Raw genomic sequence first — 56086 nt, 5'->3', positions numbered from 1 at the left:
TCGCTCGGGGTGTAGTTGACGCCGAAGCGCACGGCAGGGGGCATGCGGTGTCCTTGCTCCTTGCGGACGGGGAACGCGGGGGCTTCGCAAAGTGGCCGGGCGGTCGGGTCAGCCCTTGACGGCGCCCTCGCCTACCCCGCGGAAGAAGTAGCGCTGGAGGCAGGCGAAGAGGGCGATGAGCGGTGCCACGGCGATCACGGTGCCGGCGGCGACGAGCCGTTCGTCGTTGGCGAAGGTGCCGTGCAGGTAGTTCAGGCCGATGGTCAGGGTGAACCTGGAGGGATCGCTGAGCACGATCAGCGGCCACAGGAAGTCGTCCCAGGCGCCCATGAAGGCGAAGATGGCGACGACCGCGAGGGTGCCCTTCACCGACGGCAGGGCGATGCGCCGAAACCGCTGCCAGACGTCGGCGCCGTCGACGTAGGCGGCCTCCTCGATCTCGAACGGCAGGTTGCGGAAGGCGTTGCGCATCAGCAGGACGTTCATCGCGCCGACCGCACCGGGCAGCACGACGCCGATCAGCGTGTTGTTCAGTCCGAGTTCCCGCATGGTGGTGAACTGGGCGATGATGATGCCCTCGACGGGGACGAGCATCGCCAACACGAAGACCAGGGTGGCCACGCGCCTCCCGCGGTAGCGCAGCCGGGCCAGCGCGTACCCGGCGAGGGCCGAGCCGACGCAGTTGGTCACGACGCTCGCGCCGGCCACCTTCAGGGAGTTGAGGGCGTAGTCCCAGACGGGGATGGTGTCGGCGACCCGCTCGTAGTTGTGCAGGGTCGGATGGTTCGGCAGGAACCGGGGCGGCGAGCCGAAGATGTCCTCGGTGGGTCCCTTGAGGGAGGTGGACAGCTGCCAGAGGAAGGGGCCGACGGTGAGGGCGAGGACGACGAGCAGCAGCAGGTAGCGCAGGATCAGTTCGCCGGGCCGGACGCGGCGCCCGTGCTCGTCGGTGATCCGGCGTTCCCGGGGGGCGGCCCGGGAGGCCGGGTCGGCCGGACGCACGGGGGGCGTCTTCTCCACGACGCTCATGTCTCCTCCCTCCGGTCGGCGCGCAGCACGAGCAGCATGAGCGCGACGGTGACGACGAACACGACCACGGACAGGGCGGAGGCGTAGCCGACCCGGCCGGTCAGTCCGGTGCCGGTGCGCTGGACCAGCATGACGAGGGTGGTGTCCTCGCCGGCCGGGCCGCCGCTCGGGCCCGCCATCAGGTACACCTCGGAGAAGACCTTGAACGCGGCGACCGAGGAGAGGGCGGCGACCAGCACCATGGTGGAGCGCACGGCGGGCACCGTGACCGTCAGGAAGCGGCGGACCGCGCCCGCGCCGTCCACGGCGGCGGCCTCGTGCAACTCGCGCGGTACGTTCGCGAGCGCCGCCAGATAGATGATCATGTAGTAGCCGAGGCCCTTCCACACGGTCACCGCCATGGCGCTCAGCAGGAGCAGCCACTGGTCGCTGAGGAAGCCGACGCGGCCGATGCCCACGGCCTCAAGCAGCGAGTTGACCAGTCCGCGTTCGTCCAGCAGCCACACCCAGATCAGTCCGACGACCACGATGGAGGCGACGACCGGGGTGTAGAAGGCGGAGCGGAAGAAGGTGATGCCGGGGATGTTCTTCTGCACCAGCAGCGCGAGCAGCAGCGGCAGTATCACCAGGGCCGGTACGACACCGGCGATGTACAGCGTGCTGTTGCGCAGGCCCGTCCAGAACATGTCGTCGTGGAGCAGTTCACGGAAGTTGTCCAGGCCGACGAAGCGGCCGGGGACCAGGGTGCGGCGGTCGGTGAAGGAGTTCACCACGGTCGACACGAACGGGTAGAGCACGAAGGCGCCGGTGACCAGCAGCCCGGGGGCGGCGAACAGCCAGGGACTGGTGGGCAGTTGCCGCCGCACCCGGGTCGGGGCGGTGGGAGTGGGCATGGCGGTTCAGCCCTGCTGCTTCAGGAGCCGGTCGCAGGCCTTGACAGCGTTGTCGAGCGCTTCCCGGGGGCTCTCCTTGCCCTGCAGCGCCTTGGCCACCTCGTTGCGCAGCGCGGTCTTCATCTGCTCGCTGAACAGCACCGGCGTGTAGTTGACCGCGTTCTTCAGGGACTTGGCGGCGGCGACGCGCACCCGTGTCTCGTCGGTGCCGTCCTCCTTGGTGAAGTACGGGTCGTCGAGGGAGCCCGCGGTGCTCGGGAAGATGGCGACCTTCCTGGCGAAGGACATCTGGTTGCGGGCGTCGGTGACGAAGTGCGCGAAGGCGACGGCGGCCGGGGTGTGCCGGGTACGGGAGTTGACCATCACACCCATCACGTACATGTTGACGTGCCCGGTGCTGGTGATCTGGTCGGTGATCCCGATGTCCTTGTACAGTCCGGGCGCCTGCTTCTTGAAGTTGCCGAGGTCCAGGGCGCTGCCGGGGTTCATGGCGACGGCCTCGGTGAGGAACTTCTTCCCGGCCGACTCGGGGGTCGCGGTGAGCGCCTGCGGATCGAGTGCCTTGGCGTCGTACAACTGCTTGTACTTGGTGAGCAGTTCGACGCCCTTGCCGTCATCGAAGGCGAAGGCGGTTCCCTCCTTGTTCATCAGCGGCACGCCGTAGCGCCCGAAGTCCTCGATCGTGGGCACGTTGGCGAGCGTGGCGACCTTCCCGTCGCTCTTGCCCGCCAGCCGCAGGGCGTCGGCGAAGAGGTCGTCGTACGTCCTCGGCGGGGTGTCCGGGTCGAGTCCGGCCTTCTTGAACAGGGCCTTGTTGTAGAAGAGCGGCCCGGTGTTGAGGTACCAGGGGAAGGCGTACGTGCCGTTCAGGCCGGGCACCCGGTGGCTCGCCCAGGCCCCGTCCAGATACTCGGACCTGTGGGCACCGGCGGCCTTGTCGAGGTCGAGGGCCAGTCCGGCCTTGGCCAGCGGGGCGACCAGGTCCGGGGAGACGTTGACGACGTCGGGCAGGGTGCCGCCGGCCGCGTCGGCGCTGATCTTGTCGGCGTAGCCCTCGGCGGGCTGGTCGATCCACTTCACATGGGTGCCGGGGTACTTCTTCTCGAAGTCGGCTATCAGGCCCTCGAAGTACGGCTTGAAGTTGGCACGCAGGTTCCAGGTCTGGAAACTGATGTCGCCTTCGACCTTGCCCGAGGCGTCGGTGGAGCCGCCGCCGTCGCCGCCCGAGCCGCAGGCGCTCAGCGGCAGGAGGAGGGCGAGGAACGCGGCAGCGGCGAGGGGTCTGCGGTGGCTGGGCACGGTGAGACGGCTCCCTTGCGGTGTCGGCGGCTGTGACGCCAGCGACCTTGCCCGGGCCGTTTGGCGGAAGTCAATGCACAGGCGTCGGCTAAAGAAATCCCTTTTGCATTAGTGCAGGTGAGAGCGTTGCCTTGAGAGTGCTTGTCAACTTCACTAATGCGCTTTAGAGTTCCGGGACTCAAGCGCATTAGCTCCGTTCCGTGAAGAGACGAGGGATGACGTGGTCTCCAGGCGGTCACCGGTGCGCCGGCCGACGATGAAGGACATCGCGCGCCGCGCCGGCGTCTCCGAGAGCGCGGTGTCGTTCGCCCTGAACGGCCGCCCGGGCGTCTCCGAGACCACCCGGGCCCGGGTGCGCGGGGTCGCCGAGCAGTTGGGCTGGCGCCCCAGCACGGCGGCCCGCGCGCTGTCCGGCGAGGGCGCCGCCACGGTCGGGTTCGTCCTGGCGCGCTCTGCGGACACCCTCGGCGTCGACTCCTTCTTCCTGCAACTGGTCTCCGGTATCCAGGAAGTGCTGGCCGAACGCCATCTGGGCCTGCTCTTCCAGGTGGCGCGGGACGTGGCCGACGAGTGCGGGGTGTACCGGCGCTGGTGGGCCGAGCACCGGGTGGACGGTGTCCTGGTGGTCGACCCGCGCGCCGACGACCCGCGCCCCGCTCTTCTCGACGAACTCGGGCTGCCCGCCGTGGTGATCGGTGGCGCCCCCGACGACCGGCACCCGGGGCTGTCCACCGTGTGGGCGGACGACGCGGGCGCGATGGCCTCGGTGGTGGACGAGCTGACCGCCCTCGGCCACCGCCGGATCGTCCACATCGCCGGGCTGCCCGACCTCGCGCACACCCAGCGCCGGCTGAGGACCCTGCGTGCCGAGGCCGAGCGGCGCGGCCTGGGCGAGGTCCGCTCGGTGACCACCGACTACTCGGACGCCGAGGGCGCCGCCGTGACCCGACGGCTGCTGGGGGCCGCCACCGCCCCGACGGCGTTGATCTACGACAACGACGTGATGGCGGTGGCCGGTCTCTCGGTGGCGGCCGAACTCGGCCACCGGGTACCGGAGAACGTCTCCGTCGTCTCCTGGGAGGACTCGGCGCTGTGCCGTCTGGTCGAGCCCCGGCTGTCCGCGCTCTCCCGGGACAGCGCCGAGTTCGGCCGCACCGCGGCACGGGAGTTGACGGCCCTGCTGGACGGGGGTGCGGCACGGACGGTGCGGCTTCCGGTACCGCGCCTGACGGTCCGGGGCAGCACGGCCGCCGCCCGCGACGCCGGGCCGGCCCACTGAGAGCGCCGGGCCGCACGCCTGCCGTCGCGGGGCGGCCTCTCGACGGGGACGGTCCGGTCGTGCACAGTTCTCCCTACGCACCTTGATTCATACCGACGAGTAGCCGTCGCGCCGACCGACGTCGGGCGACGACCAGCCAGGGAGTGTCCGTTGAGCAACTGGGCCGGCCGGACCGCTGCCGAGATCGCCGCCGCCGTACGCGCCGGGGAGGTCACACCCCGCCAGGTGCTGACCGAGCACCTCGCACGGATCGAGCGGCTCGACGGCCGGATCGGGGCGTTCCGCAAGGTCCGCGCGCGAGCGGCGCTCGCCGAGGCCGACGAGGTCGCCTCCCGTGCCGGGCTGGCCGAACTGCCGCTCGCGGGCGTGCCGGTGGCTGTCAAGGACAACCTCGCCGTGCGAGGCGAGTCGCATCGCGACGGCTCCGCCGCCACCCCGGACACCCCGGCCGCGGACGACCATGTCACCGTGGCCCGGCTGCGGGCGGCCGGCGCGGTGGTCGTGGGCCTGACGAACGTGCCCGAGCTGTGTGTCTTCGGCACCACGGAGGGCGTGTACGGCACCGCCCGCAACCCGTGGGATCCGACGCGGACGGCGGGCGGCTCCTCCGGCGGCAGCGGGGCCGCGGTGGCCGCGGGACTCGTGCCGATCGCGCTCGGCAACGACGGCATGGGCTCGCTGCGCATTCCGGCCGCCAACTGCGGGCTGGTCACGCTGAAGCCGGGGCACGGGGTGATCCCGGCGGGGATCGGCAACGGCGACTGGTTCGGCATGTCCGAGAACGGCCCGCTGGCCACCACGGTCGAGGACCTGCGGTTGGTGTTCGGCGTCCTGGCGGGCGCCGACGCCGTCCGCACCCCGGAGCCGGCGCGGCGGAGGATCGCCGCCGCCGTGCGTAGCCCGCTGGCCGGGGTGAGCGTGAGCGGATCGTATACGACCGCGGTCCGGGAGGCGGCCGGGCTGCTGGCCGGGGCGGGACACCGCGTACGGCGGGCCGAGCCGCCGTACCCCCTGTCCCTGGGCGTGACCTCGCTGCGGTACTGGACGGCCGGAACGGCGGTGGACGCCGAGGGCCTGGACCGGTCGCGGCTGGCCCGGCGGACCCGGGTGCACGCGGCGGTGGGCCGGCGTTTCGTCCGCTCGGTCCGTGGCGGCGACGGCCGCGAGCGGCTGCGCGCCCGGCTGGCGCCCTTCTTCGCCGAGCACGACGTCCTGCTCACCCCGGCGCTGGCCCGGCGCTCCCCCGCGGCGGGACCGTGGCACGAGCGCGGCTGGCTGCGCAACGTCCTCGCCAACACCGCCTACTCACCGTTCACCCCACCGTGGAACCTGACCGGCTGGCCGGCGATGTCCGTGCCGTTCGGCACGCTGCCCTCGGGGGCGCCCTGCGCCGTACAGCTCGTGGGACGCCCGGGCGCGGAGGCCGAGCTGCTGGATCTGGCGGAGGAACTGGAGCGCCTGCGTCCGTGGCAGCGGACGGCTCCCGTGGCGGAGCGGGACCGCTAGCGCGCCCGCGCCGCGCCTGCCCTCGGCCGTGCCGGCCCCTGCCCTGATTCCCCCTGCCCCTGCCCCTGCCCCTGGGTTCCCCCTGATCCGGCCGGGCGCGGGGCCCGGCCGGCGGTGTCCGTGCCGACAGGGACGGGCGGATGCCACGCCCCCGCCATCGGCGATCGCGACGGATCCCGTCCGGCGTCAGTCGACGCTGGGCAGGATGTGAGGCTCGGCGAGGTCCTCCTCGTATCCCGCGAGGCGGATCGGGGCGGACCGGGCCCACACGTCGAGGCTGCCGAGCTCTCCGGGCCGCCGGCTCGCACGTTCGTTGCGTTCCTGGGGGAGATCGTCGCGATTCGTCTTCTCCGGTGTCACCGCGCACTCCTTATGTGTCGGGTCACCCTCGGGGCATACCGGACAGTCTGCGCTCCGGCACTCGTCGCCCGCTCGGGTCTGGATGGAAAGCCAGTTCGGACGCGGTGGCGCCGGTGTCTCATTGTCGGAGAGGACGGTGGTGAACCGCCTCGCCCCGGCACGGACGATGGGTGTGGGTGGGACCCCGTACTGCTGTCCGTCTACTCCAGATTAACCAAATGAGCAGAGGTCCGCTCGATAGGGAGTGCAAACAAGCTGTAACTTGTGCGCGTCACCCACCCCCTCAATGCACCCCAATATGCAGCCATTTGTAACAAACCGCATCACTCGCGCACAGGAGTGAATCACCCGGTCGGCCTACACGACCGAACGCTGCTTCGACCGCGCGGTGCGGTTCAAACGCCGTTGGCCGGGCCGCAAGCTCGCCATGCTCTGCTGGCGCGGGCAACGGCCGTCTCGCGGAAGGACTGAAGCATGGAGCCGCGCAGCGTCGAGGAGCTGATGGATCTGCTGTACGCCGGACCGCACCGACACGCGCTGCGGACGGCCGCGCTGCTGCGCCGCGCCCGGCCCGCCGACAAGGAACTCCAGGTGGCGGGGTTGGTTCGGGGCGTCGGGCCGGTGCTGAACCCGGGCGGCGACGGGCCGGCGCGCTCCCGGAGCGCGGCGGACGCGGTGCGCTCCCTGCTCGGGGAGCGGGTGTCCCGGCTGGTGCGCGGGGACACGAACCCCTGCGACGACGATGCCCTGCGGCTGCGCCAGGCGGACGAGGAGGGCCGCACCGGCGGCTTCGACGCGGGCGTGCTGGAGGACTGGCGTACAGTCCTCGAACTGGTCGCGGCCCGCAACTCCCGCCTGGGGGCGGTGGACTGACGACCCCACACCCCCCGCGACCGGCCGGACACGGGTCACCGGGGCCCCGGCACCGCGCTCCCGGGGCCCCGCCACACCCCGTGGCTCACCACTTGCCGGGCGCGTAGTCCTTCAGGAAGACGCCGTACAGGTCCTCGCCCGCCTCACCGCGCACGATCGGGTCGTACACGCGCGCGGCGCCGTCGACCAGGTCGAGCGGGGCGTGGAAACCGGCCTCGGCGAGGCGCAGCTTGTCGTAGTGGGGGCGTTCGTCGGTGATCCAGCCGGTGTCCACCGAGGTCATGAGGATGCCGTCGGTGCGGAACATCTCCTCGCCGCTGGTGCGCGTCACCATGTTCATCGCGGCCTTGGCGGCGTTGGTGTTCGGGTGGCCGGCGCCCTTGTAGCCGCGCGCGAAGACACCCTCCATGGCGGAGACGTTCACGACGTACGCCCGCCCGCTCGCCGCCTTCCTCGCGGCGTCGGCCATGACCGGGCGGAGACTGCCGATCAGGACGAACGGCGCCGTGTAGTTGCACAGCTGGGTCTCGAGCAGCTCCACCGGGGAGATCTGCTCGATCGTCTGCACCCAGGTGTTGGTGTCGACGACGTCGGGAACCAGGCCGCCCGCGTCGATGGCGGTGCCGTCGAGGTGCCGGGCGACGCTGGCGTTGCCCGCGACCAGGGCGAGGTCGGCCACCCGCTGCGCGTCGAGGCCGCTGGTGCCCAGCGGCAGCGCGGCCAGACCGTCGACCGCGCCCGAGTTGAAGGCGCCGATGACGTGGTGGGCGGGGAGTTCCCCGGCGGGCAGCGCGGCGCTCTCGCCCTCGACCAGGGCGGCGTAGGCGGAGGGCAGACGGCGCACGGTCTGCGTGGCGTTGTTGATCAGGATGTCCAGCGGTCCCGCCTCGGCGACCTGCTCTGCCAGGGCGACGGCCTGGGCCGGATCGCGCAGGTCGATCCCGACGATCTCCAGCCGGTGCATCCAGTCCGCCGAGTCCTCCATCGCCTTGAAGCGGCGGATGGCGTCCTTGGGGAACCGCGTGGTGATCGTCGTGTGCGCGCCGTCGCGCAGCAGCCGCAGCGCGATGTACATGCCGATCTTGGCGCGGCCGCCGGTGAGCAGGGCACGCTTGCCGGTGAGGTCCGCGCGCGCGTCCCGCTTGGCGCGGTTCTGGTCGGCGCATTTCGGGCACAGCTGGTGGTAGAAGTAGTCGACCTCGACGTAGCGCTGCTTGCAGGTGTAGCAGGAGCGCGGGCGCTGGAGTATGCCCGCGATGCGGCCCTCGTCGATCTTGGAGGACGGCAGGAGGCCCTCGGTCTCGTCGTCGATGCGCTCGGCGGAGCCGGTGGCGGTGGCCTCCGTGACGGCGCGGTCGTGGGCGGTCTTGGCGGCCCGGCGCTCCTGGCGGCGGCGCTGCTTGACCGTGCGGTAGATGCCCGAGGTGGCCCGGCGCACCGTGATCGCGTCGGGGTGGTCGACGTCGAGCCGGTCCAGCTCCTCCAGGACGCTGAGACAGACGGCCAGGCGTTCCGGGTCGATACCGGGCCCGTGGACCAGCTCGTCCATGGAGGCGTCCGTGGGGACGTCCATGGGGACCTCCATGGACGCAGACCCGTCCTCTGTCACCGTCATCGCGCTGCCGCTTCCCTGATCACCCGCGCGGCGCTCCGACTCGCGACCGCTTTCGAACGGCGAATTTTACGGAGCGGCGGGCCCGGGAGCCAAACCCGGCCGCCTTCGGTGATCGAACCAGGGCCGCCGTCGGGGCCGGGGCCCGGCCCCGACGGCGGCCGGTGCTCACCCGTCGCAGGCGACGAGCAGGGTCTCCACCTCCTGGGACACCGCCCGGGCGAACACGTCCAGGTCCGGCACGGCGCGCGCGTCGGCGACCAGCCCGTAGTGCACACGGCCGCGGTACGTCGAGATCGCGACCGCCAGCGACTGGCCGGGGGCCAGCGGGGCCAGCGGATAGACCTCGGTCAGTTCGTGGCCGCCGAGCCGCAGGCCCAGTCCGGGCAGCGGCACGCTGGTGACGAGGATGTCGAACCAGAGCCGGGCGGCCTGCCCGACGAGCGGGCCGCCGAGCCGGTGGCCTAGGGCCGGCACGTGGTCGGCGAGCAGCGCGACGGCGCCCGCGCCCCGGTTGGGTCCCGCGTCCTTGTTGCGGACCATCGCGGCGCGCACGGTCGCCAGGCGGCCGAGCGGGTCGGGATCGTGGACCGGAAGCGGTATCAGGTACCCGGAGAGCCGGTTGCCCTGCGGCTGGGCGGTGCGCGGCCGACGCCGGGACACGGGGATGAGGGCGCGGGGCGCCACCCCCGCGCTGCCGTCGCCGCGCTCGTCCAGCCAGCGGCGCAGCGCACCGGCGACCACGGCGATGAGCACGTCGTTGACGGTGCCGCCGACGCTCTTGCGCACGCGGTGCACGTCGTCGATGTCGAGGACGACCCCGGCCGTGCGGCGGGTGCCGCTGGGCGCGGAGGTCAGCGCCGAGGACGGGCGCATCCCGAGCGTGGACCTGGCCAGGGACGCCCCGATGTCCAGGGCCCGGCCCACGTCGGACAGCGCGCCCCTGACCAGGTCGGGGACGAGGGCGGGCAGCCGGCGCACGTCCGGGAGCAGGCCGCGGGGCGGTTCGGGGGCGCGGGGCGCGCGTTCGGGCAGGTCCACCGGGTCCAGGACGCCGGCGGCGAGCTTGAGGGCGCGCAGTCCGTCGGCGAGGGCGTGGTGGAACTTGAACAGCACCGCGAAGGACACCCCGTCCTCGCCGGGCAGCACATGCGCCTCCCAGGGCGGCCGGCCGCGCTCCAGCGGCCGCTCCATCAGGCGCCCGGCGGCCGCGTGGAAGTCGGCGGTCGGGGCGTGCAGCCGCACATGGTCGAGCGGGTCGAAGTCCGGGTCGGTCTCGCGGGCCGCGCCGCCGAAGGCGAGCGGCTGCCAGACGTCGCGGATGCGCATGCGCAGACCGGGTACGGCGGCGGCCCGGGCGGCGAGCAGGTCGGCCGCGTGGGCCCCGGCGGTGGGCGAGTGCGCCCCGAAGACGCCGAGCGCTCCGAGGTGCATCGGATGCCGGTCGCACTCCATGTTCCAGAAGGCCAGGTCGAGAGGAGCGAGCAGATCGGGAGTCAAGGGCTTGCCTCGCGCGTCGACGACGGGGGGGGATCTGCAGTCAATCTCCGCCAGTCGATTACGGTCAAGTACAATCAGGCTACGGACAGTTAACAGCGGATTACGTCCCCGCCCCGGGCCGGGGCGGGAGCGGGGGGACGGGCCAGGTCATCTCAGTACCGGCTGCTCCGCCCCCGGTGCCGTACCCCACTCAGACGGGCGCGGGCCGACCGTGAACGCGAGCGAGCGCAGGGTGCGCAGCCCGCCGGTCGTCAGATAGGTCCGGCCGTGCGGCCTGCCGTCGGTGTGGACGGCCTGGATGTACCGGGCGTCGGCGGAGGTGCCGGGCGCGGTCACCGTCAGCTCGCCGTTCGGCCAGTAGCGCCGGTCGAGGGTGAGGCGGACGCGGTCGAAGACCGGGGTGGACAGCCCCCAGGTGTCGTAGCCGGGCTGGATCGGGAACAGACCGATGGACGACAGCACGTTCCAGGCGGACATCGTGCCGAGGTCGTCGTTGCCGGTCATGCCGGTGGGACCGTCGGTGAACAGGGTCAGTGCCGCGTGCACCACGTCCGTGGTCTTCCAGGGCTGGCCGGTGGCCAGATAGGTGTACGGGGCGGTCAGGTCGGGCTCGTTCTGCGGGTTGTACACGGCCGCGTTGTAGTACGCGTACGGGTCGCCGTGCACCCACACCTCGCGGGCGGTGCGCGCCGGGTCGGCGAGCAGCCGGTCGTAGGCGAAGAAGGAGTCCAGCCGGGCGTTGGCCGCGCGCTTGCCCCCGATCAGGCCGACCACGCCGGGCAGGTCCTGCGGGACGAGCCACTGGTACTGCCAGGCGGTGCCCTCGTGGAAGCCGGTGCCCCGGGCCGGGTCGGGCGAGCCGACGAAGGCGCCGGAGGCGTCACGGGCGCGGAAGAAGCCGGTGGCGGGGTCGAAGATGTTCCGGTAGTTGCGCGACCGGGCGGCATAACGGGCGGCGTCGCGCTCGTGGCCCAGGCCGCGGGCCATCTGGGCGAGCATGGCGTCGGCGAGCGCGTACTCCAGGGTGACGGAGGCGCCGTGGTGGTAGTCGGAGTCGCCCATCTTGGCGTAGGGCCGGCCCGCGACGTAGGGCGCAAAACCCTGGGCCAGATACTCGGCGTTGGCCTCCCGGCCGACGCCCGGGTACCCGGCGGGCGGCACGCCGTCGGCGTTCTTCCGCAGCGCGCGGTAGGCGCGCTCCTCGAACCCCTTGAGCAGGCCCATGTGGTAGGCGGTGGTCAGGAACGGGGTGACCGGGTCGCCGCTCATGATGTTCGTCTCGACCGGGCCGTAGCCCCACTTGGGCAGCCAGCCGCCGTCCTCGTCGATCGCCACCACCGACCGGGCCATGTCCCGTGCCTCGCGCGGCGCGAGCAGCGCGAGGAGCTGGACCTGGGTGCGGTAGGTGTCCCACAGCGACCAGTTCTGGTAGTACGTGAAGCCGTCGGCGCGATGGGTGCGGCGGTCCCAGCCGGTGTAGCGGCCGTCCGCGTCGCTGCCGACGTTGGGCGCGAGGAACGACCGGTAAAGCGAGGAGTAGAAGGTGCGCCGCAGCGTGGGCGTGCCGCCCTGGACGCTCACGTCGGCGAGCCGGCGCTCCCACTCCTTACGCGCCCCCTGCCGCACGGCGTCGAAGGACCGGCCACCCTCGGCGCGCAGATTGCCGGCGGCGCCGCGTGCGTCGACGTACGACAGGGCGGTGGTCGCCTCCACGGTCCGGTCCTCGGTGGTGTCGAAGCGCAGATAGGCGCCGCCGTGTCCGCTCCGGGAGCCCGGGGTGACGGTCGAGCCGTCCCAGGTGCCGTAGGCGGTGAAGGGCCGGCTGAAGCGGGTGATCGTGTAGACCGTGTAGGGGCCGGTGTCCCGGCAGAAACCGTGGCCGGTGATCTCGGTGCGTACGGTGCGGTCGTCGAGGATCTCCACGGTGCTGCCGGCCGCCTTGTGCAGTGACTGGGCCGCGTTCAGCAGGACGTTGGCCTTGCGGGTGGCGGGGAAGGTGTAGCGCTGCACGCCGGTGCGCCGGGTCGCGGTCAGCTCGGCACGGATGCCGGAGGCGAGGCCCACCCGGTAGTAGCCGGGGCTCGCCTCCTCGTCCTCGTGGGAGAAGGCGGCCGCGTACTGGGCGTAGTCCGTCCGCGTGACGTCGCCGGTGGTGGGCAGTGCGGGCAGGTCACCGCCGATGCGGCAGCCGACGCCAGAGAGGTGGACCAGGGAGAAGCCGCGCACACGGTCCTGCGTGTAGTCGTAGCCCGTGCTGTGCCCGGTGTCCGGGGAAAGCTGCACCATACCGAAGGGCACGGCCGCGCCGGGAAAGGTGTTGCCCTCGTTCTGGCTCCCGATGAAGGGGTTGACCAGGTCGGTGAGGTGGCCGTCGGTCCGCTCGGCGGCCGCCACGGCGGGGGTGGCGATCAGCGCGGACGCCGTCATCACCCCGGCCAGGCACAGCCGCGTGCGCCGGGTCCCTCTCATCTCGGATGACCTCCGCAGGTTCGACATCGTTGCCTGCATCCTGAGGGGCGAACGACGTAAACCCGGGCATCCCACGACGTTTTCGCGAAACGCGTCGTGCCGCGGGGCGGTCCGGCGGCGGCCCGACGGCCCCACCGGGGCGCCCCCCGCGGCGTCTCCGGCGCCTCCTACGGCACCCGCTGGCCCTTGCCCAGGGCGATGACCCCGCTCTTGGAGACGGTGTACAGCTCCGCGTCGCGGTCCGGGTTGACGCCGATCGTGGCACCGGGCGGCACCTCGACGTTCTTGTCCAGCACGGCACCCCTGACCACCGCGCCCCGGCCGACGCGCACGTTGTCGTGCAGCACCGAACCCTGTACGACCGCGCCCGGGTCCACCCGTACACCCGGCGACAGCACGGACCGGGTGACCTGACCGCGGATCAGGCAGCCCGCGCTGATGATGGACTCGCTCGCGATGCCGCCCGCGCTGAAGCGGGCCGGGGAGAGCTGGCCCGAGTGGGTGTAGATGGGCCACTGGCGGTTGTAGAGGTTGAACGCGGGGCGCTCGGCGATCAGGTCCATGTGTGCCTCGTAGTAGGCGTCCAGGGTGCCGACGTCCCGCCAGTAACCCTGGTCGCGGGTGGTCTCGCCGGGGACGTGGCTGTCGCTGAAGTCGTACAGCTGCGCCTCGCCGCGCGCGGTGAGCTGGGGCAGGATCGAACCGCCCATGTCGTGCGCGGACTGGCTGTCCTCGGCGTCCCGTTGCAACGCCTCGATCAGGGCCTTGGTGGTGAAGAGGTAGTTGCCCATCGAGGCGAACACCCGCTCGGGGTCGTCGGCCAGTCCGGGCGGGTCGGCCGGCTTCTCCAGGAAGCGCTCGACGGAACGGCCGTCCCGGCCGGGTGTGATCACCCCGAAGGAGGAGGACTCCGAGCGCGGCACCCGGATGCCGGCCACCGTCACGCCCGCGCCGCCCTCGATGTGCTGCCGGAGCATCTGCCGCGGGTCCATGCGGTACACGTGGTCGGCGCCGAACACGGCCACGTAGTCCGGCTGTTCGTCGTGGATCAGGTTCAGGGACTGCAGGATCGCGTCGGCGCTGCCCAGGTACCAGCGCGGGCCGAGCCGCTGCTGGGCCGGGACCGGGGTGACGTAGTTGCCGAGCAGGCTGGACATCCGCCAGGTGGTGGTGATGTGCCGGTCCAGCGAATGGGACTTGTACTGGGTCAGCACACAGATCCGCAGGATGTCGGCGTTGACCAGGTTGGAAAGGACGAAGTCGACCAGGCGGTACGTGCCGCCGAAGGTGACCGCGGGTTTCGCCCGGTCCGCGGTGAGCGGCATCAGACGCTTGCCCTCCCCGCCCGCCAGCACGATCCCGAGAACCGAAGGCCCTCCACGACGCATCGCCGCTCCCCTCACCCTGGATGAACCATGGATGCCCCGCGCGGGCCGGACTAAGCCTGTTCGACGATCTTCTCGTACAGCCCGGCCGTGCGTCGGGCCACCGCGTCCCAGCCGAACTCGCCCACCGCGCGCTCCCGTCCGGCCTCCCCCATCCGCCGGGCCTGCCCGGGGTCCGCGAGAACGGTGTCCAGGGCCCGCGCCAGCCGCCCTTCGAAGTCGTCGTCCACGTCGACCAGCAGGCCGGTACGGCCGTCGTCGACCACCTCGGGGATACCGCCCACCCGGGACGCGACGACGGCCGTGCCGCAGGCCATCGCCTCCAGGTTGACGATGCCGAGCGGCTCGTACACCGACGGACAGGCGAAGACGGCCGCGTGCGTGAGCAGTTGGATCACCTCGGGGCGCGGCAGCATCTGCGGGATCCAGACCGCACCCTTGCGGACCCGGCACAACTCCTCGAAGAGCGCGCGGAACTCGCGTTCGGTCTCCGGGGTGTCCGGGGCGCCCGCGCACAGGACCACCTGGGCACCGGGGTCGATCTCCCGTACGGCGCGCAGGAGATGGGGGACGCCCTTCTGGCGGGTGATCCGGCCGACGAACAGGACGTAGGGGCGGCCCGGGTCGATGCCGTGCCGGACGAGGGCGTCGGTGCCGTGATCCGGCCGGTACAGGTGGGTGTCGATGCCGTTGTGCACGACGTGCACCCGGGCCGCGTCGAGAGCCGGATAGCAGGCGAGGACGTCCTCGCGCATGGCTCCGGAGACGGCGATCACCGCGTCGGCGGCCTCGATCGCGGTGCGCTCCGCCCAGCCGGACAGCGCGTATCCGCCGCCGAGTTGCTCCGCCTTCCAGGGCCGCAGCGGCTCCAGCGAGTGGGCGGTCACCACGTGCGGGACGCCGTAGAGCAGCTTGGCGAGATGACCCGCGAGATTGGCGTACCAGGTGTGGGAGTGGACGAGTTCGCGGCCCTTGAGGGCGGCGGCGATGGACAGGTCCACGGAGAAGGTGCGCAGCGCGTCGTTGGAACCGTCGAGAACGGCCCAGGGCCGGTGGCGGACGACACCGGCGGCGCGCCCCTCCCCCCAGCTGTGCACCTCCAGATCGACCAGGGCGGACAACTCCCGCGCCAGGAACTCCACATGGACACCCGCGCCGCCGTACACGTCCGGGGGGTACTCCCGGGTCAGCAGTCCCACTCGCACCCGACAACTCCCTCGTCACGGCGGAAGATTCGCCTTCATGGTCACCCAGATACGCCGTGCGGGGAAGAGCCCGGCGGCCGGACGAAGCAGCAGTCGCCGCAGACCCCGCCGCCCGGGACCCGGTAGTACAGACAGCAACTGCGGCGGCGGAAGACGGCTCCGGCACGGATGCCGGTGGAGCGCAGCAGGGGGTGGGCGAAGAGGTCGTCGGTGAGGGCGCGGGCCCGGTCCGCCGCGTCGGTGCGGCCGTTCGCGCGCCCCCAGCGGTCCAGTTCGCGGGCCGCGCCGGCCAGCGCCGACCCGGCGTTGCCCCACAGCAGACCCGCCGCGACGCCGTAACGCGCCCGCACGGCGGCCCCCAGGGGTTCCAGGTGGCCGTGCAGCACCGTGTCGGCGAGGCCGGCCGCGTCGCCGGGCAGCGGACGCCCCTCGGCGAGCCACAGGTCGTCGGGGGCGGAGGCCGAGGGGTCCCAGCGCAGCAGGCGGGGGTCGAGGTCCGGCAGCCGGCCGTACAGCACCGCGCAGCCGAGGGCCACCGACCACAGCCGGGCGGCCAGCCCTTGATGCGCGACGGAGGCGGCGACCCTCGGCTCCGCGGTGCCGAGCCGGCCCGCGACCGTCTCGACGCGCAGGGCCAGCGGGTCGCGGCGGGCGCCGGCCGGGGCGGGCCGGTGGGCGTCCGCGAGGCTCGGCAGATCCGCGGGATCCGGCGCGGCGGCCACCCCGGCCGGAGTCGGGGCCGCGGTTGGGCGGGTGCGCAGGACGAAGAAGCCGCCGAGCGGGCGGAGTGCGGTGAGGCCGGGGTCGAGGTCCACGGGCAGCATCTGTACCAGGCCGGTCCGCGGGCCGGAAATCCGGGTCGGCCCGGGGGCAGCACCCCTCTCAGGGATGATCGCACCGCCGGTGTACTCCATCGGCAGTAGGACGCATTGTGTGCTCAGGGACGACGACGGAAAGCCCGCGGGCGGGCAGAGTGTCGGGCATGGAAGCCGACCGCCCGCCGCGCCGGGCCCCGGGCCCCTGCCGTCCGCAGGGCCGGGGGCCCCGCCCCCCGCGAGGGAGACGCCGATGAGCGCCCTCGCGGTGTCCGTGCTCCTGTCGTTCGTCTCCGCCCTCGCCTACGCGGGCGGAGCGATCGTGCAGGAGCAGGTGGCGGTGTCCTCCCCCGACAGCGCCTACCTGCCGCTGCGCCGGCCGAGTTGGTGGGGCGCGTTGGCGCTCAACGGCCTCGGTGGTGTGCTGCACGCGGTGGCGCTGGCCTACGGCCCGCTCAGTCTCGTCCAGCCGCTCGGCGCCCTGACCATAGTCTTCGCGCTGCCGATGGCGGCGCTGTTCGTCGGCCGCAAGGCCGGGCCGACCGCCTGGCGCGGCGCCCTGATGGCGACGGTCGGGCTGGCCGTACTGCTGTCCCTGGTCGGCTCCTTCGCCGCGCACTCCCTGGACGGCGCCCAGCGGGTGGCGGCCGGACTCGTCACCGGTGGCGCGGTCGTGGCGCTGATGTGCGCGGCCCGGGCCGCGCACCGGCACCCGGTGGTGCGCAGCGTGCTGCTCGCCACCGCCTCCGGCACCGCCTTCGGCATGTCCTCGGTGTTCACCAAGACCGTCGCCGTCGACTGGACCCTGGGCATCGGCCTCGGCGAGCTGCCCTCCCTCGCGGTGATCGCCCTGTTCGCCGCCGCCGGGGTGCTGCTGTCGCAGGCCTCCTACCGGGGCGGTGGGCTCGCCGCCCCGCTGGCCACGCTCACGGTGGTCAATCCGGTGCTGGCCGCCGCGGCAGGCATCGTGATGTTCGGCGAGACGTTCCGGTACGGCAGCACGGGCACCGTACTCGCCCTGAGCTGCGGTGTGGTGGCGGCGGGGGGCCTGATCATGCTGACGACCGAGCGGATGGAGGGCACACCGACAGCCGCGGGCACGGCGGGCCACGCGGGGACCCGGGCTCCGGCGGGCGCGGGGAACGCCACGGGCGGGGGGACTCCCACCGCGCCCGGGTCCGCGTCCACCGCCGCCTCACCCGATTCCGGTTCCGCCGCCGCGTCCGAGCCGACCGCCCCGGCGGGCACACTCCGTACCGTGCCGCAGCAGCGACCGGCGGCGGACGCCGACGAGACGGGCGGAGCGAATCGCCCGGAGCCGGCCTCGGCAGACGACGGCCACGGCGAAGCAGCCCTTCGGGAGCCGGCCACCGGGCCCGTTCCCGGCGCGCCGCTCGCACCGCGCCCGGACGGCGCCGAGGCGGGCGAGGGCGGCGTGCGGTACGCCGACCATGCCGGCCTCGTGCTTCCCGTGCCGGGTACGGTGTTTCCCCTCGGCCTTCATGTGCCGGTGCCCGACCGGGACCGGCACCGGCCGTGTGTCACATCCTGACGCCGCCGGCCCGCAGATAGGCGAGCGGGTCGATGTCCGAGCCGAAGCCGGGTCCGGTCCGCACCTCGAAGTGCAGATGCGGGCCCGTGACGTTGCCGGTGGCACCGGAGCGGCCGAGGCGCTGGCCCGTGCCGACGCTCTGGCCGACCCGCACGGAGATGGCCGACAGATGCGCGTACTGCGTGTAGTGGCCGTCGGCGTGACGGAGCACCACCTGGTAGCCGTAGGAGCCGCCCCAGCCCGCCGAGACCACCTGCCCGGTCTCGGCCGCCCGCACGGAGGTGCCGGTGGGCACGAGGAAGTCGATGCCCGTGTGGTAGCCCTTCGACCAGTGCGAGCCGGCCACGTGGTAGCCGGTGCCGATGGGCGCGGTCACCGGCGCGACGAGCGAGTGGCCGGTGGGTGAAGGGTGCCGCGGGGCGGTCTTCCTCTCCGCGGGGGTCTTCCTCTTCGAGGGCGACTTCTTCGGTGTTCCGGTCGTGGTGTGGGTGTTGCCCGGCGCGGCGCCGGAGGTGCGCAGGTCGAGGCGCTGGCCCGGCAGGATCAGGTCGGGATCGGCGCCGATCGTCGCCCGGTTCCCGGCGTACAGCCCGCGCCAGCCGCCCCGGACCCGGTGGCCGTCGGCGATGCCGGAGAGGGTGTCGCCGTGCACCACCGTGTACATCTCGGCCCGGCCCGCGCGGGACTGCGGGGTGGTCTGCGGTCGCACGTCCTGCGCCGGGGCGGCCTGCGCGGCACGGGTGCGCGTGCCGCTCTTCGCGGGGTGCGTGGCGGCGTCGTCGGGGTGCGCACCGGGTTCGGCGTCGCCCCGCGTCAGCCCGGCCTGCACCGAGCACACCGGCCAGGCTCGCGGCCCCTGTCCGCCGAGCACCTTCTCGGCGACGGCGATCTGCTGGCCCCGGCTCGCCAGGTCAGCGCGCGGCGCGTACCGGGCGCCGCCGTACGCCTCCCAGGTGGACTGGGTGAACTGCAGCCCGCCGTAGTAGCCGTTGCCGGTGTTGATGGCCCAGTTGCCGCTGGATTCGCAGGCGGCGACCTTGTTCCAGGTGGCCGCGTCGGCGGCGTCGGCGCTGCCGGCGGCGACCAGTGGGAGGGCGAGTCCGGCACCACCCGCCGTGACCGTGAGCGAGGCGCGGTTGATCCTGTTCGGCTGGTACCGGCGGTGCCGGCCGCGTACGGCCATGTCCGACTTCCCCTCGACATGCGTCAGGAGGGGCAAAAGTAAGCGCGGCGAACAGGCCATGACAAGACGACAATTCGGCCTTGCGTCCGCGTCAAGTGGCCGGTAACGGACGCTCCTTGCGCGGGATCGCCGAAGACTGAGGCTCAAGGCGCTCCCGCCGCGTAATCAAGGCTGGCGGGTCGGATGTGCGCTCGCCGAAGCGGCACGTCAGGATGGGCGAGGGCCCGTACTGACGGAGCCGTAGTCACGAGGCAGCTAGGGAGCAGGCGGTATGAGCACTTCAGCGCAGATCGGCGTCACGGGACTCGCGGTCATGGGCCGCAACCTCGCCCGCAACTTCGCCCGCAACGGCTACACGGTCGCCGTGCACAACCGTACGGTCTCGCGGACGAAGGCGCTGGTGGAGGAGTTCGGGCAGGAGGGCGACTTCATCGCGGCCGAGTCGGCCGAGGACTTCGTGGCCGCGCTGGAGCGTCCGCGCCGGCTCGTCGTCATGGTCAAGGCGGGTGACCCGACGGACGCGGTGATCGAGGAGTTCGCGCCGCTGCTGGAACCGGGCGACATGATCATCGACGGCGGCAACGCGCACTTCGCGGACACCCGGCGCCGGGAGCGGGAGCTGCGCGAGCGCGGCATCCACTTCGTCGGGACCGGTATCTCCGGCGGCGAGGAGGGCGCGCTGCACGGGCCGAGCATCATGCCGGGAGGCTCGAAGGAGTCGTACGCCTCCCTGGGGCCGATGCTGGAGAAGATCTCCGCGAAGGCGTCGGACGGCGCCCCCTGTGTCACGCACTGCGGCCCCGACGGCGCCGGGCACTTCGTGAAGATGGTCCACAACGGCATCGAGTACGCCGACATGCAGCTGATCGGCGAGGCGTACCAGCTGCTGCGCGACGTGGCCGGGTACTCCCCCGCGCAGATCGCGGAGATCTTCCGCACCTGGAACACGGGCCGGCTGGACTCCTACCTGATCGAGATCACCGCCGAGGTGCTCTCCCATGTGGACCAGGCGACCGGTAAGCCGTTCGTGGACGTCGTCGTCGACCAGGCCGAGCAGAAGGGCACCGGCCGCTGGACGGTGCAGATCGCCCTGGACCTGGGCGTACCGGTGTCCGGTATCGCCGAGGCGGTCTTCGCGCGCTCCCTGTCCGGCCACGCGGCGCTGCGCGAGGCCTCGCGCGGGCTGGCAGGCCCGACGCCGTCCGCGCTGAGCGAGTCGGAGGCGGCGGCCTTCGCGGACCGGGTGGAGCAGGCGCTGTACGCGTCCAAGATCGTGTCGTACACGCAGGGCTTCCACGAGCTCGCGGCGGGCAGCGAGGAGTACGGCTGGGACATCGACCTCGGTGCCGTCTCCTCGATCTGGCGCGGCGGCTGCATCATCCGGGCGGCGTTCCTGGACCGCATCCGCGCCGCGTACGACGCCCGCCCCGACCTGCCGAGCCTGCTGTCGGACGAGACGTTCGCGCGGGAGATCGCCGGGGCGCAGGACGACTGGCGCGAGGTGCTGATCGCGGCGACGCGGCAGGGCGTGCCGACGCCGGGCTTCGCGGCGGCGCTGGCGTACTACGACGCGCTGCGCGCGGAACGGCTGCCGGCGGCGCTCACGCAGGGGCAGCGGGACTTCTTCGGCGCGCACACCTATCGCCGGGTGGACCGGGACGGCGCGTTCCACACGCTGTGGGGCGGCGACCGGTCGGAGGTACCGGCCTGACCCGGGCACCGGGTGCCTGAGGAAGGCGCGAGGCGCGCGGGCGCGGGCGAGCGTGCGGCGGCTGTTCCGCCGGGCCGTCCGCGCCCCCGCCGTGTGGTGCCGGGTGTGGGGTCTCAGTTCTCAGGTGAGGGGTGGACCCGGCTCGGGATTGGGCACCGGTTCCGGTCCGGGCGGGACCGGTGAGGGCGAGGGCTCCGGCGGACCGGGGGCCGGTGGTGCCGGGGGCGGCGTCGGGTCGGGGCCCGGTGCCGGCGGCGTGGGGCCGGGGCCGGGGCCCGGCGGGCTTGGCTCCGGGCCGGGCTGCGGGGGCGGTACGGGGCTCGGGTACGGATCCGGCGGAGTGGGGCCGGGTCCCGGCGGGGCGGGGTCGGGGTGCGGGATCGTCATCGTTGTCCTCCGGGCAGTCGGTGATCGTCGCCACTGGACTACTCCCCCGCCTACCCGACGGCCGCTCCCGCACTCACCCGACGGCAGCACGTGCCGAGCGCGCCTCGACCGATCGAGGGTCCGGGCGCGGCACGCCTCACTCGTCGCTCGGTCAGAACCGGTCCGGGTGGGCCCGCAGCCAGTCCTCCGCGGCCGCGATCAGCCGCGGGTCGGCCGCCGGCGCCACGTCCGGGTGGCGTTCGGCCCACTTGACGACGTACGGACAGAGCGGAGCCACCGGGACGCCCTCACGCTCGGCGAGGGCGTACAGCTCCCGGGCCAGGGAGCCGGCGATGCCCTTGCCCTCGTGGGCCGGCTCCACGATCGTGTGGACCGGGACCAGGGCGCGCGCCGGCGACTCCAGGACGAAGTACTCGATGCGGCCGACGACTTCACCGGCGTCGACGGCCTCCAGACGGCCCGCAGCCCGGTTGTCGCGGATCTCGATCTCGCTCATGGACACACGCTCCTGGTCCTGGTTCCGGTACCGCTTCTGGTCCAGCCCCGCTGGTCAGGCCCGCACGGCCTGCGGGCTGCGTTGCTGGTCGGAGCCGGGGACCGGCTCGGAGGGGTCGGCGCCGAGGGACACGATCCGGTTGCCGGCGTCGACGTGCACGACCCGTGGCCGCAGGTTCCGTGCCTCGGCGTCGTCGACCTGAGCGTAACTGATGATGATCACCAGATCTCCGGGGTGCACGAGGTGGGCGGCGGCCCCGTTGATCCCGATCACCCCGGATCCGCGCTCACCCTCGATGACGTACGTCTCCAGCCTGGCGCCGTTGGTGATGTCGACGATGTGCACGAGCTCGCCCGGCAACAGGTCGGCGGCGTCGAGCAGATCCGCGTCGATGGTCACCGATCCCACATAGTGCAGGTCGGCCTGGGTGACGGTGGCGCGGTGGATCTTGGACTTGAACATGGTGCGAAGCATTCAGCACTCCCGGAATTCGCTCCCTGCCTGCTTTGTGCAGGTCAAGGGCTGTTCTCTCACCTTACAGCGGCCCGCCACCAACGCGCTTCCGACGTATGGACCGTCTACCGGAGGCGCATCGAGATCTGTGTCACGTCAGCGTCGACGTAGAGGGCTCGGCCTCCGGTGGAGCGTCATGGCAAGCGGCATCCGCGTCGGCGAGCACTGCGGGAGGCGGCCGCCGTGCTCGAGTAACCAGGTTCGGGACGGGGCCGCCGGGTGGCCGCATCCCGAATCGTTCAAGACACGCCGAATAGACGTTCCGCGTTGCGCAGCGCGTGCCCCGCCACCCGCTTGCCGAGGGCGAGGCCGCTCACGTCGGCCGAGCGGGTGTGGATGCCGGAGTAGACGCGGGCGTCCTCGTTGTCCCGGGACAGCTGACTCCAGGCCGTGTAAGTGCGCGTCACTCCGGGGGCGGTGGGACTGGTCAGCTCGAACGGTGCGGTCCGCGGCCCGGTGAGCCCCGTGAGGATCGTTTCCGCCGCGCCCGAGTAGGTGTTGTGGCCGCTGGGGTAGTCGGGGTGGGCCGGCGTGACGTGCAGCGGCGTCCAGTCGGGGTCCGGGTCGATCGCGCCGGCGCGGATGGCCGTGACGGGGCGCCAGCGCAGGTACGCGTACTTGGTGTCGGAGGTGGCGATCTGCGTGTCCACCAGGGCGATGTGGAACAGCGCCACCAGCGCGGCCCGTGCGGGGACGAAGCGTGGCGACCGGGCGAGGGCGACCCTCAGCGGCTCGGTGTACAGCATCAGTGAGGAGCCCAGCCAGAAGGTGGCGGTCTCGGTCTGCAGCGCTGAGCGCACGGTGCTGTCCACGGCCCCGTACGCCCGTACCTCGGCCAGGTCGGCACGATAGCGCGCGGAGTCCAGGGCGGGCGGTGCGGGCAGCCGGTACTGGTCGGGGCCGTCCAGCAGGAAGGGTCTCGCGAGCCGGTTGCCGTACTGTGCGGCGGGGGCGTAGGCGGGCGGCGTCGGCTGCCACACGCCGGGAGCCGCGGGCGGCACGGTGAAGGGCGCGTTGACCGAGGCCGGGTCGAGACCGTCGCCCTCGCGGGAAGCGAGGACCAGCCGTGCCTGGCGCGCACCGGCCGCCACCCCCTTCGACTTGGCCGGCCCGTCCGGGACGCGGTCCAGAGTGGTTCGCAACGCGGCATCCAGTTCCTGGGTGCGGGACGGGACCAGAGCCGACAAGGCATCGTGTACGGCGGACGCCAGGGCCGCGTCCTGGAAGTCCCTCCGGTCGACGCCGGGCGGCACCTCGCGGGTAGCTCGGGCCGCAGCGAGCCAACCGATGGCCCAGGTACGGTTGTTGGTGATCTGGGTGGCGGCGCCGGCGGCCGCGATGGTGTCGGCCGTCAGGTCGTACCAGTCGAGGGCCACGGACGGGCGCGACGTCCGTTCGTCCGCCACGGCAGCCGTGGCGGACGGGACGGTGCCGGAGGCGGCCAGCAGGGCGGCCGAGCCCAGCGCCCTCAGGGCGGAGCGGCGGGTGGTGAGCGGATGCACGGGTACTCCCTCGCGGATATGCGGTGACTGCTGTTGACCGGGGCGCGGGTGAGGGTCAGCTACACAGCGCGGCGGCGACACGCAGCAGATCAACGGCGCGCCGCCGAGTGAACCGCAGGGAGATCGGCATGCCGGGGACGCTATCCAGGCCCCAACTCCCGGTCAACAAAAGGAGGTTGTCCGCCTGACATTGCAATGACGGCTTCGCGTCCCCGCCATACGCCCGTTACCCGAATACCTTTCGAGACGAAGCGACGGCTCGTCTTGCGACATTGACGGGCTACGGCGGCGATAGGTAGCTTTTCAAGCGGCATCGAGTGTCAGCGTCAAGCCCTGGCTTGCTGACCGGCAACCCTCCGACGCGGTGGGGTGCTCCAGGTGAAAGCCCGGCCGGGTCGCCGATCCGGCAAACGCGTGGCGCCGTGGCAGCGGCCTGGGACACGGAGGGGCGAGCGTGCGGTACAGCAGCGTCCCCGTCCCCTCCCTCGTGTGTGCGGTGACTTTCTCTCGCTTTTCCCGCCGACGCCACATCGATCTGCAGCGCATCACCAGCTGTCTGTGTCATGGCTGACTGCGTCCCGTCGGCTGTCTGAGACGTTCAGCGCTGCTCGACGCCCGCGGCGCTCTTCCGTCGTTCCCGCCTCGTCCCCACGAGGGCTTTCGTTTTCACCCACCCCCGGCACGCCGACATCCGCGAGCTGTTCGCGGTGATCCCCGCGGCCGCCATGCCACGGCCGCACCAAGCCGATGCGAGCGAGGGAGCCCGCATGACCGTTCGTGACACCACCGCAGACCTGTCCGCCTTCACCCACGACTGGCAGGAATGGCACACCAGGCAGGAGGCAGGACTCGCCGCCCCGCACGGGTTCCTCGCGATCACCGGGCGGCACTGGCTGGGTGAGGAGCCGCAGCGTATCCCGGACGCTCCGGGCGCCTGGTCGACCGGGGCCGACGGGGTCGTCGTCAACCTCGACGACGGTGAGGAACTGGTCGTGGACGGCGCCCCCGTCCGCGGCGAGCACCGCTTCGGGGTGCTCCCGGAGCGCGGCGGAGTCAACGCGCTCTGGGGCGACGCTGTGATCGAGGTGGCCAAGCGCGGCGGACACGACATCGTCCGTCCCCGGCACCCGGACAACCCCTTGCGTACCGCCTTCACCGGCACGCCCGCCTATGCCCCGCATCCACGCTGGGCGGTGACCGGCCGCTACACGGCCTTCGACGAGCCACGACCGACGACCGTGGGCGCGGCGGTCGAGGGCCTCGAGCACGTGTACGACGCGCCGGGCCGGGTCGAGTTCGAACTGGACGGACGGCCCCTGATCCTCACCGCGTTCCCCGGACACAGCCCGGGCAGTCTGCTGGTGCTGTTCACCGACGCGACGTCCGGGGTCACCACCTACGCCGCCAACCGGGCCATCGTCTGCCCCCCGCCCGCCGCCGACGGCACGGTCGTCCTGGACTTCAACCGGGCGGCGAACCTGCCGTGCGCCTACACCGATCTGGCCACCTGCCCGCTACCGCCGGCCGAGAACCGGCTGCCCGTGGCGATCGAGGCCGGGCAGAAGATCCCACGTGAGCGAAGCGGCTCCTGAATGCCTTGCGCCACCGAGAAGACCACGTCGAAGAGGGCGGACACCGCATGGGCAACCCCACGATCAGCTCGCTGGCCTTTCTCACCCCGGGAAACTTCGCCGATGACGACCCGTACACCGGCCTGGAGGAAACCCTGCAGCTGTTCGAGTACGGCGAACGACTCGGCTTCGACGGTGCCTGGATCCGGCAACGCCATCTCGAACACGGTGTCGGCTCGGCCGCGGTGTTCCTCGCCGCCGCCGGCCAGCGCACCAAGCGGGTGGAACTGGGGACCGCGGTCATCCCGATCGGGTACGAGAACCCGTTCCGCCTCGCCGAGGACCTGGCGCTCGCCGACGTACTGTCCCGCGGCCGCCTGCAGGTCGGCTTCAGCACCGGCATGCCGCACGCCGAACTCCTCGGCGACCTGGTCCACGACGGGGACTGGCACGACTTCGACCTGTCGTACGGCAGGATCGCCCGTGTCATCGACCACCTGCGCGGCGACTATCTCGGCGGCCCCGACACGGTCATCCGGTCGCCCGGCAACACCCAGCGGCCGCGCCTGCAGCCGCACGACCCCGGCCTGGTGGACCGGGTCTGGTACGGCGGGGGAAGTCTGCGCTCGATCCGCTGGGCCGCCGAGCACGGCCTGAACCTGCTCAGCGGCAACATCGTGACGGGCGAGGGCACCGACGACTTCACCACGGCGCAGCTCGCCCTGCTCTCCGAACACCGGCGGTTGATCATCAGCGACCGCTCGCCACGGGTGGCGTTGGGACGGGTGATCGTGCCGTTCGACAGCGCGGACGCGACGACCCGGGCCCGCTACCGTGCGTACGCGGCCGGTCGGCACGCACGCACCCTGGCGCCGCAGGGCCCGAAGCGGACCCTGTTCGCCCCGGACGTGGTGGGAACCGCGGACCAGATCCTGGAGCAGCTGACCGCTGATCCCGTCGTCGCGGCCGTCTCGGAGCTGCGCCTGGAGCTGCCGTACGAGTTCGAACGGGCCGACTACGAGCAGATCCTGCACGACGTACGGCACTCGATCGCGCCCGAGCTGGGCTGGCGGCCCGACTCCGCGGTGCTGCACGAGGCGGGCCGATGAGCCCCGAGGGGCGGGAGTCGCCGCGCGGCCGGACACCCGGGAGCCGTCCGGCCGCACTCGTACTCATCGCGCCCTGCGGGGCGCGGTGAAGACGTAGAGGTCGAGGATGTCGGGGCATGGGGCGACTCCGGGGCCACCCGCCTTCACCCAGCCGACGACGTCCTCGGTGGCGTCCGGGTCGTTGACGAGTCCGAGCCAGACCGGGCGCGCGCCGGTGGCACGTGCGGCTGCGGAGGGCTGGACGACGATCACATTCGCGTGCTCGCAGACGTCGAGGCAGTCGGAGACCCGTACAGGTACCTCCTCGGCAAGGCGCGCGAGTTGCCGGTCGTGATCCACACCCGTGACTTTCGGGGTTCCGCAGCAGCAGTCCCGGCACACGACGACGCGGCACGGTGTCGGCTCGGCGGATGTGAACTCCCTGCCGGCTGCTTCAGGACGCTGTTCAGGCATCGCTCGCCACACTCCTGTTCGGGGGATATACGTACCAGGCGGCCGGGCGCAGAAAGCGGATCACCGGGTAGCCGGGGTCGTGGGTGACCTCGGCACGGACGCCGTAGACCTGCTCGATGAGGGTGGGCGTCAGGACCTCGGCCGGAGTGCCCTCCGCGACGGCGCGTCCCTCGCGCAGGACGAGCAGGCGGTCGCAGTACATCGCGGCGAGGTTCAGGTCGTGCAGGGCGATCACCGTGGTGACCGGCAGGCTCGCGACGAGTGCCAGCAGGTCGAGCTGGTGCTGGACGTCGAGGTGGTTGGTGGGTTCGTCGAGGAGGAGTTCGCGGGGTGCCTGGGCGAGCGCACGGGCGATCTGGGTGCGCTGGCGTTCGCCGCCGGAGAGGGTGTGCCAGGACTGGCCGGCCCGGTCGGTCAGGCCGGTGCGGGCCAGGGCTTCGGCGACGGCCTCGGCGTCGGCCGCCGTGGCCGGTGTCCAGGCGCGGCGGTGCGGGATGCGGCCGAGGGTGACGACGTCGTGAACGGTCAGTTCGGTCTGGGTGTCGGCGTGCTGCTCCACCGTGGCGATTCGGCGGGCGGTGGCACGGCGGCCGAGATCGGTAAGGGGACGTCCGTCCAGGGTGACGACGCCGACGGTGGGGGCGAGGACTCCGGCCAGCAGCCTCAACAGCGTCGACTTTCCCGAGCCGTTGGGGCCGAGGAGGCCGACGGTCTCGCCGTGGCTCAGAGTGAGGGTGACGCCGTCGACGACGACCTTGTCGCCGAGGCGTCGTACGACGCGGTCCGCGTGCAGGCTGGTCATGTCCTTCTCCGTCCGCGGTAGAGCACGGCCAGGAACGCCGGCACGCCGATGAGGGACGTCACCACGCCCACCGGGACCTCCTGGGGGTCGAGGACCGTACGGGCGAGGGTGTCCACCCACACCAGGAAGACGGCCCCGGTCAGCGCGGTGACCGGCAGCAGGCGGGCGTGGCCGGAGCCGGTGAGGACGCGGGTGGCGTGGGGGAGGACCAGGCCGACGAAGCCGATCGCGCCGGCGCAGCTGACCAGGACGGCCGTGAGCAGTGCGGTCACGGACAGGAGGACCAGGCGGGTACGGGCGACGTGGACTCCGAGTCCGGCGGCTGCCTCCTCACCGAAGGCGAACGCGTCGAGCGTACGGGCGTACCCGAGGCAGGCGACGAGGACCACGGCCAGGACGACCGCGCAGAGCAGTACCTGCCCCCAGTCGGCCCCGGTGAGCGAGCCGAGCAGCCAGAACAGGACGCCCCGGGTGGTCTCGGCGTCCGCGGAGGTCAGGACGGTGAACGAGGTCAGCGCGGAGAACAGCTGCATGATCGCCACTCCCGACAGCACGACCCGGTCGGTGCCGCCGCCGAGGGTGTGGCTGAGCAACAGCACCAGGGCGAAGGAGAGCAGCGCGCCGAGGAAGGCGCCCGCCGACAGGGAGATCACGCCGCCACCCACGCCCAGCACGACCACGGCGACCGCTCCCGTGGACGCGCCGGAGGACACGCCGAGCACGAAGGGGTCGGCGAGCGGATTGCGCAGCAGGGACTGCATCACCGCCCCGCACACGGCGAGCCCGGCACCGCACACGGCGGCGAGCAGCGTGCGCGGCATCCGCAGGTTCCACACGATGCCGTCCCGCAGCGGCGCCAACGTGGCTTCGCCGAGGCCGAGATGGGCCGCGACGGACGCCCAGACGTCTCCCGTGGAGATGTCGGCGGGACCGATCGTCACAGCCACGGCGATCGACGCGAGCAGCGCGGCGACTCCGCTGCCCGTCAACAGCCAAGCGCGCACGCTCACTTGGCGAGCCCGAAGTCGCGCAGACCGGCTGCGACCTCCTCGATCCCCTCGATGGTGCGGATGGACGGGTTCATCGCTTGTCCGCTCAGCAGGACGTACCGCTTCTTCCGCACGGCGGTCAGGTTGCGGGTGGCGGGGTTGGTCTCCAGGAAGCGGATCTTGGCTGCGGCGGTCTCCGCGGTCTGCTGCTTGCGGGTCAGGTCGCCGAGCACGATCACATCGGGGTCGCGGTCGGCGACCGTCTCCCAGCTGATCTGGGGCCATTCGTCGTGGGTGTCGGCGAAGACGTTCTTCGCGCCGACCGCACGGGTGATGGCGCCCGGTGCGCCGCAGCAGCCGGCGAGGTAGGGCGACTGGGAGTTGGCGAACCAGTACATGAGCGAGACGTCGGTGGCGTCGAGCCCGGCGGTGGCCGTGCCGACCCGCTTCTTCAGGGATGCGACCAGCTTCTCGCCCCGCGCCTCCACGCCGAACGCCCGTGCCAGGTCACGTATCTCGCCGTACACGGCATCGAGGGTGAACGGCTCGCCGCGCGATCCGTCGCCGCCACTGTCGTTGTCCTTGCCCGAGCAGTCGGACGGCGAGACATACGTGGGCACGCCCAGCTTCTCGAACTGCGCGCGGGTGGCGACCCCGCCCTTGCCCAGGGTGGAGACGAACGAGGCGGTGACGAGGTCGGGTTCGGCGTCCAGGACCTTCTCGAAGGAGGGCGCGTTGTCGGCGAGGCGCGGCACGGACGTGTTCGCCTTCGCAAGGCCCTTCATCACCGGGTCGGTCCAAGTGGCCGTACCGGCCATGCGGTCGGCGAGGCCGAGGGAGAGCAGGATCTCGGTGGTGCCCTGGTTGAGGGACACGGCCCGCTTCGGCGCCGCTGTCAGGGTGACCTTCCGGCCGCAGTTGTCGAGGGTCACCGGGTATCCGGCGGCAGCGGTCCTCGCCGGCTTCGCGTCGTCGGCATCGGAGGAGCCGCAGGCGGTGAGCAGCAGGGAAGACGCGAGGAGAAACGCCGGAGTGCGGACAAGGGCGGGGGTGCGGAGCACGGGCATGCCTCTGGGGTCGGGGCTCGTACGCGGAGCCTGGCCTACGGACGTCCCTCCACGCCGAAGCGCGGAGGTGCCAGCAGGTCTTCGGACTCGGGTTCGTCCGGACGGGACGCCTTCCCGGTCTCCCAGTGGCGTTGCGTGCCCCGCCCGTCCCCCTCACCGCTGCGCGTCAGTTCCGGGTTCGCACCGGATTCCCTGGCCTCGGATGTGGCTCGACTGGCCCGCTGAGGCTATCAAGTCCGTCGTACGGTCAGATCGTGCGTTCGGTCACGGGGTACGGCACGAACGTGCTGGTGTTCTGGTCGATCCGCAGCGGCCGGCCGAGGGGCGGTGCGCTCCGCTGGGGGCGGTCGAGGCGTTCACAGACGCGGCAGCCCATGCCGATGGGGGTGGCGTCGGAAGGGTCGGTGAGGTCCAGGCCGTCGGCGTAGACGAGGCGGTGGGCGTGGCGGATCTCGCGGCCCAGGCCGATGGCGAACGTCTTGCCAGGCTCGCCCCAGTCTCCGCGGTGCCGGGTGATCGCGCGGGCCGTCCACGGGTAGCGCTGTCCGTCGGGCATCTCGGCGACCTCACGCCCGGTCAAAGGCGCGCTCACCGGCCCGGTAACCATGCTCGCCTGGTCCTTCGTCCGCGACGAGCCGGCCCTGCGCGAGACGCTGCCGCTACGGGCCTGCCCCTTGGGGCCCGGTGTCCGGCGCTGGACCGGCTGGGCGGGGCCGACGGCCGGCCGCCGGCTTTCCCCGGCGTCACGTCACCGGTGTTCGGGGTTCTCGAAGTCCCGGCGGCATCCGGCGTCCCACGCGGCGCGCTGGTTGCCGTAGGCGGGGATGCCGCCCAGGTCCTTCAGCGCCCGGGCCAGGTGCAGCAGGTTCCAGGTCATGAAGGTGGTGTTGCGGTTGGTGAAGTCGTTCTCCGGGCCGCCCGATCCCGGATCGAGGTACGAGGGGCCCGGGCCCGCCTCCCCGATCCATCCGGCGTCCGCCTGGGGAGGGATGGTGTATCCCAGGTGCTGAAGGCTGTAGAGGACGTTCATGGCGCAGTGCTTGACGCCGTCCTCGTTGCCGGTGATCAGGCAACCGCCGACGCGGCCGTAATAGGCGTACTGACCGGCGTCGTTCAGGAGGCTGGAGCAGGCGTAGAGTCGTTCGATCACCTGCTTCGTCACGGAGCTGTTGTCGCCCAGCCAGATGGGGCCGGCCAGCACCAGGATGTCGGCCGCCAGGACCTGCTGGTAGAGGTCCGGCCAGGCGTCCCTCTCCCAGCCGTGTTCCCTCATGTCGGGCCACACACCGGTCGCGATGTCGTGGTCCACCGCCCGTACGACGTCGACGTGCACGCCCTGTGCGTCCATGATGGCGGTGCTGCGGTCGATGAGTCCCTGGGTGTTGCTCGTTTCCGGTGAGCGTTTGAGGGTGCAGTTGATCACCAAGGCCCGCAGGTCGTCGTACCGGGCCGGCGGCACGTCGGTGTCGGGCGACGAAGTGGTCACAAGGGCCTCCCGGATTCTGCCGCCGCTCTGTGTGTGGCGGCTCGTTCCCACTTGGCCAGCGTGCGGTCCGACCGCGGAGGCCGCCACCACAACGCCTCCAAACGGCCACGGAGGTCCACACCCCGGTCGGCGGCGGACGAGTGGCCCGGGCACGCGGGTGTACCTACGTTCGCCTCATGAGCACCGAAGGCGCGACCGAGTCGCGGAACACGGCAGCATCGGACGACGTCGCACATCTGCTGGTGCGCTGTCTGCGAGCCGAAGGCGTCGAGTACGTCTTCGGGATCCCCGGCGAGGAGAACATCCGCTTCGTCGACGCTCTGAGCGGCTCCGGAATCCGGTACGTCCTGGTGCGCCACGAGCAGGCCGCCTCGTTCATGGCGGAGATCTACGGACGGCTGACCGGCCGGGCCGGGGTGTGTTCGGCCACGCTGGGTCCCGGCGCGATCAACCTGCTGCTCGGCACCGCCGATGCCATGACCAACAGCGCACCGATGGTGGCCCTTGCCGCCCAGGGCTCGCTGCGCCGCACCCACAAGGAGTCACATCAGGTCATCGACCTGGTGTCGATGTTCGCCCCCGTCACCCAGTGGGCGGCCCGCGTGGAGTGTCCTGACGCGGTGCCGGAGATGACGCGCAAGGCTTTCAAGATCGCGCAGAGCGAGCGCCCCGGGGCCGTGTTCCTGGCCGTGCCCGAGGACATCGAAGCGGAGCGGCCTGAGGGGCGGCTGGCACCTCTGCAGATCGACACCGTGCACGCCGACGCGCCGTCACTCACGCAGATCGCGCGGGCGGTCGAAGTGCTCACGACGGCTCGGCGTCCTGTCGTGCTGGCCGGCCATGGCGCCACGAGGGCCCAGGCCTCGGCCGCTCTCGTACGGTTCGCCGAGCGGTTGAACGTCCCGGTGGCGACCACCTTCCACGGCAAGGGCGTCTTCCCCGACGACCACCCGAACGCCCTCGGCGCGGTCGGCTTCATGCGTCACGATTACGGCAACTTCGGCTTCGACACCGCCGACGTGGTCATCTGCGTCGGCTACGAGATCCAGGAGTTCGATCCCGCCAAGATCAACCCCGACGGCGACAAGCGCATCGTGCACGTGCACCGCTTCCCTTCCGAGGTGGACGCACATTACCCGGTCGCGGTGGGCATCGAGGGTGACCTGTCACAGGCGCTGGACGCACTCGCCTCGGCACTGCCCGAAGGGTTCACCTACGACTCGGAAAGCAGCGTGAAGATCCGTACGCTGCTCGACGACGAACTCGCCTACGGACGTGACAACGACGCGTTCCCGCTGGTGCCCCAGCGTGTGGTGAGCGATGTCCGGACCGCCCTGGACCGTCACGACATCGTGCTCGCCGACACCGGAGCGGGCAAGATGTGGATGTCCCGCCTCTACCCCACCTACGAACCGGACACCTGCCTGGTCTCCAACGGTCTGTCCACCATGGGCTTCGCACTGCCGGGTGCCATCGCCGCCAAACTGGCCCGGCCCGACCGGCGCGTCCTGGCCATGATGGGCGACGGTTCCTTTCTGATGAATTCCCAGGAACTCGAGACCGCCGTCCGTGAACGCATCCCCCTGGTCGTCCTCGTCCTGGTGGACGAGGAATACGGACTGATCACCTGGAAGATGGAACTCGAACTGGGCCGCCACAGCCACACCCGGTTCACCAACCCGGACCTGGTCGCCTACGCCGAAAGCTTCGGAGCGCACGGCTACCGGGTCGAGTCCGCCGACCAGCTGCTGCCCGTGCTGCGCCGTGCCCTCGACGACGAAGGAGTCTCCGTGATCGCCTGCCCCGTCGACTACACCGAGAACCTGCGCCTGACCGACCGGCTCGGCAGCCTCGGCGGACCGTTCTGACCCGCCGGCCCAGGTTCTCGACACCACATGTCGGACACGGGCTCCGCGGGGCCGGCGACACCTTCCGGTGTGCCGGCCCCGCGCGGTCAACCCTCGGCGGTCCTCGGCTCTTACCAGCCGACGGCGACCAGCAGCCACTGCGGGTTGCCGTGGGAGATGAATGAGGACTGACCCGCCACGTCGTCGTAGGGGAAGCCGTAGGCGAGGTGGTTGATGGCGTTGTCGTGCCAGAACCTGGCGTAGTAGTTGGCCGGCGCCGCCTTGTAGTACTGGCTCGGGTCGCCCTGCTGGGAGGCGGGCAGCGTGGCCACGTGACGGTTGAGGGCCGCGCACATGTCCGGGTTGCCGGCCAGGGAGGCGGCGCAGCCGAAGATGTCGGACGTGGCCGCGTTCACGCCGACGGACTGGGCGTAGGAGGTGAAGTAGCCGGCGTTGGCCCCGCCCGCGCGGAAGCTCGGGTCACTGCCGGGGGCGATGATGCGATACGGGGCCTGGGTCTGGGCCAGTACCTTGAACTCGGGCGGGACCGCGTCGGTGAAGCGCTGGAAGGTGGTGGCGCGGTCCTCGGCGAAGGTCTGCCGGTTCTCGCCGACCTCGACGTCGTAGCCGTCCTTGGCGTGCAGCCGCATGGCGAGCTTGAGGCCGAAGGCGTCGACGCGTGTGGTGTTGCCGTTGAAGACGTTGTCGCCGACGGTGAACTCGATGAAGTCGTAGTAGGGGCCGTTGGGCGAGCCCAGGTAGAAGTACATGCGGCCCGCGGAGTTCGCCGGCATGTCGAGGTAGGGCTGTTCGGCGATGGAGTGCGTCTGGCCGTTGAAGCTCCAGTAGACCTGGCTGTCCGGGTACTTGCCGTTGGTGCGGTTGAGGATCTTCACCTCTACGGCGTTCCGAGCGGGCGGGATGTCGCTGGTGCCGCCCCAGAAGTCGTCCGGCGGAGTGGTGCCGCCGCCGGGGCCGTAGACCTGGAACTCCCAGAGGGAGTAGCCGTATTGGGTGGCCCGCGCGGTCCCGTAGAGGCGCACGTATCGGCCGCTGCCGGTGACGGCCGGATTCTGGGTACCGCCCGTGGCGCTGGTGGTGGAGTAGACCGTCGTCCAGTTGGCCCCGTCGGTGGAGGTCTGTATCTGGTAGGACTTGGCGTAGGCCGCCTCCCAGGTGAGGGTGACCCGGGTGATCTGCTGGACGGATCCGAGGTCCACCTGGAGCCATTGGGGATCGGCGAAGGCCGAGGACCAGCGGGTGCCGGGATTGCCGTCTACAGCTGCGGTCGCGGGGAAGGACACGTTCTCGGTGGAGGACGCGGTGGCGGGCCGCCCTTGGGAGAGCAACTGGTCGGCGGCCCGTGCGGGCGACGGTGTCAGGGCGAGGAAGCAGGCCGCGAGCATAGCGACGACCAGGACCAGAGCCGTGCGGGAGCGTGCCACGTGGGCTGCCGGTCTGCGCGTGAGCGCATTGAAGGAAGTCTGCATGGGGGTCTCCGGATGCCGGGTGGGGCGGGCGTGGGGCTGGAGGAACAGCAGGCGTGAGAGCGCTCTCGGGGTTTGTACTGCCGCCTCCGCCCGGCGTCAACAACTGAACGCGAAACCAATGGAGTTCAGGAGCGACGGGAACGGCATGCCCGCCTCCGCGACGACGGAGTCACGCGACAGCGCCGCGCGATCTCTTCGGGACCCGTTCGATTGGCCGATCACAAGCCCTCTTCACCGTTCACACCTTGACGCGTTTGGTGCGGACCTTCTAGGTTCCCGCCGACCAGGCTTCATGAACTCGCCGTACTTCCAGCGCAGTTGGCGCGAAGTCGTGTCGCCTCCGAGTCACGTTGCTCCCGAAGTTCCCGAGGCTCCCGAAAGGCTGTGATCGTCACCCATGGCCGGACACTCCCCCACTCGTTTCACCGCGTCACGGTGCGGCCTCGTCGTGGCCGCGCTCGCGCTCTCGGCCTGTCTTCCGACGGCCTCCACCGCACTGGCCGCACCCCGGCAGGCGGGCGACCAGTGCTGGGCCACGCACTACGGGCCCCAGCCGCCTGGCGCGCTCACCGCCGACGGGGAACTCTTCGACAACAACGCCGACACCGCCGCGACTTCCCTCGGCCGCCGGCCTCAGCTGCCGTTCGGCACCCGCGTTCAGGTCGGCAATGTCGCCAACGGCAGGTCACTGGTCGTACGCGTCAACGACCGGGGCACCTTCGTCCAGACGCCCCAGGAACCCAAGTGCCTCGACCTGACCGATGGAGCCTTCGCGCGGCTCGGGGGAAGCCTCGACCCTGACGCCGGTCACATCGTCGTCACGCAGCGGGTTCTGAACTGAGAGCGCCGTTCACCGCCCTCGGCATCGGCCCCGGCGGCGATCCGTACCGCCGATCGGGCCTCACTTCGTGCTCTGCAGAGGCGCGGTGTCCTGGACGTCCTCCGGTGCGGTCTCCGTGAACGACATCTCCGGCGGCGGGATGCGGAACATCCGGGTCAGATACGCCAGGTACGCCACTCCCAGGCCGAGCCAGATCAGGCCCAGGGTGAGCGCCCTGCCGTCGAGGTGGTACAGCAGGTAGAGGTCGACGAGCGCGCCGATCGCGGGGGCGAGGACGTACGACAGGGGGTTCAGGACCTCACCGGCGCGGCGGCGCCGCACATACGTGGCCAGCACGGAGACGTTGACGAAGGTGAAAGCGGTGAACGCGCCGAAGTTGATGAAGGACGTCGAGGCGGCGACGTCCAGGCGCAGGGCGATCAGGCCGACCGCGCCGGTCAGCAGGATGTTGAGCGCGGGGGTGCGGTAGCGCTCGTGGAGGCGGGCGAAGACCTTACGCGGCAGGGCGCCGTCGCGGCCCATCGCGTACAGCAGGCGTGAGGTGCTCGCCTGCGCGGCGATGCCGGAGGCGAACTGCGCGACCACGAGCCCGGCCAGGAACACCGAGGAGAACAGGTCGCCGCCGATGGTCTTCGCGATCTCGAAAGCGGCGGAGCTGGGATCGTGGAAGACGCTGCCGGGATGGGCGAGCTGGGTCGTATAGGCGACCAGGACGAAGATGCCGCCGCCGATCAGCGCGGTCAGCAGGATGGCACGCGGCATGGTGCGCTTCGGGTCGACCGTCTCCTCCGTCAGCGTGGTGACCGCGTCGAAGCCGAGGAAGGAGTACGCGGCGATGGCCGCACCCGCCGAGATCCCGGCGGCGGTCGTCGCGCCGTTGGCGAAGGGTGTGGCGCTCACCAGCGCACCGGCGCCGCCCGTGTGGAGGACGTGGCGCACCGAGAGGACCACGAAGATGCCGATGACCAGCACCTGGAAGATCATGAGCAGGTCGTTGACGCGCTCGGCGGTCTTGATGCCCCGGATGTTCAGCACGGTGGTGACGGCGACGAAGCCGATGATCCAGATCCAGTGCGGCACACCGGGGAACCGCGCCTGGAGGTAGGCGCCGCCGATCAGCCAGATAACCATCGGGAGGAAGAAGTAGTCGAGCAGGGTCGCCCAGCCGACGAGGAAGCCGAGCCGCCCGTCGATCGCCTTGCGGACGTAGGTGTAGGCCGAACCGGCGACGGGGTACGCGGCAGCCATCTTTCCGTAGCTGTGGGCCGTGAACAGCATCGCGACCAAGGCGAGCAGGTACGCCGTCGGGACCGCGCCGCCGGTACCGGCGGCGACCACGCCGAAGGTGCCCAGCACGATCAGCGGGGTCATGTAGGCGAGACCGAACAGGACGACGGCTCTGAGGGTGAGGGTGCGCGCGAGTGCGGGCGCGCCGGGGGCGTCGTTGGCCATGGAGGGGCTCCGGGGACGTACGGGCGGGGACGGAGAAGGCCGAGAGCCGAGGTGTCAGGCTCCCGGGCGCCAGGTGCGCGGGTCGATGCGGCCGCCGTACAGCGGCAGCTCGATGGGGGCGTCGGTATCCGTGAACTGGTCCCACATGCGGTTCACTCCTGCGGTGCCGTACGTCCGGACGCGGGTCACGTCGTCCAGGTCGATCACGTCGGTGAGGATGGTGCCGCCGTCGCCGGGCGCCTCGGCCCGGATCCGGCCCTCGGGGTCGACGACCAGGCTGTGGCCGGTGCCCACGGGGCCCGCGGTGTTCACGCTGACCACATACACCTGGTTGACGATGGCGTTGGCGCGGGCCAGGACGACCTCCTGCGCGCGGTCGGCGGTCGTCGTCATCACCGGGTTGACGATCGCCTCGGCGCCCTGCCAGGCCAGGTGGCGGGCGACCTCCGGGAACCAGGCGTCGTAGCAGATCGCGAAGCCGATCCGCCCCGCCTCCGGGACGTCGAAGACCACGAACCGGTCGCCGGGATCGTAGGGCTCGCTCGGCCGCCAGGGGAACACCTTGCGGTACCAGGCCGCCAGACGCCCCTGCGGGGAGAAGGCCAGGGCGGTGTTGAACAGCTCCCCGGCCGGGCCGCGCTCGCACACCGAGCCCGGCAGCAGCCAGATGCCCAGGTCTCCGGCCAGCGCGGCCAGCTCCTTGACCCGTGGGCCGTCCAGGGGCTCGGCGATCTCCCGCAGCCGCTCGTGTGCCTGGTCGCCGGGAGCGTCGACGCCGCACAGGTGCAGCTCGGGGAAGACCGCCATCCGGGTCTGCGGGAAGCGGGCCAGGATGCTCTCCGCCTCAGCCGCGAAGCCGGCGAGCGGGGTGTGCGCGGGCCGCGGGGGGAGCTGGGCGAGAGCCAGGGGCAGGGGGCGGGACATGGATGCGAAACTAGTTCAGGATGAGCAGTTAAACAAGAGTGCTCAAGATGAGCATTTTTCTGCGATGGTCGGCGGAGCTGGTTAGGGTGACGCCATGCCCGGCAGTGACAACGCCTCGACCACCGGCCTCACGGCCCCCGAACTCAGTGGTGTGCGCAGGCTGTCCGCCCTGGAAGCCGTCCGGGCCCGGATCGCCCTCGCCGTCGATCTGGGCCTGCTGACCCCCGGCGACCGCCTGCCCGGCACCCCCCAGATCGCCCAGGCCCTGGACGTCGGCGAGATCACTGTCCGTCGCGCCCTGGTCTCCCTGTGCGGCGACGGCGTTCTTGAGCGCCGCCGCGGGCGCGGCGGCGGCACGCTGGTCGCCGCGCACCCCACCCCCAAGGCCGTCCTCACCACGGACGCCTACCGCACGGCCGGCGACGCCGTGCGTCGGCTGATCGACCACCGGCTCGCCCTGGAATGCGGCATCGCCCACCTGGCGGCGGTGCGGGCCTGCGACGAGGACCTGTCCGAGCTGGAGGAACTCGTCGAGGAGATGGATCGCGCGCCCAGCTGGGCCGAGTTCCACAGCTGCGACGAGCGCTTCCACCTCCGGCTCGCCGAGGGGACCGGCATCTCCTCGATATCCGCCCCCTACGGCGCGGTCCTGCGCGAGCTCTACCGCTACTACCTGCCCTACCCCATGGACGCGCTGCGCGCTTCCAACCGCGAGCACCGCGACCTCCTCGACGCCCTGCGTCGCCGGGACACCGCCGCGGCCGGGGAGGCCGCCCGGCACCATGTGGAAGCGCTGCACCAGACCATGTTCGTCGGCCTGCTCAGCGCGTCCCGCGAGGCCGGAACCGCCACCGCGGGCGACTGAGGTCGCCATCGGGCCATGCGCTCCGCCGGCATGCGCCACACAGGCGAGAGCACCCGGTCACGCCTCCCCCGCGACGCGCGCAGGGGTGCGTGCACGTCGCGGGTCACCGCACGGAGGGCGCGAGCGGGTGGCGCTCAGGGTGCCGGTCGAGCGGCCGGACCGCGGGGCCGATCGGCTCAGCCGCCGCTCTTGCGCCTGAACGACCGCTGGCTGGAGGCGGGGCCGTGCGCCGCACGCACCTTCGACGCGTCGGAGTTGGCGGCGACATCGGCGGCGTCCGCCTGCGCACCGCGCTTGCGCGCCAGGGCTTCGCGGAACTTGCGCTTGAGGTCGTAGTTGCCGTCGCTGTCCGGCGCCAGCGGGGACGACTCGGGGTCGGCGGGCTCCGAACCTTCCGTGGATACGGGCTCTGCGGTCATGGTGACCTCCTGGGTTCGGGGGTGGGCACGCACAGCTTGTCATGCCGGGCGCACCGCGGGGCGCCCGGGCCGAGCCAAGGCACTGTCCGCCACGGCTCGGCGTGCATCGACCTCGCCCGCGAACCGCCCGACCGCACGTGGCGCCGGAGTCCGACCGTTTCGGGGGCGGATCACGACGCCGGCGACGGCCGCCAGGCGCGCAACCGCAGGCTGTTGGCCACCACCAGCACGGAGCTGGCCGACATGGCGGCCGCGGCCACCATGGGGTTCAGCAGCCCGACCATCGCGAGCGGCACGGTGACCACGTTGTACCCGAACGCCCATACGAGGTTGGCGCGGATCGTGCCGAGCGTGCGCCGGGCGAGCCGGACGGCGTCACCGAGCGCGTCGATGTCCCCGCGCACGAGCGTCAGGTCGGCCGCGCCGATGGCCACGTCCGTACCGCTGCCCATGGCGATGCCCAGATCGGCGGCGGCCAGCGCGGCGGCGTCGTTCACACCGTCCCCGACGACCGCGACCCGGCCTCCGTCGCCCTGGAGTCGCCGTACCAGGGCGGTCTTGTCCTGCGGAGTGCAGCGGGCGTACACCTCGTCGATGCCGAGTGCGTCGGCCACGGCCCTGGCGGGTGCCTCGTGGTCGCCGGTGGCGAGCACCGGGCGGATGCCGAGGCGCCGCGGAGCCGGCGCACGGCACGGTGGCTGCCGGGGCGTACGACGTCCCCGACCGCGATCAGTGCCTGGGCGACCCCGTCCACCCGGACGAGCACCGGGGTGTGGGCCGCGCTCTCCGCCGTGGCCAGGGCGTCCGCCAGCACGTCCGGCAACGCGTCGTCGGGTACCAGGACTTCCACCGTGTGCCCCTCGACCCGGCCACGGACGCCATGCCCCGGTGTCGCCGCGAAGTCGTGCACCCCGGGCAGCGGTTCGTGGGCCGAAGCGCGCCGGGCGTGTGCGGTGATGGCCCGCCCGAGCGGGTGTTCCGAACCCTGCTCCAGGGCACCGGCCAGACGCAGTACCGCCGACTCCCCCAGGCCGCCCGGAGCGGCGGTGACCCGTGCGACGCTCATGTGACCGCTGGTCAGCGTGCCCGTCTTGTCCAGGACGACCGTGTCGACGTGCCGGAGCGCCTCCAGCGCCCGCGGACCGCTGACCAGCACCCCGAGTTGGGCCCCGCGTCCGGTGGCGGCCATCAGCGCGGTGGGCGTGGCGAGGCCGAGCGCACACGGACAGGCGACGACGAGTACGGCCACGCTCGCGGTGATCGCGGCCTGCGGGGCGGCCCCGGCACCGAGCCAGAAGCCGAGCACCGTCACGGCGATGGTCAGCACGACGGGCACGAACACCCCGGCGACGGCGTCGGCGAGCCGCTGGGCCCGCGCCTTGCCCGCCTGGGTCTCGGTCACCAGCCGCGTGATGCGGGCCAGTTGGGTGTCGGCGCCGACCGCGGTGGCGCGGACCAGCAGGAGCCCGCCCACGTTGACGGCCCCGCCGACCAGCGCCGAACCGGGCCCCACCTCGACGGGTTCGCTCTCGCCGGTGACCAGGGACAGATCCGCCGCGGAACTGCCCTCGACCACCTGACCGTCGGTGGCGACCCGCTCACCGGGACGCACGACGAAGACCTGTCCGACCCTCAACCTCGCGATCGGTACCGCGTGTTCGCCGTGTTCGTCGCGCACGGACACGTTCTTGGCCCCGAGTTCGGCCAGTGTTCGCAGGGCGGTCCCGGTCCCTCGCCTGGCCCGTGCCTCGAGGAAGCGTCCGGTCAGCACGAACAGCGGGACACCGGCCGCGGCTTCCAGGTAGACGTGTGCGGCACCGTCCGACGCGGACGGCAGCAGGCCGGGCGGCATCCGCATACCGGGGTCGCCCGCTCCCCCGAAGAACAGCGCGTAGGCCGACCAGGCGAAGGAGGCCATGACGCCGAGCGAGACGAGCGTGTCCATGGTGGCCATGGAGTGGCGCAGGCCGCGTGCCGCCCTGGTGTGGAAGGGCCAGGCGCTCCATAGCGCGACCGGGGCGGTGAGCGTGAAGCAGAGCCACTGCCAGTTTCGGAACTGCAGGTCCGGCACCATCGACAGCACCAGCACCGGGACGGCGAGCACTGCCGTGACGGCCAGCCGCTCGCGTTCCCGCCGGGCCGCCGTCTTTGACCCGTCCCGCTCGGCCACCGGCTCGTCCGCTGCCTCCGCTGCCTCCGCTGCCTTCGCTGCCTTCGCTGCCTCCACCGTGGGGGGTTCGGGCGTCGTCGCCGCGTATCCGGCCTGTTCGACGGCGGCGACGAGGTCGTCCGGCGCCATACCCGCCGGATGACGGACACGGGCGAGCCCCGTGGCCAGATTGACGGTCGCGGTGACCCCGTCGAGCCTGGCGAGCTTCTTCTCCACCCGCCGCACACAGGCGGCGCAGGTCATACCGCCCACCGTGAGATCCGTGACCACGAGCGGCGCCGGCGGCTCGGCTTCCATCACTCACCGCCCGCGTGCATGCCGGGCATGTCCTCCGGGTCCCCGCCGCTCGTGCGGCCTCCGCTGCCGCCGCCGGTGTCACCATCGTGAACGGTGCCGGTGCCGTGCAGGCCGGGCGCCATCGGGCCGGCGGCCGAGCCCACGGCGTAGGACACCCCGAAGGCCAGCGCCAGCAGCAGCAGGAAGCCGCAGAGGGCGGGCGGGGGCGTCGGCCTGCGGAAGACCCGGCCCGCGCTGCGGGACGAGTGTCGGGGCTCGGCCATGCTCGGCCTTCCTGGTCGCGTCGAACCGTCGTACGCCGGGAAGCCGCCCCGGCCGTACCGCGGTAGGAGTCGGACGGATCGGGCGCCGAGTTCCGACGGCGACTCAGGCTGCGGCCACATGGGTGCCTCGAGGACCAGCCGTCCGTCAGACAGCACCGGTCGAGGGCCGGGGCGGCCGTCGACCGGTGGAACGGAGTCGGTGCTCCGCCGACGCGTTCCCGTGCGTGAGCGTGGCGGCCGGGGAGGGAGGATGGCCGGCCGCCACGCTCACATGGACACACGGAGGCCGAGCGGACCGCGTTCAGCGGAGCGGACCGCGTTCAGCGTGTCCGTCGGACCGGTTCGGCGTGTCCGTCGGGTCAGTCGTTGACGCAGGTGTTGCCGAACGCCGGGTTCAGCAGGCCGATGACGTCGATGGTGTTGCCGCACACGTTGACGGGGACGTGGATCGGCACCTGGATGACGTTGCCGGAGACCACACCGGGAGAGTTCACGGCAGCGCCCTGGGCACCGGAGTCCGCGGCCGCGAGGCCCGCTCCGCCCATGACGACGGCACCGGCAGCGGCGGCAACCGCAAGTGTCTTCTTCATGACGATCATGACTCACTTTCTTTGCAGCACATAAGGGATGCGGGTTCTGCCCGAGGCAGGACCCGGGCGCCGTCCCGACGGGAAGGAGCACCACCCGCCCGGGACGACTGTGCTGCTCAACGCGCCTGCCCACCTCACGGACACGGCCCGTCCCCCAACTGCCCCACGAGGGCGTACGCCTGACCGACGGAACACGGGCGCCACCAGGGCTTGGGTCCGGCCGCCGCCGGGCGGCCGGCCGAGGCGGTCGGGCGCCGAGGCGGTCGGGCCGCCGGAACGGCCGGGGCCGTGGGGCGACGGCCACGCGCACCCGCCGCGGTCCGGTGTTTCGCCCGCCCGCCGGCGGGCCACCCGGTAGCGATCACATGAGGGCTCGCGGCAGGGGCACCGGACGGCGGGCCCGGGGACGAGAGGACGCGGCGCATGGGATCGGACGAGACACCCGGCACGGCGGTGGTGACCGGGGCTTCCTCGGGCATCGGCGCGGAATACGCCGTGCGGCTGGCCGGACGTGGCCGGGACCTGGTGCTGGTCGCCCGGCGGGGCGAGCGGCTGGCCGCCCTCGCGAAGCGGCTGCGCGACAGCGCCGGGGTGCGGGTGGAGACGGTGGCGGCGGACCTCGCCCGGGCCGACGACCTGGCCCGGGTCGCGGAGCGGGTCGCGGCCGATGACGTGGGCCTGCTGGTGAACAACGCCGGGATCAACGGTTACGGACCGTTTCCCGAGGTCGATCCCGCGCTGCTGGGCAAGGTGCTCGACGTGAACGTGGTCGCCCCCACCGTGCTCACCCGGGCCGCCGTGCCCGCGATGGTGGCGCGCGGTCGGGGCGCGGTGATCAACGTCGCCTCGCTGCTGGCGTTCGCCGGTTCCCTGCCGCCCGGGCCGCTGCCGCATCGGGCCGTGTACGCGGGTACCAAGGGCTATCTGGTGACGTTCACCAGGACGCTGGCGGCCGAGCTGGCCGGCACGGGGGTGCGCGTCCAGGTCGTCTGTCCGGGGCTGACCGAGACGGAGTTCCATCTCGGCGCGGGCGAGGCTCCGGTGGCCGGCGAGCCGAGGGTGCACGACGACGGCGGGATGCCACCGGTCGACGTGGTGGCCGCCTCCCTCGCCGGTCTTGAGGCCGGGGAGACGGTGTGCGTGCCCGGTCTCGCGGACGCCTCCGCCGTGGCCCGGCTGGCTGCCGCGGAACTTCACCTGCGCGACGGTTCCGGTGCGCGCATGGCATCCCGGTATCGGTCCGGCGAGGGCGCGGAGGGCTGATCGCAGAGCGCGACGCGTTTGAAATGGGCGGATGTGCGGCACTTGTCTGCCGCCCCCTCGGACAGGAGGAGGCGGCGCCCGGTGCGGCGCCGGTGCGGCGCGTGACGTGTCGGATACGGGTCGCACCCTCGCGCCTCGGGGGTGTCCGGCGGGCTGCGGAGGCTGTGCATGACGACGACCGTCGGTGTGGAAGAGGAGTACCTGCTGGTCGACGCGGCCACCGGCCGACTGGGCGCGTACGGCGAGAAGGTGCGGGCGGCGGCCGGTGTGGCACCGTTCGCCGCGGCCACGGAGATCCAGCTGGAGCTGCTCCAGGCGCAGGTCGAGGTGGCCACCCCGGTCTGCGGCACCCTGGCGGAGGTCGGCGGGAACCTGCTGCGGCTGCGGCACGCCGTGGCCGAGGCGGCGCAGACCTACGGCTGCCGGATCATGGCCGCCGGCACCGCTCCCATGGCGCTCGACAGCCCCGTCCCGGTCACGGACAAGGCCCGTTACCGGGCCATGCGCAGGCAGGCGCCGCAGTTGGTGGCCGAGCAGCTGGTCAACGGCATGCACGTGCACGTCGGTGTGCCCAGTCGGCGGGTCGGTGTCGAGGTGCTGAACCGGCTGCGGCCGTGGCTGCCCACGCTGACCGCCATGGGCGCCAACTCCCCGCTGTGGGAGGGGCACGACACCGGTTTCGCCAGCTGGCGCACAGTCGTCTTCGGCCGCTGGCCGGTCAGCGGAGTGCCGCCCCGGTTCGCCGACGACACGGATTACGACGTGCGGGCACGCCGCCTGCTGGGCACGGGGGTGATCTCGGACATCGGCCAGCTGTACTGGCAGGCCCGGCTGTGCGAGCGCTATCCCACGGTGGAGGTCCGCTGTCTGGACGTGCAGTCGCGCGCCGATGACGCCGTGCTGTTCGCCGGTCTGGTGCGCGGGCTCGTGGACACCGCGATGCGGGAGGCCGCCGCCGGCCGTCCGGCGCCGGACTCGAGCCCTGAACTCCTCGACGCGGCGATGTGGCAGGCCGCCCGGCACGGACTGGGCCAGGACCTGATCGATCCGGACGGCCGGCGCCGCCGTGCCGGAGATGTGGTGTCCCATCTCCTCGAACACGTCGGTCCCGCGCTGGCGGAAGCCGGCGACGCGCGTGAGGTCGCCGCGCTGGTGCATCGCCTGCTGCGCCACGGCACGGGCGCGGACCGGCAACGCCAGACCTTTCTCGACAGCGGTCCCGACGCCGTCGTCACCATGATCACCGACACCACGATGATGCCGTGACGGGCGGGCGGCCCTCGCCCTTCCGGCGGTGAAGACGCGTCATGACAGGCCGGGCGGGGTATCACGGCCGTCACGGGGTATCACGACTTCGAGGCGATCCGTCGAAGGAGGTTCGAAGGCCGTGATGCTGTCCCATGTGTTCGAACGGGGCGTCCTGGTCGTCACGGTGCACGAGGACCCCGGCATCAGTGGCCGGGCCCTTCTCCTGACGCGGATCGGTGAACTCGTCGAGGCCCACCGGCAGGCGCATGTGGTCGTCGTCCTCGACGAGCCGGCCGCGGTGGCGACGACGGTCAGTGTCGTCCTGCGCGTCCATCACCTCTGCCGCGACCTCGGTGTTCTCCTGCACGTGGCCACCGGCAGCGCCGCCGCCCGCCGGGTCCTGGAGGCCAACGCCGACACCCACGGTGACCCTCTGGGGGTCCACGCGGACGTGGACACCGCCGTCGCCGCCGCCTCGGCGTTCACCGCCGCCGCCTGACCCCGTTTCCCACGGTAGGACTCCGGCGTTTTCCGGTCCGGGCGGAGGGTGCGACTGCCCCCGTCCTGCCGACGGACCAATCCGCGTGCCGCGCGGCCACGGATCACCCGAGGGTGCTCCGTCGCACCGCGCCTAGAGGAGACTTGTCGTGAGGGAAGCCGTACACATCGGCGGAAAACCGTCGTCGGGGCCCGATCTGCAGCAACTGCTGCACGAGGTGGCCCTGGGCGACCAGGAGGCGTTCGCCGTGGTCTACGACGCGGTGGCCGGGTCCGTACTGGGGGTCGCCAGGGCGGTGCTGCGCGACCAGGCGCAGTCGGAGGAAGTGGCGCAGGACGTGCTGGTGGAGGTGTGGCGCACCGCGCCGCGCTACCGTCCCGACCGTGGCAGCGCCCTCAACTGGATCCTCACCCTCGCCCACCGGCGCGCGGTGGACCGGGTCCGGTCGGTGGAGGCCGCCGCGGCCCGTGACACCAAGGCCGCCCTGCTGGAACGGACACCGGAGTACGACGAGGTGACCGAGCAGGTGGAGACCCGGCTGGAGCAGCAGCAGGTACGGCGTTGTCTGCGCACCCTGACCGAACTCCAGCGCCAGTCCGTCACGCTCGCCTACTACCGCGGCCTGACGTACCGGGAGGTCGCCGAGACGTTGGCGCTGCCGCTGGGCACGGTCAAGACGCGGCTGCGCGACGGGCTCATCCGGCTGCGTGACTGCCTGGGGGTGACCGCGTGACCACGGCCGAACGGCACGATCTGACGGGCGCCTACGCGCTACAGGCCCTGGAGGACGACGAACGGGCCGCCTTCGAGCGGCATTTGGCGCGGTGCGAGGCGTGTGGGCAGGAGGTCGCCGAGTTCACGGCCACCGCCGCGCGGCTGGCGCTGGCCTGCTCGGTGCCGGCCCGGCCCGCCCTGCGCGAGCGGGTCCTCGACCGCATCACCGGCGTGCGCCAGGTGGCGCCTGTCGTCGCGCCCGTACGGCGGGCCCGTGGCCGGTCGCCGTGGGGCGGTGGGCCCTCCGGTCGGGCGGGCTGGTCGCCGCGGGGCGGTGGAGCCGCCCGTTGGGCGCTGGCCGCCAGTGTGGCCGCCGCGCTGTTCGGCGGTGTCGCGGTGTGGCAGTACGAGCGCGCCCAGGACGCCCGGGAGCAGGTGGCGCGGGCGCGGCGGGGCGGGGACGACCTGGCCGGTGTGCTGGCCGCGCCGGACGCCAGGTCGCGTTCCGCGCGGGTGGCCGGCGGCACCGCGACCGTGGTGGTCTCGGCGGCCCGGGACCGGGCCGTCTTCCTCGCCTCGCGAATGGACCCGCCACCGCGCGGCAAGGTGTACCAGCTCTGGTTCGCCGACGGCGGGACGATGCGGTCGGCCGGGCTCGTGGACCCCGGCCGGGGCAGCCAGGCGGTGCTCATGTCGGGCGAGGTCGGCGAGGCCTCCGGCGTCGGGGTCACCGTGGAGCCGGCCGGAGGCTCCCGGCGGCCGACGTCCGCCCCGCTGGCCCTGCTCGCCGTGCCTTCCTGAACGGCTCAGGGACTTCGGCATCGCCCGGAACTAGGGCGATACCACCATCACCCGGACCGGAGAGGTCGACGGCGCGCCGCAACGCGGGGTCGGCGAGGCGCCGGGTGGCGTCGCAGTGCCGTGGGCGCCGGGCGGGCGCCGCGCGCGCGGGCCGTGAAGCCCTCGGGGAATCGGTGGAGCGCGCCCGACTTCTCGTGGGGTCGGCGGGGGCCGACGGTGCCGGCTCAGTTACGGCCTGGCCCGGTGCCCGGCGCCACCGCCGCCTCCGGTGACCCCGCCCCTCCACCTGCGAGCTGCCCACCCCGGCCCCACGGGCGGGCGATCGCCTTCCCGGCCCGCCGGAAGGCGATCAGCCGCCCGGGCGGGGACACTGGAGCGGGAGGGGCACGGGAGCAGGGGCGATGCCGGAGGTGCGGATGAGGCGCGGCACGGACAGGCGGGGACCCGACCCGACGGTCCTCGGCGCCCGGTCATGAGTACGGCGTCCGCTGGCGCCGGTGGACCGGACCGGTCGTCCCTCGCGGGCCAGACCGTCGTGGTGATCGGCGCGAGCGCGGGGATCGGATTCGAGACCGCCCGCCAGGTGCGCGCCGAAGGCGGCCGGGTGGTGCTCGTCGGCCGCGACCCCGAGCGGTTGCGGAAGGCGTCCCTCGAACTCGACCCGGTCGCCACGGCCGCGTTCGACGCCACCGACACCGATCGCCTCAAGCAGTTCTTCGACGAGCTGCCGGGGCCCGTCGACCATGTGATGGTGACCGCCGGCGCCCCCTTCTACATGCCGCTGGAAGGCATGGATCTCGCCGACGCCCGGCGCGAGTTCGACGATCGCCTCGCGGTGACGCTCGCGGTGGCCCTGTACGGCCGTGACAAGGTCCGTCCCGGGGGGACGCTGCTGTTCGTGGGGGGTACCGGAGGCCGGCGCCCCGCCGTCGGCATGGCCGTCGTCTCCGCCCTCACCGCCGCCCAGCCCGCCCTCGTGGCGAACCTGGCGCTGGAACTGGCCCCGGTCCGGGTCAACCTGATCGCCGCCGGATTCGTCGACACGCCCCTGTCGGGCCGCCTCCTGGGCGACCGGGTCGACGCGCGGCGCGAGGAACTGCGGGCGACGCTGCCCATCCGACGGGTCGTCGAGCCGGCCGATGTGGCCGCACTGGCCCTGCACATCATGCGCAACGACGCCCTGACCGGCGCGACGTACGACATCGACGGCGGCCAGCAACTCCTCCCCCGCTGACTCCACCGGGGACTGCCCTGGCCTCCCCCGGGGGGCCGCCGTGGAGCCGGCCTGGGGGCCGCCGTGGCCTCCGTGCTGGGGCGGCCGTGGCCCCGGTGGTGGTCGGACTGCCGTGGCCTCCGTTGCCAGGGGCGCCATGGCTCCCGTCCCGGGGGGCCGCCTGGCCGCCGGCTTCGGCAGCCCGTTGACGGCCGGTGTCCTGGCGCGAGCCGCAGTGGAATCTCCGGCTTCGGCGGACTGCTGATCCCCGTCCGGCACGGTCCGCCGTCGGCATCTGTGCGCGGCGGTTCGCCGACCTCGGGGCCCGGCCGGCCCTCCCCGGCCCGCGTCAGGGGGTCCGGACGCCCGGGCGGAACTTGGGGATGCGGACCGTGATCTTCGTGCCGGCTCCGACGCCCGTCTCGACGACGAGGCCGAAGTCGTCGCCGTAGACCTGCCGCAGTCTGCGGTCGACGTTGCTCAGGCCGATGCCGGTGGCCGGGCCGGCCGTGCCGCGCAGGATGGCGCGCAGGCGTTCCGGTTCCATGCCGATGCCGTTGTCCTCGATGACGACCCGGGCCTCGGTCCCCTCGTCCTCGGCGACGATCGTGACGCTGCCGCGGTCGGCGGACTCCTCCAGACCGTGCTTGAGGGCGTTCTCGACGAGGGGTTGCAGACAGAGGAAGGGCAGAGTCACGGGCAGCACCTCGGGGGCGATGCGCAGGACGACCTTCAGACGGCGGCCGAAGCGGGCGCGGGCGAGTTCCAGGTACTGCTCGATCGAGCGCAACTCCTCGGCGAGCGTGGTGAAGTCGCCGTCCCGGCGGAAGGAGTAGCGGGTGAAGTCGGCGAATTCCTGCAGGAGTTCGCGGGCGCGCTCGGGGTCGGTGCGGACGAAGGAGGCGATGCTCGCGAGGGAGTTGTAGATGAAGTGCGGGGAGATCTGGGCGCGCAGGGCCCTCACCTCGGCCTCGTGCGCGCCGGCGCGGACCCGGTCCAGGTCGGACAGGTCGAGTTCCACGGAGAGTCTGCGGGCGGTCTCCTCGGCCGCCCGGACCAGGGCGGCCGGCTCCGCGCCGGTGAGCACGGCGAGCGCGCCGACCTTCCTGCCGTCGCACGTGAGGGGGACCAGTGTTGCCCAGCGGACGGGGCAGTCCTCCTCCTCGCATGGCAACGGGACCGTCCGGGTGCGCGGGGAAGGGGCGGAGGCGGGGGCGAAGCCCGCCGCGAGTTGGTCGCGGTGGTGGGCGCAGGCGCCGTCCCAGGCGAGGACGGTGTCGGCCCCGGCTGTGTCCCGCGCCGTGCCGGCCTCGGCGGCGGCGGAGTCGGCTTCCGTGGCGGCGAGGATCGCGAGCGCGGGTGTGCCGAGCAGGGGGCGGAGCCGGCGGGCCGCCTTGCGGGCGGCCTCGGGGGTCAGTCCGGCGCGCAGGGGCCTCGCCGCGAGCGAGGCGGCGCGCAGGACGTGGAAGGTGGTGTCCGCCGTGTCGCCGCCGGTCGAGTGCTCCCGCTGTCGACGGGCCGCCCCGTGCCCGAGGGCGGCGCCCAGGACGAACACCGCGAGACCAGCCAGGACCAGGGCGGCGGTGGCGAGCACGGTCATGGGCGGCCCGCCCGGTCCCGGCCCGGCGGTCCCTTACGGGCCCCCGCCGGGTGTGGTCGCCCCGGGTGTGCCCGAGCCGGGCGGGGCGGGCCCGGTGGCGCTCCGGGTGGGTGGGCTGTCGGGGTCCTGCGGCTGGGGTGCACGGAGCGCCTCCGTCAGGTGGTGGTGGCGGGGCCGGGGCGGGCGGGTGCGGGGGCCGGTTCCGGCAGGTGCAGCCGGGCCATCGTCGCCGCGGTGCCCGGGGGGACCCGGTCCCGGGTGGCCAGGGAGGTCAGCACCATGGCCGCGAAGCCCACGGGCACGGACCAGACCGCCGGCCAGGCGAGCAGGGTGTGCGGCCAGCCGGCCCGGGCGCCGCCCGCGATGGTGACCGTCACCGCGACGAGCGCCGAGCCGCCGCCGAGGAGCAGGCCGGCGACGGCGCCCGGCGGAGTCAGACCGCGCCACCAGATGCCGAGGACGAGCAGGGGGCAGAACGAGGAGGCGGACACGGCGAAGGCGAGCCCGACCGCGTCGGCCACCGGAAGGTCGCCGACCACGGTGCCCGCGGCGGTGGGCACGGCGATCGCGGGCAGCGTGGCCAGCCGGAAGTGGCGGACGCGGCGGAGACCGAGCGTGGGCAGCACGTCCTGGGCGAGTACGCCCGCCACGGACATGGTGAGCCCGCAGGCCGTGGACAGGAACGCGGCACAGGCGCCGCCCGCCACGAGCGCGCCGAGCAGATCGCCGCCGATGCCGCCGACCAGCCGCTGCGGCAGGACGAGGACGGCCGCGTCGGTGTCGCCGGTGAGCAGTAGATCGGGCGCGTACAGCCGGCCCAGCATGCCGTACAGCGGCATCAGCAGGTAGAAGGTGCCGAGCAGGGCGAGCACGATCACGGTGGTGCGGCGGGCGGCGCGGCCGTCGGGGCTGGTGTAGAAGCGGACCACGACGTGCGGCAGCCCCATGGTGCCGAGGAAGGTGGCGAGAATCAGCCCGTAGGTGGCGTACAGGCCGTGCTGTTGGCGGCTGGAGGACAGCGGTCTGGCCCAGCTGGACGGGGCGGTGCCACGGGCCGTCGGGTCCGGCAGGGGGACGCGGGCGCCGGCCGGGAAGCGCACGGTGGTGTCCGTGCCGATCCGGTGCCGGCCCTCGGTCAGGCGCAGCGAACCGCCGTGTACGGTACGGCCGTCGACGCTGCCGGACGCGGTCACCCGGACCGGCTCGGGCACGGTGAGGGTGAGCGCCCGATCCAGGCGTACCTCGGTGGCGCGGTGGAAGACGGGCCGCTCGTCCCAGACGGGCGCCGGGGTGTGGTCGGCGCGCCAGGCGAACACGAGGAACGCCACGGGCACCAGCAGGGCGGTGAGTTTGAGCCAGTACTGGAAGGCCTGGACGAAGGTGATACTGCGCATGCCGCCGGCGGCGACGGCCAGGGTGACCACGGCGGCGACGACCAGGCCCCCGAGCCAGCCGGGGGCACCGGTGAGGAGCCTGAGGGTCAGGCCGGCGCCCCGGAGCTGGGGCAGCAGATAGAGCCAGCCGATGCCGACGACGAGCACACCGGCGATCCCGCGGACCGCGCGGGACTCGAGCCGGGCCTCGGCGAAGTCGGGCAGGGTGTAGGCGCCGGAGCGGCGCAGCGGGGCGGCGACGAAGGCCAGCAGCACGAGGAAGCCGGCGGTGTAGCCGATGGGGAACCACAGCATGTCGGGGCCCTCGGCGAGGACGAGTCCGGCGACGCCGAGGAAGGAGGCGGCGGACAGGTACTCGCCGCCGACCGCGCAGGCGTTGAGCCGTGGGGCGACGGTCCGCGAGGCCACGTAGAAGTCGGAGGTGGTCCGCGAGATCCGCAGGCCGAGCGCGCCCACGAGGACCGTGGCGAGGACCACGGCCGTCACGCCGGCGATGCCATACGTCTGGTTCACCGGGCGGTCCCGGTCGGGGCTCGGCGCATGGTCAGGGGCGTTCCCCGGGGACCGGGGCGGCCGGGCCGGCCTCGTTGCGCTCGGCGCGGTGGACGTACCAGGCGCCGATGGCCAGCAGGGCCGGGTACGGTGCCACGCCCAGCAGCAGCCAGACGGCCAGGGGAACGTGGGAGGCCGCGTCGGGGAGCGGCAGGATCCGCAGGAGTACCGGGAGCAGTCCGAGGAGGGTGGCGAGCAGCGCGGTGGTGACGAGCGCGGCGCGCAGTTGACGGCTCATCAGCGCGTCCACGGCCGGTTCGGATCGGGGTGCGGGCCGGGGGTCCGGGGCGCGTGCCGGGCGTGGCACGGGCGTGCCGTCGCTGGTGTGCGGCCGTCCGGTGACCACTTCTCTGCGTGGGACGGACTCCGCACCCATGACGCGCTCCCCGACGTCGCGGTGATCACCTGTGTGCGGCGAGTGTACGCAGCGGGCCGGTGGCGAGACAGACGGCGAGCGATAATCGCCACGACCGCGTCACCGGGTCCGGCGTCAGGGGCCCGCGCCCGGAGTCGGCGCCCTCGCGGCACTCACCGCGACCGCGCCGCCGCGTGCCGGGCCAGCAGGTCGCGCAGTTCCCGCGCGTTGCGCCGGCTCACCGCCAGGACGCGGTCCCCGATCCGCACGGTCAGGTTGCCGCCGTCCAGGCGGAGTTCCTCGATCCGGCCGAGGGCAACCAGCCGGCTGCGGTGGATCCGCACGAAGCCGCGGGCGCGCCACTGTTCCTCCAGGGCGGACAGCGGAACGCGCACCAGGTGGCTGCCGCCGGAGGTGTGCAGTCGCGCGTAGTCGCCGTGGGCCTCCACGTAGGTGATGTCGGCGACGTGCACGAACCGCGTCACTCCGCCCAGTTCCACCGGGACCTGGTCCCCCAGGACGGAACCCGGCTCGGGTGCGGGCGGCGGAGTGGCGGGGCGGGGGCCCTGCCCGGCCCGGAGCAGCTCGGCGACCCGCCGTACGGCCTCGGCGAAGCGCTCCTCGCGCAGGGGTTTGAGCAGGTAGTCGACGGCCTTGAGGTCGAAGGCGCGCACCGCGAAGTCCTCGTGGGCCGTGACGAAGACGATCAGCGGCGGCGCGGCGAATGCGCCGAGCAGCCGGGCCAGTTCCAGGCCGCCCAGACCGGGCATGTCGATGTCGAGGAAGACGACGTCGAAGCCCTCCGGGCCGTCGGGGCCCGCCTCCACGGACCGGCTCAGCAGGCGCAGTGCCTCGGTCGCCGCCGACGCGGGCACCACGCGGCCCACCCGGGGATCCCCGGCCAGGAGGTAGAGCAGCTCCGCGAGCGCGGGTTCCTCGTCGTCCACCGCCAGGACGCGCAAGGGGGCGCCACTCACGCTCATACCCGCTCCCGCCTCCCCGTCGGCCTCGTCATCGGCCATCCTGGCCCGCGGGGCCGCTCCCGTCGAGATCGCGCGCATCGGTGTGCCACGGCCGAGCGCGGTTCACTCGGGCAGCACCAGGCGTGCCGTCTCCCCCGGGTGGATCGGCAGTGCCAGGTCGCGCAGGCGCATGTCGATGGGCGAACGGTCGGAGGCCGGTACGGCGATCTCCAGCAGGCCGCTGCGCAGCCGCAGATGGACGCCCCAGTGGCCGTGGTAGCGCAGCGGGAAGCCGTAGGAGGAGAGTTCGGGCAGCGGGACGGGGTCGAGGTGGAGGGCGCCGGCCCGGGTCTCCAGTCCGGTCAGTCCGCGCTGGACGAGGTCGAGGGTGCCCGCCATCGCGCCGAGGTGGATGCCCTCGCCGGTGGTGCCGCCCTGGAGGTCGGCGATGTCCCCGCGCAGGGCTTCCTGGACGAAGGCCCAGGCGTCGGCGCGGCGGGCGCGGGCCAGGATCCAGCCGTGGACCAGGCCGCTGAGGGTGGAGCCGTGGCTGGTGCGGTGCAGATAGTGGTCGACGGTCGCGGTCCAGGTCCGCTCGTCGAGCGGATGCCCCAGCCGGTCGAACAGCGCGCGCAGTTCGGGGGGCGAGAACAGGTAGCCGAGCATGAGGACGTCGGCCTGTTTGGAGGCCTTGTAGCGGTTGACGGTGTCACCCTCGGCCTCCAGGATCCGGTCCAGGCGCCGGATGTCGTCGTACCGTTTGCGGTAGCCCGCCCAGTCCAGTTCGGCGAGGTCGCCGTAGCCCTCGAACTGGCTGATCACCCCGTCGTGGAAGGGGATGTGCAGGGTGCGCGAGACCTCTTCCCAGCGGTCGGGTTCGTCCGGTTCCAGTCCGGTGGCCTCGGTGAGTTCGCGGCGGCGCGGCTCGGGCAGGGTGCGCAGCAGTTCCAGGGCGCGGGTGAGGGTCCAGGCGGCGGTGATGTTGGTGTAGGCGTTGTCGTCCAGGCCCGGCCGCAGGGCGTCGGGGTAGGCGTCGTGGTACTCGTCGGGGCCGACCACGCCCCGGACGCGGTGCCGGCCGAGGTGGTCGTCCCAGACGGCCGAGTCCCCCCAGAACCGGGCGATCCCCAGCAGCATCTCGGCGCCCTCGCCGTGCCGGAAGCCGATGTCTCCGGTGGCCTCGCAGTACTGCCAGATGTTGTACGCCACCGCCGAGCCGACGTGGTGCTGGAGCCGTGAGTGGTCGGGCAGCCAGCGGCCGGAGCGTGGGTTGAGGTGGAGTTGCTGGGTCTCCTCGCGGCCGTCGCTGCCGCTCTGCCAGGGGTAGAGCGCGCCGCGCCGGCCGAGTTCGCGGGCAGCGTGGCAGGCGGCGTCCAGGCGGCGGTGCCGGTAGTGCAGCAGGGCGCGGGAGACCTCGGGCAGGTGCAGGTTGAGGTAGGGCAGGACGAAGAGTTCGTCCCAGAAGACATGGCCGCGGTAGGCCTCGCCGTGCAGGCCGCGGGCTGGTACGCCGACGTCGAGGTCGGCGGTGTGCGGGGAGAGTGTCTGCAGCAGGTGGAACAGGTGCAGACGCAGGATGCTGCCCGGCTCGCCGGGGACTTCGAGCGCGGTGCGCCGCCACAGTTGCTCCCAGGCGGTGGCGTGCGTGTCGAGCAGTTCGTCGAAGCCGGGCGCGGCGCGGACCCGGTCGACGGCGGCGCGCAGCGGGTCGCCGATGGCGGGGTCGCGGGAGGTGTGCAGGGCGATGGTCTTGTCGACGGTGACGGTGCGGCCGGGTGTCAGGTGCAGCCGTAGGCGCTGTACGGCCCGGCTGGCCTCGTGGGCGTGCGTGACGGGTGTCTCGGCGGTCAGCCGGGCGGCCAGGGCGAAGTGGATGCGGGAGGTGCGGGTCCGGCAGTGCAGCCACACCGTGCCGGGGGCGGTGGTGCCGGGGTGGACGTGGGTGAGGTGGCGGCCGTCCAGGTCCCGGTAGCGGGCCACCCCGGAGTTGGTGACGGTGCCGTCGAGCGCGGCCTCGACGTCCAGGTCGACGGGGTGGCCGTCGGCGGTGAACTCGGTGCGCAGGGCGGCGAGATGGGGGTCGGCGAGGTGGACCAGGCGCAGTTGCCGCACGAGGAGGGTGGCGCCGCCGGCGAGGGTGTAGCGGGTGCGGCGGTCCAGCAGGCCGGGGTCGAGGTGGAGCATCTGGTGGTGCTCGGTGACGGGGGTGGTGTCGGGGGTGAGCCAGTCCACGTCGGCGGGGCGGAAGCGCAGGGGCAGCCAGTCGGGCAGGTTGACCAGGTCCTCGTTCTCGACCCAGCGTCCGGCGACCTCGGAGGTGAGCCGGTTGTAGCAGCCCGCGGCGTAGGTGCCGGGGTAGTGGACGTGGTCCGCGCGGCACTCCGGCAGGGCTCCCCGGGTGGCGAAGTAGCCGTTGCCCAGGGTGCACAGGGACTCCCGCAGCCGTTCCTCGTCCGGGCGGTAGCCGTCGTACTCCCAGGTGGGCCCCGTCGCCCTCACCCCTCCGACAGCAGTGCGGTGAGGATCCGGTCGGGGGTGAGGGGCAGTTCGCGCAGCCGGATGCCGGTTGCGTGGTGGACGGCGTTGCCGAGGGCGGCGGCGGTGCCGACGATGCCGATCTCGCCGATGCCCTTGCTGCCCATGGGGTTGAGGTGGGGGTCCTCCTCGTCGATCCAGTGTGCCTCGATGTCGGGGACGTCGGCGTGGGTGGGCACGTGGTAGCCGGCGAGGTCGGCTTCGGGGAAGTCGCCGAACGCGCTGTCCAGGGTGCTGTGTTCGGTGAGGGCCATGCCCAGGCCCATGACCATGGCGCCGACGAACTGGGAGCGCGCGGTGCGGGCGTTGAGGATCCGTCCGGCGGCGTAGACACCGAGCAGCCGGCGCACACGGGTCTCGCCGGTGATGGTGTCGACGGCGACTTCGGCGAAGTGGGCGCCGAACGCGTGGCGGGCGTAGGGGCTGTCGGCGTCGGCCAGGCCGGTGGTGTCGGCGCGGACCTCGATGCCCTCGTCGGGCAGGGGTCCGGTGTGCCGGGCCAGCCGGGCCGTCAGTTCGGTGCAGGCCTGGTGCACGGCCCAGCCCCAGGAGGCGGTGCCGGAGGAGTCGCCGGCCAGTGGTGCCGGGGGGAGGTCGCTGTTTCCGACGTCGGTGCGCACCCGGTCGAGGGGGACGCCGAGGGCGTCGGCGGCCACCTGGGCGAGGACGGTACGGGCGCCGGTGCCGATGTCGGCCGCGTTGACCTGGACGACGAAGCCGCCGTCGGGCAGCGCCCGGGCGCCGGC

50 protein-coding genes, 3 pseudogenes and 2 riboswitches (2 of these 55 only partly in view) are annotated in these 56086 nt (G+C 72.6%); of the genes and pseudogenes, 18 read left to right on the top strand and 35 right to left on the bottom strand.

What is annotated here, in order from left to right; genetic code table 11:
* From ACIBA9_RS00995 to ACIBA9_RS00980, 4 genes are all read right to left on the bottom strand, one after another.
* On the bottom strand, positions 1-44 hold the beginning of the coding sequence (locus tag ACIBA9_RS00995) for a glycosyl hydrolase (protein ID WP_399359246.1). Its footprint begins 1213 nt before the window's first position; 44 of the gene's 1257 nt are visible here — the first part of the coding sequence; the start codon lies at positions 42-44; its stop codon lies beyond the left edge, outside the window.
* 64 nt (positions 45-108) lie between these two features.
* Complete coding sequence (locus tag ACIBA9_RS00990; RefSeq protein ID WP_399359245.1) at positions 109-1029, bottom strand: carbohydrate ABC transporter permease; 921 nt, start codon at positions 1027-1029, stop codon at positions 109-111.
* Complete coding sequence (locus tag ACIBA9_RS00985) at positions 1026-1922, bottom strand: carbohydrate ABC transporter permease (protein ID WP_399359244.1); 897 nt, start codon at positions 1920-1922, stop codon at positions 1026-1028. The genes ACIBA9_RS00990 and ACIBA9_RS00985 overlap by 4 nt, the downstream gene beginning before the upstream one ends.
* A 6-nt stretch (positions 1923-1928) precedes the next feature.
* Complete coding sequence (locus ACIBA9_RS00980) at positions 1929-3221, bottom strand: ABC transporter substrate-binding protein (protein WP_399359243.1); 1293 nt, start codon at positions 3219-3221, stop codon at positions 1929-1931.
* A gap of 256 nt (positions 3222-3477) precedes the next feature.
* Here ACIBA9_RS00980 and ACIBA9_RS00975 point away from each other — a divergent pair, with 256 nt between their 5' ends.
* Together ACIBA9_RS00975 and ACIBA9_RS00970 are read left to right on the top strand one after the other, a co-directional pair.
* Positions 3478-4500 carry a LacI family DNA-binding transcriptional regulator gene (locus ACIBA9_RS00975; protein WP_399359242.1) on the top strand — a complete coding sequence of 341 codons (1023 nt, stop codon included), beginning with the start codon at positions 3478-3480 and terminating at the stop codon, positions 4498-4500.
* A 150-nt stretch (positions 4501-4650) separates the two neighbouring features.
* Positions 4651-6006 carry an amidase gene (locus ACIBA9_RS00970; RefSeq protein WP_399359241.1) on the top strand — a complete coding sequence of 452 codons (1356 nt, stop codon included), beginning with the start codon at positions 4651-4653 and terminating at the stop codon, positions 6004-6006.
* A gap of 186 nt (positions 6007-6192) precedes the next feature.
* Here ACIBA9_RS00970 and ACIBA9_RS00965 read toward each other — a convergent pair whose 3' ends face one another.
* Positions 6193-6366 (bottom strand): hypothetical protein, encoded by a 174-nt coding sequence (locus ACIBA9_RS00965; protein WP_393899718.1) that lies wholly within the window; start codon positions 6364-6366, stop codon positions 6193-6195.
* Between the two features lie 474 nt (positions 6367-6840).
* Here ACIBA9_RS00965 and ACIBA9_RS00960 point away from each other — a divergent pair, with 474 nt between their 5' ends.
* Positions 6841-7239, top strand: coding sequence for a hypothetical protein (locus ACIBA9_RS00960; protein ID WP_399359240.1), 399 nt, complete (start codon positions 6841-6843; stop codon positions 7237-7239).
* An 85-nt stretch (positions 7240-7324) separates the two neighbouring features.
* Here ACIBA9_RS00960 and ACIBA9_RS00955 read toward each other — a convergent pair whose 3' ends face one another.
* The 6 genes from ACIBA9_RS00955 to ACIBA9_RS00930 form a co-directional block, all read right to left on the bottom strand.
* Positions 7325-8854 carry an SDR family NAD(P)-dependent oxidoreductase gene (locus ACIBA9_RS00955; RefSeq protein WP_399359239.1) on the bottom strand — a complete coding sequence of 510 codons (1530 nt, stop codon included), beginning with the start codon at positions 8852-8854 and terminating at the stop codon, positions 7325-7327.
* Between the two features lie 165 nt (positions 8855-9019).
* Positions 9020-10351 carry a wax ester/triacylglycerol synthase family O-acyltransferase gene (locus ACIBA9_RS00950; protein WP_399359238.1) on the bottom strand — a complete coding sequence of 444 codons (1332 nt, stop codon included), beginning with the start codon at positions 10349-10351 and terminating at the stop codon, positions 9020-9022.
* Between the two features lie 147 nt (positions 10352-10498).
* On the bottom strand, positions 10499-12820 hold the full coding sequence (locus ACIBA9_RS00945) for a GH92 family glycosyl hydrolase (protein ID WP_399359237.1): 2322 nt from the start codon (positions 12818-12820) through the stop codon (positions 10499-10501).
* A gap of 167 nt (positions 12821-12987) precedes the next feature.
* A complete protein-coding gene (gene glgC / locus ACIBA9_RS00940; RefSeq protein ID WP_399359236.1) occupies positions 12988-14208 on the bottom strand; it encodes a glucose-1-phosphate adenylyltransferase in 1221 nt (406 codons plus the stop codon).
* A gap of 50 nt (positions 14209-14258) precedes the next feature.
* Complete coding sequence (gene glgA, locus ACIBA9_RS00935; protein WP_399359235.1) at positions 14259-15410, bottom strand: glycogen synthase; 1152 nt, start codon at positions 15408-15410, stop codon at positions 14259-14261.
* Positions 15411-15451: 41 nt separating this feature from the next.
* Entirely contained in the window at positions 15452-16225 is a 774-nt protein-coding gene (locus tag ACIBA9_RS00930; protein ID WP_399359233.1) for a (2Fe-2S)-binding protein, read from the bottom strand.
* 253 nt (positions 16226-16478) lie between these two features.
* Here ACIBA9_RS00930 and ACIBA9_RS00925 point away from each other — a divergent pair, with 253 nt between their 5' ends.
* On the top strand, positions 16479-17777 hold the full coding sequence (locus ACIBA9_RS00925) for a DMT family transporter (RefSeq protein WP_399359231.1): 1299 nt from the start codon (positions 16479-16481) through the stop codon (positions 17775-17777).
* Here the strand turns inward: ACIBA9_RS00925 and ACIBA9_RS00920 are convergent.
* On the bottom strand, positions 17767-18960 hold the full coding sequence (locus ACIBA9_RS00920; protein ID WP_399359230.1) for a transglycosylase family protein: 1194 nt from the start codon (positions 18958-18960) through the stop codon (positions 17767-17769). The genes ACIBA9_RS00925 and ACIBA9_RS00920 overlap by 11 nt on opposite strands.
* A 271-nt stretch (positions 18961-19231) precedes the next feature.
* On the opposite strand from ACIBA9_RS00920, the gene gndA reads away from it, so the two are divergent.
* Positions 19232-20671, top strand: coding sequence for an NADP-dependent phosphogluconate dehydrogenase (gene gndA, locus ACIBA9_RS00915; protein ID WP_399359229.1), 1440 nt, complete (start codon positions 19232-19234; stop codon positions 20669-20671).
* Between the two features lie 538 nt (positions 20672-21209).
* Here gndA and ACIBA9_RS00910 read toward each other — a convergent pair.
* The 4 genes from ACIBA9_RS00910 to ACIBA9_RS00895 form a co-directional block, all read right to left on the bottom strand.
* On the bottom strand, positions 21210-21554 hold the full coding sequence (locus ACIBA9_RS00910) for a GNAT family N-acetyltransferase (RefSeq protein ID WP_399359228.1): 345 nt from the start codon (positions 21552-21554) through the stop codon (positions 21210-21212).
* A gap of 54 nt (positions 21555-21608) precedes the next feature.
* Entirely contained in the window at positions 21609-22028 is a 420-nt protein-coding gene (panD, locus tag ACIBA9_RS00905; RefSeq protein WP_399359227.1) for an aspartate 1-decarboxylase, read from the bottom strand.
* A gap of 278 nt (positions 22029-22306) precedes the next feature.
* On the bottom strand, positions 22307-23569 hold the full coding sequence (locus tag ACIBA9_RS00900) for a vanadium-dependent haloperoxidase (protein ID WP_399359226.1): 1263 nt from the start codon (positions 23567-23569) through the stop codon (positions 22307-22309).
* Between the two features lie 55 nt (positions 23570-23624).
* Positions 23625-23699, bottom strand: a complete 75-nt coding sequence (locus ACIBA9_RS00895) for a putative leader peptide (protein WP_350839685.1) — start codon at positions 23697-23699, stop codon at positions 23625-23627.
* A gap of 179 nt (positions 23700-23878) precedes the next feature.
* A riboswitch (SAM riboswitch) is annotated at positions 23879-23988 on the top strand.
* A gap of 35 nt (positions 23989-24023) precedes the next feature.
* Here ACIBA9_RS00895 and ACIBA9_RS00890 point away from each other — a divergent pair.
* The 3 genes from ACIBA9_RS00890 (at position 24024) to ACIBA9_RS00880 (ending at position 26249) form a co-directional block, all read left to right on the top strand.
* Positions 24024-24140: a putative leader peptide gene (locus tag ACIBA9_RS00890; protein WP_399359225.1), complete on the top strand. Its 117-nt coding sequence runs from the start codon at positions 24024-24026 to the stop codon at positions 24138-24140.
* A gap of 196 nt (positions 24141-24336) precedes the next feature.
* Positions 24337-25161, top strand: a complete 825-nt coding sequence (locus ACIBA9_RS00885; RefSeq protein WP_399359224.1) for a DUF1684 domain-containing protein — start codon at positions 24337-24339, stop codon at positions 25159-25161.
* 47 nt (positions 25162-25208) lie between these two features.
* On the top strand, positions 25209-26249 hold the full coding sequence (locus ACIBA9_RS00880; RefSeq protein WP_399359223.1) for an LLM class flavin-dependent oxidoreductase: 1041 nt from the start codon (positions 25209-25211) through the stop codon (positions 26247-26249).
* A 63-nt stretch (positions 26250-26312) separates the two neighbouring features.
* On the opposite strand, the gene ACIBA9_RS00875 is transcribed toward ACIBA9_RS00880, so the two are convergent.
* From ACIBA9_RS00875 to ACIBA9_RS00855, 5 genes and pseudogenes are all read right to left on the bottom strand, one after another.
* Entirely contained in the window at positions 26313-26702 is a 390-nt protein-coding gene (locus ACIBA9_RS00875; protein ID WP_399359222.1) for a (2Fe-2S) ferredoxin domain-containing protein, read from the bottom strand.
* A complete protein-coding gene (locus ACIBA9_RS00870) occupies positions 26695-27504 on the bottom strand; it encodes an ABC transporter ATP-binding protein (RefSeq protein WP_399359221.1) in 810 nt (269 codons plus the stop codon). The genes ACIBA9_RS00875 and ACIBA9_RS00870 overlap by 8 nt, the downstream gene beginning before the upstream one ends.
* Positions 27501-28514: an iron chelate uptake ABC transporter family permease subunit gene (locus ACIBA9_RS00865; RefSeq protein ID WP_399359220.1), complete on the bottom strand. Its 1014-nt coding sequence runs from the start codon at positions 28512-28514 to the stop codon at positions 27501-27503. Before ACIBA9_RS00865 ends, ACIBA9_RS00870 begins: the two co-directional genes overlap by 4 nt.
* On the bottom strand, positions 28511-29560 hold the full coding sequence (locus ACIBA9_RS00860) for an ABC transporter substrate-binding protein (protein ID WP_399359219.1): 1050 nt from the start codon (positions 29558-29560) through the stop codon (positions 28511-28513). The genes ACIBA9_RS00865 and ACIBA9_RS00860 overlap by 4 nt, the downstream gene beginning before the upstream one ends.
* A 54-nt stretch (positions 29561-29614) precedes the next feature.
* Positions 29615-29793, bottom strand: a riboswitch (cobalamin riboswitch).
* A 14-nt stretch (positions 29794-29807) separates the two neighbouring features.
* Positions 29808-30128 (bottom strand): annotated as a pseudogene (locus tag ACIBA9_RS00855) (short-chain fatty acyl-CoA regulator family protein); the annotation flags it as partial.
* Between ACIBA9_RS00855 and ACIBA9_RS00850 the strand changes: the two are divergent.
* Positions 30118-30228, top strand: a pseudogene (locus tag ACIBA9_RS00850) (hypothetical protein); the annotation flags it as partial. The pseudogenes ACIBA9_RS00855 and ACIBA9_RS00850 overlap by 11 nt on opposite strands.
* A gap of 80 nt (positions 30229-30308) precedes the next feature.
* On the opposite strand, the gene ACIBA9_RS00845 reads toward ACIBA9_RS00850, so the two are convergent.
* Positions 30309-31046: a flavodoxin family protein gene (locus ACIBA9_RS00845; protein ID WP_399359218.1), complete on the bottom strand. Its 738-nt coding sequence runs from the start codon at positions 31044-31046 to the stop codon at positions 30309-30311.
* Positions 31047-31222: 176 nt separating this feature from the next.
* On the opposite strand from ACIBA9_RS00845, the gene ACIBA9_RS00840 reads away from it, so the two are divergent.
* Positions 31223-32914: an acetolactate synthase large subunit gene (locus tag ACIBA9_RS00840; RefSeq protein ID WP_399359217.1), complete on the top strand. Its 1692-nt coding sequence runs from the start codon at positions 31223-31225 to the stop codon at positions 32912-32914.
* Between the two features lie 110 nt (positions 32915-33024).
* Here ACIBA9_RS00840 and ACIBA9_RS00835 read toward each other — a convergent pair whose 3' ends face one another.
* Positions 33025-34383 carry a beta-1,3-glucanase family protein gene (locus tag ACIBA9_RS00835; protein ID WP_399359216.1) on the bottom strand — a complete coding sequence of 453 codons (1359 nt, stop codon included), beginning with the start codon at positions 34381-34383 and terminating at the stop codon, positions 33025-33027.
* Between the two features lie 397 nt (positions 34384-34780).
* Here ACIBA9_RS00835 and ACIBA9_RS00830 point away from each other — a divergent pair, with 397 nt between their 5' ends.
* Positions 34781-35224, top strand: coding sequence for a septal ring lytic transglycosylase RlpA family protein (locus ACIBA9_RS00830; RefSeq protein WP_399359215.1), 444 nt, complete (start codon positions 34781-34783; stop codon positions 35222-35224).
* 60 nt (positions 35225-35284) lie between these two features.
* Here ACIBA9_RS00830 and ACIBA9_RS00825 read toward each other — a convergent pair whose 3' ends face one another.
* Positions 35285-36676 (bottom strand): APC family permease, encoded by a 1392-nt coding sequence (locus ACIBA9_RS00825; RefSeq protein WP_399359214.1) that lies wholly within the window; start codon positions 36674-36676, stop codon positions 35285-35287.
* A gap of 54 nt (positions 36677-36730) precedes the next feature.
* Positions 36731-37600, bottom strand: coding sequence for a carbon-nitrogen hydrolase family protein (locus tag ACIBA9_RS00820; RefSeq protein ID WP_399359213.1), 870 nt, complete (start codon positions 37598-37600; stop codon positions 36731-36733).
* A gap of 94 nt (positions 37601-37694) precedes the next feature.
* Between ACIBA9_RS00820 and ACIBA9_RS00815 the strand changes: the two genes are divergently transcribed.
* Positions 37695-38465: a FadR/GntR family transcriptional regulator gene (locus ACIBA9_RS00815; RefSeq protein WP_399359212.1), complete on the top strand. Its 771-nt coding sequence runs from the start codon at positions 37695-37697 to the stop codon at positions 38463-38465.
* 176 nt (positions 38466-38641) lie between these two features.
* Here the strand turns inward: ACIBA9_RS00815 and ACIBA9_RS00810 are convergent, their stop codons facing one another.
* From ACIBA9_RS00810 to ACIBA9_RS00795, 4 genes and pseudogenes are all read right to left on the bottom strand, one after another.
* Positions 38642-38884: a DUF5302 domain-containing protein gene (locus tag ACIBA9_RS00810; protein WP_399359211.1), complete on the bottom strand. Its 243-nt coding sequence runs from the start codon at positions 38882-38884 to the stop codon at positions 38642-38644.
* A 170-nt stretch (positions 38885-39054) separates the two neighbouring features.
* Positions 39055-41351 (bottom strand): annotated as a pseudogene (locus tag ACIBA9_RS00805) (heavy metal translocating P-type ATPase).
* Positions 41351-41614: a hypothetical protein gene (locus tag ACIBA9_RS00800; protein WP_399359210.1), complete on the bottom strand. Its 264-nt coding sequence runs from the start codon at positions 41612-41614 to the stop codon at positions 41351-41353. The pseudogene ACIBA9_RS00805 and the gene ACIBA9_RS00800 overlap by 1 nt, the downstream one beginning before the upstream one ends.
* Before the next feature lie 359 nt (positions 41615-41973).
* Complete coding sequence (locus tag ACIBA9_RS00795) at positions 41974-42213, bottom strand: chaplin (protein WP_399359209.1); 240 nt, start codon at positions 42211-42213, stop codon at positions 41974-41976.
* Between the two features lie 414 nt (positions 42214-42627).
* Between ACIBA9_RS00795 and ACIBA9_RS00790 the strand changes: the two genes are divergently transcribed.
* From ACIBA9_RS00790 to ACIBA9_RS00765, 6 genes are all read left to right on the top strand, one after another.
* On the top strand, positions 42628-43467 hold the full coding sequence (locus ACIBA9_RS00790; protein ID WP_399359208.1) for an SDR family NAD(P)-dependent oxidoreductase: 840 nt from the start codon (positions 42628-42630) through the stop codon (positions 43465-43467).
* Between the two features lie 168 nt (positions 43468-43635).
* Positions 43636-44733 (top strand): glutamate--cysteine ligase, encoded by a 1098-nt coding sequence (locus ACIBA9_RS00785; protein ID WP_399359207.1) that lies wholly within the window; start codon positions 43636-43638, stop codon positions 44731-44733.
* 124 nt (positions 44734-44857) lie between these two features.
* Positions 44858-45214 carry a hypothetical protein gene (locus ACIBA9_RS00780; protein WP_399359980.1) on the top strand — a complete coding sequence of 119 codons (357 nt, stop codon included), beginning with the start codon at positions 44858-44860 and terminating at the stop codon, positions 45212-45214.
* Positions 45215-45362: 148 nt separating this feature from the next.
* Positions 45363-45947, top strand: coding sequence for a sigma-70 family RNA polymerase sigma factor (locus ACIBA9_RS00775; RefSeq protein ID WP_399359206.1), 585 nt, complete (start codon positions 45363-45365; stop codon positions 45945-45947).
* Entirely contained in the window at positions 45944-46729 is a 786-nt protein-coding gene (locus tag ACIBA9_RS00770; RefSeq protein WP_399359205.1) for an anti-sigma factor domain-containing protein, read from the top strand. Before ACIBA9_RS00775 ends, ACIBA9_RS00770 begins: the two co-directional genes overlap by 4 nt.
* A gap of 472 nt (positions 46730-47201) precedes the next feature.
* A complete protein-coding gene (locus ACIBA9_RS00765) occupies positions 47202-47963 on the top strand; it encodes an SDR family oxidoreductase (RefSeq protein ID WP_399359204.1) in 762 nt (253 codons plus the stop codon).
* Between the two features lie 328 nt (positions 47964-48291).
* Here ACIBA9_RS00765 and ACIBA9_RS00760 read toward each other — a convergent pair whose 3' ends face one another.
* The 6 genes from ACIBA9_RS00760 to ACIBA9_RS00735 form a co-directional block, all read right to left on the bottom strand.
* Complete coding sequence (locus ACIBA9_RS00760; RefSeq protein ID WP_399359203.1) at positions 48292-49542, bottom strand: sensor histidine kinase; 1251 nt, start codon at positions 49540-49542, stop codon at positions 48292-48294.
* A 155-nt stretch (positions 49543-49697) separates the two neighbouring features.
* Positions 49698-51449 (bottom strand): cation acetate symporter, encoded by a 1752-nt coding sequence (locus ACIBA9_RS00755; protein WP_399359202.1) that lies wholly within the window; start codon positions 51447-51449, stop codon positions 49698-49700.
* A 31-nt stretch (positions 51450-51480) separates the two neighbouring features.
* Positions 51481-51864 (bottom strand): hypothetical protein, encoded by a 384-nt coding sequence (locus tag ACIBA9_RS00750; protein WP_399359201.1) that lies wholly within the window; start codon positions 51862-51864, stop codon positions 51481-51483.
* 152 nt (positions 51865-52016) lie between these two features.
* A complete protein-coding gene (locus tag ACIBA9_RS00745) occupies positions 52017-52826 on the bottom strand; it encodes a LytR/AlgR family response regulator transcription factor (RefSeq protein ID WP_399359200.1) in 810 nt (269 codons plus the stop codon).
* Between the two features lie 102 nt (positions 52827-52928).
* Positions 52929-55304 (bottom strand): glycoside hydrolase family 65 protein, encoded by a 2376-nt coding sequence (locus ACIBA9_RS00740; protein WP_399359199.1) that lies wholly within the window; start codon positions 55302-55304, stop codon positions 52929-52931.
* Positions 55301-56086, bottom strand: the final stretch of a protein-coding gene (locus ACIBA9_RS00735) for a xanthine dehydrogenase family protein molybdopterin-binding subunit (protein ID WP_399359198.1). Its footprint extends 1311 nt past the window's final position; 786 of the gene's 2097 nt are visible here — the last part of the coding sequence; its start codon lies off the right edge, out of view; its stop codon occupies positions 55301-55303. Before ACIBA9_RS00735 ends, ACIBA9_RS00740 begins: the two co-directional genes overlap by 4 nt.

It is taken from the genome of Streptomyces sp. NPDC051452 (assembly GCF_044454765.1).
Lineage (GTDB): Bacteria > Actinomycetota > Actinomycetes > Streptomycetales > Streptomycetaceae > Streptomyces.
Note: the sequence above shows the minus strand (reverse complement) of the source record. Positions and strands in the feature narration are given on the sequence as shown.

Bases quoted from the DNA above. Each gene is read 5' to 3' on its own strand.
- ACIBA9_RS00990 (WP_399359245.1), bottom strand. From the start codon at position 1,029: ATGAGCGTCGTGGAGAAGACGCCCCCCGTGCGTCCGGCCGACCCGGCC.
- ACIBA9_RS00985 (WP_399359244.1), bottom strand. From the start codon at position 1,922: ATGCCCACTCCCACCGCCCCGACCCGGGTGCGGCGGCAACTGCCCACC.
- ACIBA9_RS00975 (WP_399359242.1), top strand. From the start codon at position 3,478: ATGAAGGACATCGCGCGCCGCGCCGGCGTCTCCGAGAGCGCGGTGTCG.
- ACIBA9_RS00960 (WP_399359240.1), top strand. From the start codon at position 6,841: ATGGAGCCGCGCAGCGTCGAGGAGCTGATGGATCTGCTGTACGCCGGA.
- ACIBA9_RS00955 (WP_399359239.1), bottom strand. From the start codon at position 8,854: ATGACGGTGACAGAGGACGGGTCTGCGTCCATGGAGGTCCCCATGGAC.
- ACIBA9_RS00945 (WP_399359237.1), bottom strand. From the start codon at position 12,820: ATGAGAGGGACCCGGCGCACGCGGCTGTGCCTGGCCGGGGTGATGACG.
- glgC (WP_399359236.1), bottom strand. From the start codon at position 14,208: ATGCGTCGTGGAGGGCCTTCGGTTCTCGGGATCGTGCTGGCGGGCGGG.
- ACIBA9_RS00925 (WP_399359231.1), top strand. From the start codon at position 16,479: ATGAGCGCCCTCGCGGTGTCCGTGCTCCTGTCGTTCGTCTCCGCCCTC.
- ACIBA9_RS00920 (WP_399359230.1), bottom strand. From the start codon at position 18,960: ATGGCCGTACGCGGCCGGCACCGCCGGTACCAGCCGAACAGGATCAAC.
- gndA (WP_399359229.1), top strand. From the start codon at position 19,232: ATGAGCACTTCAGCGCAGATCGGCGTCACGGGACTCGCGGTCATGGGC.
- ACIBA9_RS00910 (WP_399359228.1), bottom strand. From the start codon at position 21,554: ATGAGCGAGATCGAGATCCGCGACAACCGGGCTGCGGGCCGTCTGGAG.
- panD (WP_399359227.1), bottom strand. From the start codon at position 22,028: ATGCTTCGCACCATGTTCAAGTCCAAGATCCACCGCGCCACCGTCACC.
- ACIBA9_RS00885 (WP_399359224.1), top strand. From the start codon at position 24,337: ATGACCGTTCGTGACACCACCGCAGACCTGTCCGCCTTCACCCACGAC.
- ACIBA9_RS00880 (WP_399359223.1), top strand. From the start codon at position 25,209: ATGGGCAACCCCACGATCAGCTCGCTGGCCTTTCTCACCCCGGGAAAC.
- ACIBA9_RS00875 (WP_399359222.1), bottom strand. From the start codon at position 26,702: ATGCCTGAACAGCGTCCTGAAGCAGCCGGCAGGGAGTTCACATCCGCC.
- ACIBA9_RS00870 (WP_399359221.1), bottom strand. From the start codon at position 27,504: ATGACCAGCCTGCACGCGGACCGCGTCGTACGACGCCTCGGCGACAAG.
- ACIBA9_RS00860 (WP_399359219.1), bottom strand. From the start codon at position 29,560: ATGCCCGTGCTCCGCACCCCCGCCCTTGTCCGCACTCCGGCGTTTCTC.
- ACIBA9_RS00840 (WP_399359217.1), top strand. From the start codon at position 31,223: ATGAGCACCGAAGGCGCGACCGAGTCGCGGAACACGGCAGCATCGGAC.
- ACIBA9_RS00835 (WP_399359216.1), bottom strand. From the start codon at position 34,383: ATGCAGACTTCCTTCAATGCGCTCACGCGCAGACCGGCAGCCCACGTG.
- ACIBA9_RS00830 (WP_399359215.1), top strand. From the start codon at position 34,781: ATGGCCGGACACTCCCCCACTCGTTTCACCGCGTCACGGTGCGGCCTC.
- ACIBA9_RS00825 (WP_399359214.1), bottom strand. From the start codon at position 36,676: ATGGCCAACGACGCCCCCGGCGCGCCCGCACTCGCGCGCACCCTCACC.
- ACIBA9_RS00820 (WP_399359213.1), bottom strand. From the start codon at position 37,600: ATGTCCCGCCCCCTGCCCCTGGCTCTCGCCCAGCTCCCCCCGCGGCCC.
- ACIBA9_RS00815 (WP_399359212.1), top strand. From the start codon at position 37,695: ATGCCCGGCAGTGACAACGCCTCGACCACCGGCCTCACGGCCCCCGAA.
- ACIBA9_RS00810 (WP_399359211.1), bottom strand. From the start codon at position 38,884: ATGACCGCAGAGCCCGTATCCACGGAAGGTTCGGAGCCCGCCGACCCC.
- ACIBA9_RS00800 (WP_399359210.1), bottom strand. From the start codon at position 41,614: ATGGCCGAGCCCCGACACTCGTCCCGCAGCGCGGGCCGGGTCTTCCGC.
- ACIBA9_RS00795 (WP_399359209.1), bottom strand. From the start codon at position 42,213: ATGATCGTCATGAAGAAGACACTTGCGGTTGCCGCCGCTGCCGGTGCC.
- ACIBA9_RS00790 (WP_399359208.1), top strand. From the start codon at position 42,628: ATGGGATCGGACGAGACACCCGGCACGGCGGTGGTGACCGGGGCTTCC.
- ACIBA9_RS00785 (WP_399359207.1), top strand. From the start codon at position 43,636: ATGACGACGACCGTCGGTGTGGAAGAGGAGTACCTGCTGGTCGACGCG.
- ACIBA9_RS00780 (WP_399359980.1), top strand. From the start codon at position 44,858: ATGCTGTCCCATGTGTTCGAACGGGGCGTCCTGGTCGTCACGGTGCAC.
- ACIBA9_RS00765 (WP_399359204.1), top strand. From the start codon at position 47,202: ATGAGTACGGCGTCCGCTGGCGCCGGTGGACCGGACCGGTCGTCCCTC.
- ACIBA9_RS00760 (WP_399359203.1), bottom strand. From the start codon at position 49,542: ATGACCGTGCTCGCCACCGCCGCCCTGGTCCTGGCTGGTCTCGCGGTG.
- ACIBA9_RS00750 (WP_399359201.1), bottom strand. From the start codon at position 51,864: ATGGGTGCGGAGTCCGTCCCACGCAGAGAAGTGGTCACCGGACGGCCG.
- ACIBA9_RS00745 (WP_399359200.1), bottom strand. From the start codon at position 52,826: ATGAGCGTGAGTGGCGCCCCCTTGCGCGTCCTGGCGGTGGACGACGAG.